Raw genomic sequence first — 45,725 nt, 5'->3', positions numbered from 1 at the left:
CGTACGGCGACGCCCCGCCCGTCGAGCTCCCCGATCGCGGCGTTGAGGTCGGTGCCCGGACGGGAGATCCGTCCGGGGCCCTGCCGTGTGCCGCGCGGAGGTTACGCCTCGCCCTTGGGCTTGGCGTCCACCCCGGCCTCCTTGCGCTGCGCACCCGTGATCGGGGTGGGCGCGCCGGTCAGCGGGTCGAACCCGGAGGCCGTCTTCGGGAAGGCGATGACGTCGCGGATGGAGTCGCCGCCGGACAGCAGCATGCAGATGCGGTCCCAGCCGTAGGCGATGCCGCCGTGCGGCGGCGGGCCGTACTTGAACGCCTCCAGCAGGAAGCCGAACTTGCCCTCGGCCTCCTCCTTGGAGATGCCCAGCACGTCGAAGACGCGCTGCTGCATCTCGGCGCGGTGGATTCGGATGGAGCCGCCGCCGATCTCCATGCCGTTGCAGACCATGTCGTAGGCGTAGGCCAGCGCCTCGGCGGGGTGGTCCTGGAAGTTGTCGGCCCACTCGGGCTTGGGACCGGTGAACGGGTGGTGCACCGCGGTCCAGCCGCCCTCGCCGTCCTCCTCGAACATCGGGGCGTCGACGACCCACAGGAAGCTCCACTGCGACTCGTCGATCAGCCCGCAGCGGCGGCCGATCTCCAGCCTGGCCGCGCCGAGCAGGTCGCGGGCCTCCGAGGGCTTTCCGGCCGCGAAGAAGACGGCGTCGCCGGGGGCGGCGCCGACCTTCCCGGCCAGGCCGGCGCTCTCGCTCTCCGAGAGGTTCTTGGCGACCGGGCCGCCGAGCGTGCCGTCCTCGCCGACGAGGACGTAGGCGAGGCCCTTGGCGCCGCGCGACCGGGCCCACTCCTGCCAGGCGTCGAGCTCCCGGCGGGTCTGGGAACCGCCGCCCGGCATGACCACGGCGCCGACGTACGGGGCCTGGAAGACCCGGAAGGAGGTGGCGGAGAAGTACTCCGTCATCTCGACGAGCTCCTGGCCGAAGCGCAGGTCCGGCTTGTCGGAGCCGTAGCGCGACATGGCCTCGGCGTAGGTCATCCGGGGCAGCGGCGTCGGCAGCTCGTAGCCGGCGATCTCCTTCCAGACGCGGCCGATCAGCGCCTCGCCCAGCGCGATGACGTCCTCCTGGTCCACGAAGGACATCTCGACGTCGATCTGGGTGAACTCCGGCTGGCGGTCGGCGCGCAGGTCCTCGTCACGGAAGCAGCGGGCGAGCTGGTAGTAGCGCTCCATGCCGGCGACCATGAGGAGCTGCTTGAACAGCTGCGGCGACTGCGGCAGGGCGTACCAGCTGCCCGGCTGCAGGCGGACCGGGACCAGGAAGTCGCGGGCGCCCTCGGGCGTGGAGCGGGTGAGCGTCGGGGTCTCGATGTAGTTGAACCCGTGCTCGTGCATCACCTCGTGGGCGAGGTAGGTGGCCCGGGAGCGGACCCGCAGGGCCTGCGCGACCTGCGGGCGGCGGATGTCGAGGTAGCGGTGCTTGAGCCGGGCCTCCTCCGAGACGCCCGCGGCGCCCTCGACCGGGAACGGCAGCGGCGCGGCCTCGCTGAGCACCTCGACCCGGGAGGCGACGACCTCGATCCCGCCGGTCGGCAGGTCGGGGTTCTCGTTGCCCTCGGGACGGACCCGCACCTCGCCGACGACCTTGACGCAGTACTCGGCGCGCAGGCCGTGCGCGTCGTCCTCCTCGCGGAAGACCACCTGGGAGGAGCCGGAGGCGTCGCGCAGGTCGATGAAGACCACGCCTCCGTGGTCGCGGCGGCGCGCCACCCACCCGGCCAGCGTCACCTGCTCGCCCGCGTGCTCCTTGCGCAGTGATCCCGCTTCGTGCGTGCGGATCATTTCCTCAGTCTCTCCTTCAGAGTCTCGACGATCTCAGCGAGCGGCACGGCGGTCTGGTCACCGCTGGCCATGTCCTTGACCTGGGCGGACCCGGCCGCGAGATCACGCTCGCCGAGGATCACGGCGTAGCCCGCGCCCGACCGGTCGGCGCCCTTCATCGCGCCCTTGAGGCCCTTGCCCCCGAACGACATGTCGGCGTCGAGGCCCGCGCGGCGCAGCTCGGTGATGAGCAGGAACATCCGGCGGCGCGCCTCCTCACCCAGCGGCACACCGTACACCTGCACACGGGAGGCGGCCTCCCCGGCTCCGAGCAGCCCCTCGGCCTCCATGGCCAGGACGGTGCGGTCGACGCCCAGCGCCCAGCCGACGCTCGGCAGGGCCGGGCCGCCGAGCATCTCGCTCAGGCCGTCGTAGCGGCCGCCGCCGCCCACCGCCGACTGCGAGCCCAGCCCGTCGTGGACGAACTCGAACGTGGTGCGCGTGTAGTAGTCGAGCCCGCGGACCAGCCTCGGGTCGTCGGCGTACGTCACGCCGGAGGCGGTCAGCAGCGCGCGGACCTCCTCGTGGTAGGTCTTGCACGCCTCGCACAGGTGGTCGACGACCAGGGGGGCGCCGGCGAGCTGCGCCTGCACCTCGGGCCGCTTGTCGTCGAGCACGCGCAGCGGGTTGATCTCGACGCGCTGCCTGGTGGCCTCGTCGAGGTCGAGCGCGCGCAGGAAGTCCTGCAGCGCCGCGCGGTAGGCGGGACGGCACTCCCGGCAGCCCAGCGTGTTCAGCAGCAGCCGCACGCCCGTCAGCCCCAGGCCGGCGTAGCCGTCGGCGGCCATCACGATCAGCTCCGCGTCGAGCGCAGGGTCCTCCGCGCCCAGCGCCTCGGCGCCGACCTGCCAGAAGTGGCGGTAGCGGCCCTTCTGGGCCCGCTCGTAGCGGAACTGGCTGCCGGAGTACCAGAGCTTCACCGGCAGCTGGCCGTTGTGCAGGCCGTGCTGGAGGACCGCCCGCACGACCGAGGCGGTGCCCTCGGGCCGCAGTGTGAGGGAGCGGCCGCCCTTGTCGGCGAAGGTGTACATCTCCTTGGAGACGATGTCGGTGGACTCGCCCACCCCGCGGACGAACAGCGCGGTGTCCTCGAAGACGGGGGTCTCGACGTAGCCGTAGCCTGCGCGGCGGACCGGGGCGGTCAGCGCCTCACGTACGGCGAGCGCCACCTCCGAACGGGGTGGAAGCCAGTCAAAGGTGCCCTTCGGCGCCTGCAGAGTCATCTCTTATAGTCCCCTGGTGGGTCCCGCGCCCGGCGCCGTCCCGGCCCGCCCGGCGAGCTCCGCCAGGTACGGGTTGGTGGCGCGTTCGCGGCCGATCGTGGTCTGTGGTCCGTGGCCGGGCAGGACCACCGTGTCGTCCGGCAGCGGCAGGCACTTGGCCGCCAGGCTGCGCAGGATCGTCGGGTGGTCGCCGCCCGGGAGGTCGGTGCGGCCGATGGAGCCGGCGAACAGCAGGTCGCCCGAGAACATCACGTCCGGGATCTCCCCGGAGGCGGGCAGCCTGAAGGTCACCGACCCCCTGGTATGGCCGGGGGCGTGGTCGACCGTGATCTCCATGCCCGCCAGCTCCAGCGCCTGACCGTCGGCCAGCTCGCGGACGTCGTCGGGCTCGGTGAAGGTCAGCCCGCCGAAGAACTGCTGCCTGGCCGCGAGCGGCAGCCCCTTGCCGGGGTCGGACAGCAGGTCGCGGTCCTCGGGGTGGATCCACGCGGGGACGTCGCGGGCGCCGCAGACGGGGGCGACCGACCACATGTGGTCGACGTGCCCGTGGGTGAGCAGCACCGCGACCGGCCGCAGCCGGTGCTCGCGCAGCACGTCGTCGAGGTCGGCGACCGCGTTCTGCCCGGGATCGACGACCACGCACTCCTCGCCGGCGGCGGGAGCCACGACGTAGCAGTTGGTCTGGAACGACCCGGCGGGAAAGCCGGCGATGAGCATCTGCCTCAGCCGATCTCGTCAAGAATACGGATGGGAATGTAACCGAAGGGTACCGGTGCGGGTCGCCGGGCTGCGAACCATCACCCTTTGGCCGATACGATTCGCCCACCTCAATAAGTAACACTCCGGCACTCGGGAGGGCGAAGCGGTGAGCGGCAAGGACCGCCAGAAGCAGCTGGCACGCGAGCACCACGAGCGGCAGATGAAGCGGCGCATCGAGCGTGAGACCAAGGCGAAGCGCACCGCGGTCATCGGCACCACCGCCGGGGTCGTGCTGGTGGTGGGCGGCGTGGTCGCCGCGATCGCCCTGATCGGAGGCGGTGACTCGGACGCCACCTCCGCCGCGTCGGCGTCGGGGAGCCCCAGCCCCGCCACGAGCGCGAGCGAGGGTCCCAAGCCCGCCGCCTTCGACCCGGCGACCGGCACCTGCGGCTACGTCCCCGACACCGAGGGGGCGGCGAAGAACGTCGGCATGCCGCCGGCCAAGGTGGACACCTCGCCCAAGGCGATGACGCTGAAGACGAACCGTGGCGACATCGTGATCCAGGTGTCGGCCGACAAGACCCCGTGCACGGTCAACTCCTTCGCCTTCCTGGCGAAGAAGGACTACTTCAACGGTTCCAAGTGCCACCGGCTGGGCTCCGAGCAGTTCCCGGTGCTGCAGTGCGGCGACCCGCTCGCCAAGGCCGACGGCAAGAGCCAGACCGACGGCCGGGGCGGGCCGGGGTACCGTTTCGTCAACGAGAACCTCGACGGCGCCAAGTACACCCGCGGCGTCGTGGCCATGGCCAACAGCGGCGCCGACACCAACGGCAGCCAGTTCTTCATCGTGTACGGCGACACCCAGCTCCCCCCGAACTACACGCCGTTCGGTACGGTCACGAAGGGAATGGAGATCATCGACGAGGTGAACAAGGGAGGCGTCATCACGCCGGGACCCGACGGCACCGGGGCTCCGAAGGAAACCGTCGAAATCAAAAACGTGACAATGTCCGGCAAGAGCTGACGTAATACAACCAAGATGCGGTTAGCCTCGAAAGGCTGATGAAAGTGCGGGAGGACACGGTGAGCACCGACCCGTGGGGCCGGGTAGACGACGACGGCACCGTCTACGTGCGTACGGCTGAGGGAGAACGGGCCGTCGGGTCCTGGCAGGCCGGCGAGCCGGAAGAGGCACTCGCCTACTTCCATCGCAAGTTCGACGAGCTGGCCGGGCAGGTCATGCTGCTGGAGCAGCGGGTCCGCGGCACCGACCTGCCACCGGCCCAGGCGGAGGCGACGATCGTCAAGCTGCGTGAGGCGATCACCGGCGCGCACGCCGTCGGCGACCTCGACGCGCTGCTGGGCCGCCTGAACGCCCTCACGGAGACGGTCGCCCAGCGCCGCGAGGAGGTCAAGGCCGCGCGCGACGTGGCCCGGGCCGAGGCCAGGGCGGTCAAGGAGCGCATCGTCGGCGAGGCCGAGCGGATCGCCGAGGACACCACGCACTGGAAGAGCGGCGGCGAACGGCTGCGCCAGCTCATCGAGGAGTGGAAGACCGCCGAGCGCATCGACCGGGTGACCGAGGCCGCGCTCTGGAAGCGGCTGTCGGCCGCCCGGACGGCCTTCGCCAAGCGGCGCAAGGCGTACTTCGCCGGGCTGGACGAGCAGCGGGAGGGCGTGCGCTCCACCAAGGAGCAGATCGTCACCGAGGCGGAGGCGCTGGCCTCCTCCGACGACTGGGGCGGGACGGCCGCCGCCTACCGCGAGCTGATGCGGCAGTGGAAGGCCGCGGGCCGGGCCTCCCGCGAGGTCGAGGACGAGCTGTGGGGCCGGTTCAAGGCCGCCCAGGACCAGTTCTTCCAGGCCCGCTCGGCGGTCTTCGCCGAGCGCGACGCCTCGCTCGCGGCCAACGCCGAGGTCAAGGAGCAGCTCCTGGCCGAGGCGGAGAAGATCCTGCCGGTCTCCGACGCCCGGTCGGCCAGGGCGACCCTGCGGGGCGTCCTGGAGCGCTGGGAGGCCGCCGGCCCGGTCCCCCGGGAGCAGCGCGACCGCCTGGAGGGCGGTCTGCGCCGCATCGACGAGGCGGTCCGCAAGGCCGAGGAGGCGGAGTGGAAGCGCTCCAACCCCGAGGCCCGCGCCCGCGCCCAGAACACGGTCGACCAGCTCCACCGGTCGATCGAGCAGCTTGAGGCCCGCCTGGCCAAGGCCAGGGCTGCGGGCCGGGACAAGGACGTCAAGGACGCCGAGGAGGCCCTGGAAGCCCGTCGTTCCTGGCTGGAGGAGGCCGAGCGCACGCTCGCCGAGTTCTCCTGACCTCCCGCACGGCACGTGGCCGGGCGTCCCCGCGCGGGGGCGCCCGGTTCGGCTTGTACGGGCCCCCGCCCGCGTGACAGAGCCCGAGCGGGCCCGTCAGGTCGGCTCGTGCCCGTGCGATGGCCCGGGGCCGGCTCCCTCTCCGCGCCCGGGACGGATACGCCCCGGGGCGGCGGTCAGGAGCCGGCGCCGCTCACCCGGTAGACGTCGTAGACGCCGGGGATGTTGCGCACCGCCTTCAGGACGTGCCCGAGGTGCTTGGGGTCGGCCATCTCGAAGGTGAACTTGCTGATCGCCACCCGGTCGCGGGACGTCGTGACCGACGCCGACAGGATGTTCACGTGCTGGTCCGACAGGGTGCGGGTGACGTCCGACAGCAGCCGCGGCCGGTCGAGCGCCTCGACCTGGAGCGCCACCAGGAACACCGAGTCGCTCCCCGACGCCCAGGACACCTCCACCAGCCGGTCCGGCTGGGTCTTCAGCTGATCCCCGTTGGGGCAGTTGGTGCGGTGCACCGACACTCCGTGCCCGCGGGTGACGAAACCGAGGATGTCGTCGCCGGGCACCGGGGTGCAGCAGCGCGACAGGCGCACCCACACGTCGGAGTCGCCCGCGACCACCACGCCCGCGCCGCCGCTGCCGCCGCGGGGACGGCCCCGCAGCTTCGTCGGCACCGAGACCTCGGCGATGTCCTCCTCGGCGCCGTCCACTCCCCCGACGGAGTGCACGAGCTTCTGCACGACCGCCTGGGCGGCGATGTGGCCCTCGCCGACGGCCGCGTACAGGGCGGAGACGTCGGGGTAACGCAGGTCCCTGGCGAGGGTCAGCAGCGACTCCCCCGACATCAGGCGCTGCAGCGGCAGCCCCTGCTTGCGCATGGCCCGGCCGATGGCCTCCTTGCCCGCCTCGATCGCGGTCTCGCGGCGCTCCTTGGAGAACCACTGCCGGATCTTGTTGCGGGCCCGGCCCGACTTGACGAACTTCAGCCAGTCACGCGAGGGACCCGCGTCCGGCGACTTGGAGGTGAAGATCTCCACCGTGTCGCCGTTGCCCAGCCGCGACTCCAGCGGCACCAGGCGGCCGTTGACCCGGGCGCCGATACAGCGGTGACCGACCTCGGTGTGCACGGCGTAGGCGAAGTCGACCGGCGTCGCCCCCTCGGGCAGGGCGATCACCTGGCCCCGCGGGGTGAAGACGTACACCTCCGAGACCGACAGGTCGAACCTGAGCGACTCCAGGAACTCGCCGGGGTCGGCGGTCTCCTTCTGCCAGTCGAGGAGCTGGCGCAGCCAGGCCATGTCGCTGGCGGGCTTCAGCTTCGTCCCCGGGGCGCCGGAGGCCGTCATGTCCTCCTTGTACTTCCAGTGCGCGGCCACGCCGTACTCGGCCCGGTGGTGCATGGAGTGGGTGCGGATCTGCAGCTCCACCGGCTTGCCCTCGGGGCCGATGACCGTGGTGTGCAGCGACTGGTACATGTTGAACTTGGGCATCGCGATGTAGTCCTTGAACCGGCCGGGCACCGGGTTCCATCGCGCGTGGATCGTTCCGAGGGCGGCGTAGCAGTCGCGGACCGTGTCGACCAGCACCCGGATGCCCACCAGGTCGTAGATGTCGTCGAAGGCGACGTCGCGCGCGATCATCTTCTGGTAGACCGAGTAGTAGTGCTTGGGCCGGCCCTTGACCACCGCGCGGATCTTGGCCTCGCGCAGGTCCTTGGAGACGCTCTCGATGACCTCCTGCAGGAACAGGTCGCGGCGCGGGGCCCGCTCCGACACCATGCGGGCGATCTCGTCGTAGCGCTTGGGGTAGAGCATGGCGAACGCGAGGTCCTCCAGCTCCCACTTGATCGTGTTCATGCCCAGCCGGTGCGCGAGCGGGGCGAAGATCTCCAGGGTCTCGCGGGACTTCTGCTGCCGCTTGTGCTCGGGCAGGTAGCGCATGGTCCGCATGTTGTGCAGCCGGTCGGCGAGCTTGATCACCAGGACCCGGATGTCCCGCGACATCGCCACGACCATCTTGCGGACGGTCTCGGCCTGGGCGGCGTCACCGAACTTGACCTTGTCGAGCTTGGTGACGCCGTCGACCAGCAGCGCGATGTTGTCGCCGAAGTCGGCCCGCAGCTCGTCCAGGCCGTAGGCGGTGTCCTCGACGGTGTCGTGCAGCAGCGCGGCGCACAGGGTCTCGTCGTCGGTGCCGAGCTCGGCCAGGATCGTCGCCACCGCCAGGGGGTGGGTGATGTACGGGTCCCCGCTCTTGCGCTTCTGATCACGGTGGTGGTAGGCCGCCACGTCGTAGGCACGCTCAAGGAGCCGCAGGTCCGCTTTCGGATGCGTCGCGCGGACCGTGCGGAACAACGGCTCCAGCACCGGATTCATGGCGCCACTCCATTGCCCCCCAAAGCGTGCGATCCTGCGTCGTACGGCAGGCTTCTCCTCGGTGGCTCCGGACATGGGGGAACCGGCACCGCCTGCCGGGGCGGCCTCCTCGGGCCCGCCTCCATCGGCGGTCACGTCGGGAACGACCACATCACGGGGCACTCAGACTCCTCACGTTCGAGTCCAGATCCTCCAGTGTATCCAGACATGTCAGGAACCCTGCCCCACCGGGGTCGGATCAGACGATCACCAGGGAACGGACTTCGACGTCGTCGAGTCGTTCCCGCCCGTTGAGGAAGGCCAGTTCCATGAGCACGGCGATGGCGACGACCTCGGCGCCCGCCCTGCGGACCAGCTCCACCGCCGCACGCGCCGTGCCGCCGGTGGCGAGCACGTCGTCGACGATCAGGACCCGCTCGCCGGGGGCGAAGGCGTCCCGGTGCACCTCGATGACAGCGGAGCCGTACTCCAGATCGTAGGACTCCTCAAGCGTTTCCGCAGGAAGTTTGCCTTTCTTGCGTACCGGGACGAACCCCGCGGCCGCCTTGTGCGCCACCGGGGCGGCCAGGATGAACCCGCGGGCCTCGATGCCGACGATCTTGTCCACCCGGTACGCGCCGGCCAGCTCGTCCACCACGGCGGCGAACACCTCGGGGTCGGCGAGCAGGGGGGTGATGTCCTTGAAGACCACGCCCGGCTGGGGATAGTCGGGTACGTCGCGGATCCGGCCGAGGATGAGGGTGCGCAGGTCGCTCATGTCACTTCCTTATGAAAACGCCTCCGCTCCCGGGGGACGGGAGCGGAGGCGCCATCTGGGTGGGTTTACTTCTTCTTGCGCTTGTCGCCGTCGGCCACGGAGCCGGCCGAGCCGGAGCCGTTGGCCGCCGCCGCCGCGACCGGCTGGCGGGCGCCCTTGACGGGGGCGGTCCCGGCGCCGCGGCTCGCGACCCGGCGGGCGATCGCCTGGTAGCGCGGCTCGCGCTCCTTCAGCGTCACCAGCAGCGGCGTCGCCACGCACAGCGAGGAGTAGGTACCGACGATCATGCCGACGAACAGGGCCAGCGACAGGTCCTTCAGCGTGCCCGCGCCGAACAGCGTGGTGCCGATGAACAGGATCGCCGCGACCGGCAGGATCGCCACCAGGGTGGTGTTCAGCGACCGGATCAGCGTGTGGTTCAGCGCGTTGTTGGCCGCCTCGGTGTAGGTCATCTTGGAGGTCGTGCCGAGCTTGGCGGTGACCTCCTTGATCATGTCGAAGACGACGACCGCGTCGTACAGCGAGTATCCGAGGATGGTCAGGAAGCCCAGCAGGGTCGCCGGGGTGACCTCGAAGCCGGACCAGGCGTACACGCCGGCGGTGATGACCAGGTCGTGGAAGAGCGCCACGATGGCCGACAGCGCCATCTTCCACTCGAAGGCCACCGTCAGGTACAGGATGATCGCCAGCATGAAGACGATCAGGCCGATGACGGCCTTGTTGGCCACCTGGCCGCCCCACGAGCCGCCGATGACCTGGACGGTGACGTCGTTCTGCCTCAGGCCGTAGTCGCCCGCGACGGCCTTCTGGGTCTTGGTGACCCCCTCGGCCGGCAGGCTCTCGGTGGTGACCCGCCAGCCGTTTTTGGTCTCCTGGACGATGACCTGGTGCGCCCCGGTCTCCTCGAAGGTGCCGCGCACCTGCTCGATGGTCGCCGTGGGGGCCTTGAAGGAGAAGACCGAGCCGCCCTTGAACTCCACGCCGAGGTTCAGTCCGTTGACGATCAGGCCGACGATGGAGATGGCCAGGAGGAGGGCCGACAGGCCGTACCAGAGCTTTCTGCGGCCGACGAAGTCGACGTTGACCTCGCCGCGGTACAGCCGGCGCGCGATGCCGGACATCAGGCCTCCTGCGGAACGGTCGGGGCGGCGGGGCTCTGGCTCATGCGCTCGGCGTCGAGGCCGGAGAGCTTGTGGCCCTTGGCGAAGAACTTCCTCTTGGCGAGGAGCGCGACGAACGGCTTGGTGAACATGAACACCACCACGATGTCGATGAGCGTGGTCAGGCCCATCGCGAACGCGAAGCCGGCCACGCCGCCGACGGCCAGGAAGTACAGCACCACGGCGGCGATGAACATGACCGCGTCGGCGATCAGGATCGTGCGCCGGGCTCGGGCCCACGCGACCTCGACGGCCGCCCGCAGCGAGCGGCGGCCCTCCTTCATCTCGTCGCGGATTCGTTCGAAGTAGACGATGAACGAGTCCGCGGTGATGCCGATCGAGACGATGAGGCCGATGATGTGCGGCAGCGACAGGCGGAAGCCCGCGGTGGCGCCGAGGACGACCACCGACTCGTAGGTCAGGATCGTGGCGACCACGAGGCTCAGCACCGAGACGATGCCCAGGCCGCGGTAGTAGAGCAGCGAGTAGATCAGCACGAGCCCGAGGCCGATCGCGCCGGCGATCAGGCCGCCGCGCAGCTGGTCGGCGCCCAGGGTCGAGGAGACCTCCTCGATGGAGTCCGTCTTGAACTTCAGCGGCAGCGCGCCGTACTTGAGCTGGTTGGCCAGCTCGTCGGCGGTCACCTGGGTGAAGTTGCCGGAGATCTGGGCCCGGCCGCCGGTGATGGGCTCCTGGATGACCGGCGCGGAGATCACCACGCCGTCCAGCACCATGGCGACCTGGTTGCGCGGCGGCTGGGAGTTGAAGGCGGTGGTGGTGACCTTCGACCACTGCTGCGGGCCCTGGCCCTTGAAGGAGAGCTGGACGAGCCACTCGCCGGTGGTCTGGTCGACGCCGGAGGTGGCCTTGTCGATCGAGGTGCCGGTGACGGCGGCCTTGTCGAGGATGTACTTGGCCGAGCCGTCCTGGCTGCAGCCGACGTACTGCTGGTCCGGCGCGTCCTGGGCGCCCTGGCCCTTGTCCTTGGCGCAGTCGAGCGCCTTGAACCGTTCGAGGGCCTTGGGGTCGACGCCGGTGGTGTCGACGCCGGCCAGCGGGTCGTTCGCCGCGGGCGGGGTCGCGCTGGGGCTCGGCGTGGCGGACGGGGCCGCGGCGTTCTTGGCCGCCCGGCGCGCGGCCCGGTCGGCGGCCTTGTCGCCGTCCTTGGCCTTGTCACCGGCGTCGCGCGCGGCCTTCTTCGCCCCCGCCTCGGCGGAGGGGGTCGCCGACGGGTCCGGGGCGGTCAGCGCCGACGACAGCGCCCGGCCGGTGGGCGAGGCGCTCGGGCTGGACTGGGCGGTGCTCGTCGGGGCCGGCGTCGAGCCCGTGCCACCGTCGGTGGCCTTGCCGTCCGACGGGGCGGTGGACGGCGTCGGCGCCTGGGTGGGCATCTGTCCCGGGGGCGCGGGCGAGCCCTCCCCCACCGCCAGCACCTGGCGGAAACGCAGCTCCGCGGTGGTGCCGACCAGCTTGACGACTTCCTCCTGGCCTGCTCCGGGGACGGAGATGACGATGTTGTCACCGGACTTGACGACCTCGGCGTCGGAGATGCCGTTGCCGTTCACCCGGTCACGGATGATGTTCACGGCCAGGTCGAGGCTCTCCTGGGAGGGAGCCCCGCCGTTGGGCGTGACGGGCGTCAGCGTCACCGTGGTGCCGCCTGCGAGGTCGAGGCCATACTCGGGGGTGAACGCCTTGTTGAGGGCCATCACCCCGCCCATGGCGAGAATGAGTGCCAGAAGCGCCAGGAGCATGCGCCCCGGCTTGCTCTGGCCGCTGGTCGGTCGGGCCACTGGTCGTCAGTTCTTTCGGCTATAGGGGATGGATGGCGAGCCTGCTCACTTCTGCTGCGAGTCCTGGTTGTCGCTCTTCGGCTGAACGGTCTCCACCTCATTGTCCTCCACGACGCCCGCGGACTCGACGTCATCGGAGGCGGTGTCGTCGACCGGGGTCAGGACGCGGCCGATCGCGGCCTTGACCCACCGGGTCTCGACGCCGGGGGCGACCTCCAGGATCACGTCGTCGGCGTCGATGGCCGTGACGGTCGCGAACAGGCCGGTCGTCGTCATGACGCGGGCTCCCGGGGCCAGGGAGTTCTGCATCTGGGCCTGCTCCTGCTGCCGCTTGCGCTGCGGCCGGATGAGCAGGAAGTAGAACACCACGACCATCAACGCGATCATGATGAGGCTTGAGTAACCGCTGCTGCCGCCCATGGGGCCGCTCCTTACGCTCAGAAATGACCGGCGTGGCGCCGGACGTCGTATAACGGGCACGCCGCTCAGCACGTCAGCCTACACAGCCAGCCAAGCCACGGAGTTTAGGCGAGCTGTTAGGAGCGCGGCAACGAACCCACGAACGGGCTCCGAAGGAAGTTCCCATTTCGATATCGTTGTCATCGATCTGTGATTGACCCCGCGGAGTTTCCCTCTGCAATCCCAACGTCACATCGAGCCCGGGTCATCCCCGAGATCGGCGGACGCCGGCGGGGCGCCGAAGGCGTCCGGCGGCGGGACGAGCCCCAGGTGGAGCCATGCCGCGGCGGTCGCCACCCGGCCGCGGGGAGTGCGGGCCAGCAGGCCCTGGCGCACCAGGAACGGCTCGGCCACCACCTCGACCGTCTCGGGCTCCTCGCCGACCGCGACCGCGAGGGTGGACAGGCCGACCGGGCCGCCGCCGAACTTGCCCAGCAGCGCGGTGAGGACCGCCCGGTCGAGCCGGTCGAGCCCCTCGGCGTCGACCTCGTAGAGGTTCAGCGCCGCCGCGGCGACGTCGCGGGTGACGACGCCGTCGGACCGCACCTCCGCGAAGTCGCGGACCCGGCGCAGCAGGCGGTTGGCGATGCGGGGCGTGCCGCGGGAGCGCCCGGCGATCTCGCGGGCGGCGTCGCCGGGCAGCTCCAGGCCGAGCAGCGCCGCCGAGCGGTGCAGCACCAGCTCCAGCTCACCGGCGTCGTAGAAGTCCATGTGGGCGACGAACCCGAACCGGTCGCGCAGCGGCGCGGGCAGCAGGCCGGCCCGGGTGGTGGCGCCGACCAGGGTGAACGGGGCGACCTCCAGCGGGATCGCGGTGGCCCCGGGCCCCTTGCCCACCACGATGTCCACCCGGAAGTCCTCCATCGCGAGGTAGAGCATCTCCTCGGCGGGGCGGGCCATCCGGTGGATCTCATCGATGAACAGCACCTCGCCCTCCGACAATGTGGAGAGGATGGCCGCGAGGTCACCGGCCCGCTCCAGCGCCGGCCCGGAGGTGATCCGGATGGGGGCCGACAGCTCGGTGGCGATGATCATGGCGAGGGTGGTCTTTCCGAGACCGGGGCCGCCGCTCATCAGCACGTGGTCGGGCGGCCGGTTGCGCCGCAGCGCGCTCTGCAGCACCAGCGACAGCTGCTCGCGCACCCGCGCCTGGCCGATGAACTCCTCCAGCCGCTTGGGCCGCAGCGCGGCCTCGACCAGCCGCTCGTCGCCCTCGGCGTCGGCCGAGACGAGTTCCCGCTCGAAGCTCACGGCGTCTCCCCCCTCACCGCACGCTCAGCACGCGCAGCGCGGCCTTGAGCAGCGCCGCCACCTGGGGCGCGCGGCCCTGGGCCGTCTCGGCGTCGGCCTGGGGCGCGACGAGCGCGACGGCCTCGTCGGCGTCCTTGGCCGAGTATCCCAGCCCGACCAGGCCGGAGTGGACCTGCTCGCGCCAGGCGGGGACGGCCGGGCCGCCGTTGAGGGCGGCGCTGACGGCCTCCTCGGGGGTGCCGAGCTTGTCCTTGAGGTCGACGATGATCCGCTGGGCGCCCTTGGGGCCCACCCCGGGGACCCGGGTCAGCGCCTTGACGTCGGCGGCGGCCACGGCCATCCGCAGCGCGTTGGGCGTGTGCACGGCGAGCATCGCCAGCGCGACCTTCGGGCCGACCCCGCTGGCCGCCTGGAGCAGCTCGAAGATCCTGCGCTCGTCGTCGTCGGCGAAGCCGTACAGCGTGAGGGACTCCTCGCGCACCACCAGCGAGGTGGCCAGCCGGGCCTCCTCCCCCACGCGCAGCGCCGCCAGCGTGCCGGGCGTGCAGTGCACCAGCACGCCGACGCCGCCGACCTCGACCACCGCTCCGTCGGGGGCGATCGCGGCCACCCGTCCTCGCACCGAGGCGATCACTTCGTCGTTCCTCTCGAGTATCCGGCGGGCCTGCCCCGCCCGCGGAAGTACGCGGCGGCGGTGACCCCGCCGCCCGCGCCGGTGGCCCGCGCGGCCGCCTCGGCCAGTCTGTTCTGGGCGCCGCCCCGCCAGACGTGGCAGATGGCCAGGGCGAGCGCGTCGGCGGCGTCGGCGGGCTTGGGCATGGCGTCGAGCCGCAGCAGCCTGGTCACCATGGTGCCGACCTGGCGCTTGTCGGCCGTGCCGCTGCCGGTGATCGCGGCCTTGACCTCCGACGGGGTGTGCAGCGCCACCGGCAGTCCCCGGCGGGAGGCGCACAGGATCGCCACCGCCGACGCCTGGGCGGTGCCCATGACGGTGCGCAGGTTGTGCTGGGCGAAGACGCGCTCCACGGCCACCGCGTCCGGCTCGATCTCGTCGAGCCAGCGCTCGATGCCGGCCTCGATCGCCACCAGCCGGGCCCCGATCTCGTCGTCGGCGGGGGTGCGCACCACCCCGACCTTGACCAGGCGGAGCGGCGCCCCGGGGCGCCCCTCGACCGCTCCGAGCCCGCACCGGGTCAGCCCCGGATCGACCCCCATCACCCGCAGTTCGGGCAACCGCACCGGCACGCCTTCCGCTCGCCGAACACCTGTTCGGTGCCCGACTCTACCGTCTGCGGGCAGGGCGCGCACGGCCATCGAACCGCCCGCGCCGCCCCCGGGACGGGTCTCCGGGCGTTCGAAACCATGATCGTTCCGTCCCGTGGCCGGCGCGTTCAGAACGAGTCGGTCATGTACGGCCGGGCGTGGAAGGCGGCGTCGAGGGCGTCGTCGGCGTCCGCCGGCCCGGTGAGGAGGCCCGCGCGGCGCAGGGTGGCGGCCGGCACGCCCGCGAACAGCGCGGAGAGGCCCCCGGCGGTGAGAGCGGGAGCCGTCCCCGGGATGGTCCCGGCGGGCTGGGCCGTACCGGAGCCGCCGGAGACCGCCAGGTGCCAGGGGCCGGAGGAGGCGGGCCGCTCGGGGTCGTCGACGTGGACCACGACGTCGAGGGTGACGCCCGCCGGGAACCCGCGCCCGGCGACGGCCGCCGCCGGGTCCACCACGCGGAACATCCAGCGGCTCTGCGCGACCTCGTCGTTCACCCGCTCGCCGAGCAGCCAGAACACCGGGTCGTCGGGGGCGACGGCCGCGCGGACCTTCTTGGCGACGGAGGACGAGGAGCCGACCAGCGCCCACAGCGCCCTGGCCGTGGCCTCCGAGCCGGCGAGCAGGTGGCTGACCGAGATGTCGGGGCCGTCCCAGCCGTAGGCCACGAAGCCGTCCTCGGCCAGGTAGACGAAGTCGCGGGTGCTCTCCAGCCACCGGCGCACGTCCGCCTCGCTCCGGCGGACCGGCCCGGAGGCGCGGGTGGCGGCGTGGACGCGCCCGATGACCTCGCCCAGCGCGCGGGCGTCCCCGGGGCCGGTACGGCGGAGCGGGACGTCGCCGGTCGTGCGGATCGAGCGCAGCCCCTCGGTGGGCAGCACGGCCCGGTGCAGGGCTCCGGCGTGCTCCCAGCCGAGCGAGCGGTAGATGCGGGTGGTGGCGGGGTACAGCGCCGAGACCGGCAGCCCCAGCGCGGCGCAGCGGTCCAGGGCGGCCCGCATGATCATCCGTCCGACGCCGCGGCCCCGGTCCTCGGGGGCGACGGTGACCGAGGCGATGCCGCCCATGGGCAGCGGCCTGCCGTGCCACCACTGGGTGAAGTCCTCGATGCGGGTCGTGGCGACGAGGCGGGCGCCGTCGAAGGCGCCGAGGTATCTGCCCTCCTCCACGGCGGGCAGGACGCCGCGCCGCCAGGGCTCCGCCTCGCCCTCCGGGACGGGCCCGAAGGCCCGGACGCGGTTGTCCAGCGCCGCGTCGAGATCGCCGGCGGTCAGCTCACGTATTTCCACGGTCCCCAAACCTAGGCCGTGCGCTCCGGGGAGCGCTCATCGGCCCCGGCCGGCTCCTGGCGGCCGCGCAGGCGGTCCAGGCGCGTCATCACCGGGGTCGCCGTGACGCCGTGCAGCACCAGGGAGGCCAGCACGGTGAAGGCCACCACCGCCCACAGCTCCTCCGCGGGCACGCCGAAGTCGGCCTGGCCGAGGGCGTAGGCGAGGTAGAACAGCGAGCCGATGCCCCGGATGCCGAAGAAGGCCATCACGCCGCGCTCGCGCGGCCCCGGCCGGCCGCCGAGCGTGGCGAGCCACCCGGTCAGCGGGCGGATCACCAGCAGCAGGAGCAGGCCGACCGCCGCGCCCCGCCAGGTGAGCGCGGCCAGGCCGCCGGTGGCCACGAACCCGCCGAGCAGCAGGATCAGCCAGGCGGTGAACAGCCGCTCGATCTGCTCGATGAAGCCGTGCAGGACGGCGTTGTAGCCGTGCGTGCGCTCGGCGGCCCTGATCGTGCAGGCCGTCACGAACACCGCGATGAAGCCGTAGCCGTGCACCAGCTCGGTGAGGCCGTAGGCGAGGAAGGTCGCGGCCAGCGCCACGAAGCCGTCGCGATGCTCGGCGAGCCGCAGGTCGGAGACCTGGGCGCGGAAGAACAGCCGGCCCAGCGCCTTGCCGGCCAGCAGGCCGCCCACGACGCCCGCCCCGCACCGGTAGAGCAGGTCCACCAGCACCCACTCCCCGGTCCATTCCAGGCCGCCGCCCGCCGCCGCCAGCGCGATCGCGGCGAACACCAGGGGGAAGGCCAGGCCGTCGTTGAGCCCGGCCTCGGAGGTGAGGGTGAAGCGGACCTCGTCGTCGTCGGTCTCGGAGTCGACGGGCTCACCGACCTGCACGTCGGAGGCGAGCACCGGGTCGGTCGGCGCGAGCACCGCGCCCAGCAGCAGCGCGGCGGCCCACGGCCAGCCCAGCAGGCCGTGGACGGCCAGCGTGACGGCGCCGACGGTCAGCGGGAGCGTCCAGCCCAGCAGCCGCCAGGTAGAGGTCCAGCGGCGCGGCTCGAAGGGCCGGTTGATCGCCAGCCCGGCGCCCATCAGCGAGATGAGGACGCAGATCTCGGTGGCGTGCTCCAGCAGCGCCCGGTGTGCCACCGGGTCGGGCTCGGGCAGGTCCAGGGGCAGGAGGTAGAGCAGCGCGCCGCCGATCAGGCAGGCCAGCGGCAGCGAGAAGGCACGCCGGTTGAGCAGGCGCGGCAGGATCGCCGCGAACAGGGCGGCGACGCCCGCCACGGCGAAGATGAGGTCAGGGTTCGGCATCGTAGGGCGGCATATGCCCTCATTTATTGAGGTAAACCGAAGGCCACGCTTTTCCGGGGAACCTCATGGGAAGCCCATGAATCCACCCGTGCACGGCCACGCGTCCGGGCGGGCGCCGCCCCGGACACGGGAGCGCGCGGGAGGGGCCCCGGGCGGCCGTACGCCCGCCTCCGCGGTACGGCGGGACGGGCGTACGGCGAAGGCGGCGGGCGGCCGGTCAGGCGTCCAGCTTCTCCATGACGTCGTCGGAGACGTCGAAGTTGGCCCAGACGTTCTGCACGTCGTCGCTGTCCTCCAGGGCGTCGATCAGCCGGAAGACCTTGCGCGCGCCGTCCTCGTCGAGCGGGACGTTCATCGTCGGCAGGAAGCTCGACTCGGCCGAGTCGTAGTCGATCCCGGCGTCCTGCAGGGCCTTGCGGACCGGGACGAGGTCGCCGGCCTCGGAGACGACCTCGAACTGGTCACCCAGGTCGTTGACCTCCTCGGCGCCCGCGTCGAGGACCGCGACCAGCACGTCGTCCTCGGTCAGCGAGCCCTTGGGGACGAGCACGACGCCCTTGCGGTTGAACATGTAGGACACCGAGCCGGGGTCGGCCAGGGAGCCGCCGTTGCGGGTCAGCGCCACGCGGACCTCGGAGGCGGCGCGGTTGCGGTTGTCGGTCAGGCACTCGATCAGCACGGCGACGCCGCCGGGGGCGTAGCCCTCGTACATGATGGTCTGCCAGTCGGCGCCGCCGGCCTCCAGACCGCCGCCGCGCTTGCGGGCGCGCTCGATGTTGTCCAGCGGGACCGAGCTCTTGCGCGCCTTGGTGATGGCGTCGTACAGCGTCGGGTTGCCGTCCGGGTCGGGACCACCGGTCCGGGCCGCGACCTCGATGTTCTTGATGAGCTTGGCGAACAGCTTGCCGCGCTTGGAGTCGAGCGCGGCCTTCTTGTGCTTGGTCGTCGCCCATTTGGAGTGGCCGGACATCGACTAGAGCTCCCTCACCATCTCAACGAAGTATGAATGCACATCGCAGCCCCCGGTGAGCTCCGGGTGGAAGGACGTGGCCAGCAGAGGCCCCTGACGGACCGCGACGATCCTATCCCCAGCTTCGGCCCGGGCCAGCACGTCGACATCGGAACCGACCGATTCCACCCAGGGGGCGCGGATGAAGACCGCCCGCAGCGGGCCCATGCCCGCGAAGTCGATGTCGGACTCGAAGGAGTCGACCTGGCGGCCGAAGGCGTTGCGCCGCACCACCATGTCGATGCCGCCGATGGTCTGCTGGCCCTCGATGCCGCCCTCGATCCGGTCGGCCAGCATGATCATGCCTGCGCAGGAGCCGTAGGCGGGCATGCCGTCCTTGATCCTCGCCCGGAGCGGCTCCAGCAGCTCGAAGGTGTCGGCGAGCTTCCACATCGTGGTGGACTCCCCTCCCGGGACGACCAGCGCGTCGACCGCCTCCAGTTCCTCGGGGCGCCGTACGGCCACGGCCCTGGCGCCCGCCTGCTCCAGGCAGCGCGCGTGCTCGCGGACGTCTCCCTGCAGGGCGAAGACACCGATCGTCGGGGCGATGGTCACCGGTGGTCCTTTCGAGGGGCTCGTGATGCGGTTCAAGCGTATGGCCACCCCGCGGACCGCCCCAAACCGGCCGATCCGCGGGCCGGGCGGGGCGGGGCGGGCGCGAGGCCCGCCGTGCCCCGCCGTGCCCCGCCGTGCCCGGGCCGTACGGCCCGGCCCCGGTTCCGTTTCCGGCCGCGCCGGGGTCAGGCGGCCGACAGGTCGCGGGCGGCGTGACCGGCGTGACCGGCGTCCATCCGCGTGAGGCTCGCCAGGTGGTGGCGCCTGCCGTACAGGAAGGCCACGCCGACCAGGCAGCAGACCGCGCCCAGGCAGTACGGCACGGGCGCGCCGATCTCCTCGCCCAGCTTGGTCACGATGTAGGGCGCGATGGCCCCGCCCATCCAGCGCACGAAGTTGTAGCCGGCCGAGGCGACGGGCCGGGGCGCGTCGGACACCTCCATGGCGGCCTCGGTGAACACGGTGTTGTTCAGCCCGGCCGGGATGCCGCACAGCACGACGCAGACGACGACGCCCGCGCGCAGGCCGGTCGCACTGAACAGGGCGATGCCCGCCTGCAGGACGGCGAGCGTCCCCAGGGACAGGTACAGCACCCGCACCGAGCCGATCCTGCGGCTCATGGCCGGGGCGGCGAAGACCGAGGCGAGCGCCACGAGGACGCCCCAGCCGAAGAACACCGCGCCGATGCCGTAGGCCGACATGCCGAGGATGAACGGGGTGAAGGCCAGGATGGTGAAGAAGGCGAAGTTGCAGAAGAACGCGGTGAAGGCGGTGGTGGACAGTCCGCCGTGGGCCAGGGCGCGCAGCGGGTCGCTGAGGCGGGTCTTCACCGCGGGCCGGGGCGTGTCCCTCAGCAGGGTCGCGATGAAGACGAACCCGACGGCCATCAGGGTCGCGGTGCCGAAGAAGGGACCGCGCCAGTTCCAGTCGCCGAGGAGGGCGCCAGCCAGCGGGCCCATCGAGATGCCCAGGCCAAGGGCGGCCTCGTACAGGATGATCGCGGCCTCGGCGCCGCCGCTGGCCGCGCCGACGATGACCGCGAGGGCGGTGGCGACGAACAGGGCGTTGCCCAGCCCCCAGCCGGCGCGGAAGCCGATGAGCGCGCCGACGCTGTCCGAGGTGCCGGACAGGCCGGCGAAGACGACGACCAGGAACAGGCCGAGCAGCAGGGTGCGCTTGCCGCCGATCCGGCTGGAGACCCAGCCGGTGACGAGCATCGCCACGGCGGTGACCAGGAAGTAGCTGGTGAACAGCAGGGAGACCTGGCTGGGGCCGGCGTTCAGGTTCTCGGCGATGGAGGGCAGGATCGGGTCGACCAGGCCGATGCCCATGAACGCGACCACCGCGGCGAAGGCGGTGGCCCACACCGACATCGGCTGGCGGAGGATTCCACCCGGACTCTGCGAGGACATGGGAGTGGCTCCTTGAGGGGAACTTGAGGGGAAGAGTCCGACCGGGTCACGCGCGGCCCAGCTTGGCCAGCGCGGGCAGGGCGGCGGCGACGGCGTCGCGCTCCTCGGGGGTGAGCAGGCCGAGCTGGGTGACGAGGTAGGAGACGCGGGCCCGGCGTACGGCCGCCAGGCGGGCGCGGCCCTCCCCGGTCAGCTCGACCGTGCGGACCCGGGCGTCGGAGGGGTCGGCGGAGCGGGCCACCAGGCCGGGTTCCTCCAGCCTGTTGATCTGCACCGTCATGGTGGGGAGCTGGACCCCGTGCTCCTCGGCCAGCTCGGTCATCCGGCGCGGACCGCCCTCCAGCGATCCCAGCACGGCGTACTGCTGGCTGGTGACCGGCTGTCCCGCCGCCACGCGGCGCAGGAGCAGCACCAGGTGGCGCAGCTCTTTGGAGAGGCTCTCGGCGAGTTCGTCCGTCGTCATGGTTAGCCAGTCTAACTTAGCCAGACTAAGCATTATTCCGAAGGGAGGGCGGCGCCCCGCCGGGACGCCGCCCTCCCCCGCCGTCCCCCCGCCGCGGCGGGGACCAGGCGGTCAGGGACGCCTGGTCTCGGCGTCCACCACCTCCTGGATCCGCTCGGCGTCCGACGGCTCGGCCCGCCTCGCCACGGACGGGTCCAGCGGGCGCAGGTAGGTCTGCTGGACGCCCGGGACCCGGTCCTCCACGACGAAGGTCGCCCTGGTGTACGCGTCGGCCCCGGCCTCGGTCACCCTGGGCACCACCTTGAAGTCGGCGGTGAGGGCGCCCGGCTCGATCCGGGTCAGCACGTAACCGCGCTGGTTGTTGTAGAACTTCAGGTGCGGGTTGATCTTCAGGTACGGGTGGGTCGCGGGGTCGGAGTCCTTGCCGTCGCCGGTGGTGGAGATCGAGGTGGCGACCAGCTCGGAGCCGACCGTGCGGCCGGTCGGGTCGTCGTAGTCGAGCTTGAGGTCGCTGGCCCAGTGGGCGTGCACGTCGCCGGTGAGCACCACCGGGTTGCGCACCCCGGCGTCCACCCAGCCCTGGGTGATCCGCTGCCGGGAGGCGACGTAGCCGTCCCACGCGTCCTGGCTGGTGACCTTGAGCGGGCCGGCGTTGTTGTCGCGCTGGGCGAAGAAGACCTGCTGGCCGATGACGTCCCAGCGCGCCCGCGACCGGCGGAAGCCGTCGATCAGCCAGCGCTCCTGCTGCTCGCCGGTGATGGAGCGCGCCGGGTCGCCCGCCTCGGGGCAGTCGCGGTAGCCGTCGCCGCAGCCCTGGTCGTCGCGGTACTGGCGGGTGTCGAGCATGTGGAAGGTGGCCAGCGCGCCCCAGCGGATCCGCCGGTAGAGCTGCATGTCGATGCCGCGCGGGATGGAGGCGCGGCGCAGCGGCATGTTCTCGTAGTAGGCGCGGAAGGCCGCTTCGCGCCGGGCGAGGAAGTTCGGCTGGGGGACCTCGGGCTTCTCCGGGATCTCGTCGGCCCAGTTGTTGTCCAGCTCGTGGTCGTCCCAGACGACCAGCCAGGGGGCGGCGGCGTGCGCGGCCTGCAGGTCGGGGTCGGTCTTGTACTGGGCGTGCCGCTGGCGGTAGTTCGCGAGCGTCTCGGTCTCGGGGCCCTCGTGGTCGCGGATGTTGCCGCCGGGGATGGTGTAGGTGTCGCGCGTGTACTCGTACTGGTAGTCGCCGAGGTGCAGGACCAGGTCGGGGTGGTCCTCGGCCAGGCGGCGGTAGGCGGTGAAGTAGCCGTGCTCGTACTGGGCGCAGGAGACGAAGGCCATGGCCAGCGGCGAGCCGAACGACAGCGGGTGCGGGGCGGTGCGGGCCCGGCCGACGGGCGACAGGTACGGGCCGACCCTGAAGCGGTACCAGTAGTCGCGGTCCGGAGCCAGCCCGGAGAGCTCCACGTGGACGCTGTGGGCCTGGTCGGGCCTGGCCAGGGCCGTGCCGCGCCGTACCACCCGGCGGCCGGCCTCGTCGGCGTAGATCTGCCACTGGACCGGGAACGGCAGGGCCGGCATGCCGCCCATGCCGTCCTCGGCGAGCGGCCGCTGCGCCAGCCGGGTCCAGATCACGAAGCCCTCGGCGTCCGGGTCGCCCGAGGCCACGCCGAGCGTGAAGGGGTCGGTCCGCAGGCCACGGGACGCGAGGGAGGCGGCGCTCTCCGCGGTGTTCTCCGCGGCGGCGCCCTCCGCGCCGGGGCCGGCGTGCGCCGCGGCGGGGACGGCGGCCACGGCGCCGGCCGCGATCCCGGTGACGAGGAAGGAGCGGCGGGTGAATCGGGACAAGGCGGTCCTCCGGGGGGTGACGGGCACGAACGCCCGTCAGCCTCCCCGAGGATCATGACGGCGGGGTGAACGGTTCGGGAAAGCGGAAAGGCGGCACCCTTCACAGATGCCGCCTTTCCTGAAATCTCCTACCAGCCGCGCTCGGCGAGGCGGTGCGGGACCGGGATGTCGTCGACGTTGATGCCGACCATGGCCTCGCCCAGGCCCCGGGAGACCTTGGCGACGACGTCCGGGTCGTCGTAGAAGGTGGTGGCCTTGACGATCGCGGCGGCGCGCTGCGCCGGGTTGCCGGACTTGAAGATGCCCGAACCGACGAACACGCCCTCCGCGCCGAGCTGCATCATCATCGCGGCGTCGGCCGGGGTGGCGATGCCGCCGGCGGTGAAGAGCACCACGGGCAGCTTGCCGGCCCTGGCGACCTCGGCGACCAGCTCGTACGGCGCCTGCAGCTCCTTGGCCGCGACGTACAGCTCGTCCTCCGGCAGCGAGGTGAGGCGCTTGATCTCGCCCCGGATCGTGCGCATGTGGGTGACGGCGTTGGAGACGTCGCCGGTGCCGGCCTCGCCCTTGGAGCGGATCATCGCCGCGCCCTCGGTGATGCGGCGCAGCGCCTCGCCGAGGTTGGTGGCGCCGCAGACGAAGGGCACGGTGAAGCGCCACTTGTCGATGTGGTTGGCGTAGTCGGCGGGGGTCAGCACCTCGGACTCGTCGACGTAGTCGACGCCGAGCGACTGCAGGAGCTGGGCCTCGACGAAGTGGCCGATGCGGGCCTTGGCCATGACGGGGATCGAGACGGCGGAGATGATGCCGTCGATCATGTCGGGGTCGCTCATCCGGGACACGCCGCCCTGGGCGCGGATGTCGGCGGGGACCCGCTCGAGGGCCATGACGGCGACCGCGCCGGCGTCCTCGGCGATCTTGGCCTGCTCCGGGGTGACGACGTCCATGATGACGCCGCCCTTGAGCATCTCTGCCATGCCGCGCTTGACCCGGGCGGTTCCGGTGACGGCGGACTCGGTGACTTCGGGCGTGCTGCTGGACACGGGGCTCTACCTCACGACGGCTGGTTGCGGATCACGGGCGTCCCTTTCGCGGGGACGGCCGCCACTTCTTCATGGTAGGCGTTGATCGGTGTGTACCCTCACACGCCGATCCGTCGCCTTCGGGGGATCTTCTTGGCCATCCTGTACGGCCGGCCGCCCCCGTCAAGGGGGTCGCAGGCTCCTGTACGGCCGGCCCCGTTAAGGGATCACGGGCTTGGGCGCGGCCAGGACGACCCACACCTGCCCGGGGGCGAAGTTCATCGGGTCCCCGGTCTCGGTGGTGAAGACGGTGCCGTCCCGCTCCGACTCGCGCGACCACTTGGCCTTGAACGCCTGCCCGTCCCGGAGCACGACCGCCCTGCCCGTGCCGGTGGAGTGCACCAGGGGGGTGTAGCTCTGGTTGAGGTCGTGGTATTCCGAACGCTCGGTCTTGGCGTACTGCACGACGATGGTCGGGGCGCCGAGCTGACCGCCCTCGGCGGCCATGTCCTTCTTGCCGTCCTGCCAGACCAGCCACTTCTTGGCGGCGTCCGACCAGGTGAAGGTGAAGCGGGCCGCCGGGTACCGCACGCTGAACGACTTCTTCGGCGTCCCGTCCTCGGGGGCGTCGCCGAAGGTGAAGCCGATGTCCTTGGCCTTGCTCGTCCCGGACGCCTTGGCCAGGAGCTTCTTGGGCTCGGCGAACAGGTTGTAGGGCGCGTAGCGGCCGGGCTGGCGGAAGTAGGCGCCCGGGGCCCTGCTGTCGGAGACGTCGACGAGGGACGCCTCCTGGACCTTGGGGATCATCTTGGTCTGCACGCCGGAGTAGGCCAGGGCGGGCTTGCCGAACTGCGGCAGGATGTGCAGGTCGGAGATGCGGGCGCTGCGCACTGGTCCGATCTTGGGCGGGAGCTTCGAGGAGAAGATCGCCATGAGGCGGGTCAGGCCGGCCTCGACCTGCTCGACGTAGACGATGTCGGCGCTCTTCAGGCCGAGCTGGGGCTTGCCGGCCGAGGTGTTCTCGATCTTCGCCGCGAGAACCGGCCTGCGCGCGGCGCCGGGCAGGCCGGTGAAGGGGTGGGCCGGCTCCGGGGACGGGGTCTCGGCGGGTGTCGTGTCCTCCGCCGCCGCCTGCGGTTCCTTGCCCGCCGCGGGCTCGTCGGAGGAACAGGCCGCGGCCTGGGCGAGGACGGCCGCCCCCGCCAGTGTGACGGCGATCTTCCGGGACACCCGCACGGCTCATCTCCTCCAAGTCGGGCCTGAAAACGAGCACGAGCTTACCGGTGTCCCAGTTGCCGGTTATCCCGCTTTCGCGAGTCTTGTTCAGCAATGGGCCGGCGGCGGCTCGGCAGCGGCTCGATGGTCGGGCGGCGGTTCACCGGCGGTTCGGCATCGGGACGTCCGGGAACCGCCGCCGGCGCCGGGTGGACGGCCCCGGGACACCGCCGGTGAGCGCGTGCGGAGACGGCCGGGATCACCCGGCGGTCATTCGGCGGCGAGGGCCTTCGGGGCGTCGTCGTCGATCTCGAAGAAGCCGGGGTACTCGGTGTGCCCGGCCAGGCGCAGCGTGCGGGCCAGCCAGCGGCGCTGGGCGGCGCGGGTCACGCCGACCGCGTTGTTGTAGAAGCGCCGGGAGTAGACCACCTTCGCCACCGCGGTGTCGAGCTCGGACAGCAGCTCGCGGCCGGCCGGGTCGGCGGACAGCCGGTCGCGGAAGCGGTCCTGGTCGGCCACCGCGCGCAGCGTGCGCGACAGGTCGCTCTCGGCGTGCTCGCGCTCCTCCGCGCCTGCCGTACGGGCCTCGTGGGCGGCGGCGGCCAGCACCAGGCTCGTCGCCGGGTCCAGCACGCGCGAGGCCGCGAGCTCCAGGCAGACGGCGGCCCGCCGTACCAGCGCGGCGTCCAGGGACTCGCGGGCCAGCTCCAGGCGGATGTGCAGCCGGTCCAGCCGGCCGGCCCGCCAGGAGACGTAGACGGCGACCAGCACGACGACCGCGCCGGCCACGGCGACCAGTGTGGCGCTCACGACGCCTCGTCCTCCTTCACCCCGGCGGGGATCGCCACGGTCTCGTAGACGCGCAGCACGTCGCGGGCGACCGTGGACCAGTCGTACTTGCGGACGGCGCGGCGCGCCTCCTCCGACAGGGCGGCCCGGCGCCCGGGGTCGTCGAGCAGGGCGGCGGCCTCGCGGGCGAGGGAGGCCGCGTCGCCGACGGCGAACAGCGCGCCGGCCTCGCCGTCGTCGAGCACCTTGCGGAAGGCCGGGATGTCGCTGGCGAGGATCGCCGCCCCGGCCGACATCGCCTCGGTGAGCACGATGCCGAAGCTCTCCCCGCCGAGGTTGGGGGCGCAGAAGACGTCCACCGAGTGGTAGGCGCGGACCTTGTCCTCCTCGCTGACCATGCCGAGCAGGCCGATCCGGTCGTGAAAGCGGGCCGGGACCCTGCCGAGCACCTCGCCGGCGTCGCCGGGCCCGGCGACGAGCAGACGCAGCCGCGGCCGCTCGGCGGCGAGCAGGCAGAACGCCTCCAGCAGCACCGGCAGGCCCTTGCGGGGCTCGTCCATCCGGCCGAGGAAGCCGATCACCTCGCCGTCGTCCCAGCCGGGCAGCGGCTCGGCGTGGGCGTAGCGGCCGACGGTCACCCCGTTGGGGATGAGCACCGCGTCACCGCCGATGAACTCGACCAGGGTCTTGCGGGCCGCGTCGGACACCGCGATCCGCGCGGTGATCTTCTCCAGCACGCTCATGATCACCGGCGAGGCCACCGAGAAGGCCCGCGAGCGGCCGTAGGAGGCGTGGAAGGTGCCCACGATCGGCCCCCTGGCCACCCAGCAGGCCAGCAGGCCGACCGAGGGGATGAACGGCTCGTGCACGTGCAGCACGTCGAAGCGGCCCTCGCGCAGCCAGCGGCGCACCCGCCCCGCCGACAGGAACCCGAACGACAGCCGGGCGACCGAGCCGTTGAACGGGACCGGGACCGCCCGGCCCACCGAGGTCACGTAAGGGGGCAGCGCCGCGTCGTCACCCGCCGGTGCGATCACCTGGACCTCGTGGCCGTCGTCCATGAGCGCCTCGGCGAGGTCGCGGATGTGCACCTGGACCCCGCCCGGCACGTCCCACATGTAGGGGCAGACGATGCCGATCCTCATCGCTCCACCGCTTCCCGCTTCTCCCCGGCGCGGGCCGTGCCCGCCGTGTCCCGCGCGCCCGGCGCGCAGCCCGCGGTCATCCGCGGGGCTCCAGGTCCTCGAGCCACAGCCGCTGCAGCATGTGCCAGTCCTCGGGGTGCTCGGCGATGCCCTTCTCGAAGACGGTGGCGAGGTCCTGGGTGAGGGCCGCGACCTTCTCCTGGCGGGTGCCCTCGGCGGGCGGGGGGAGCTCGTCGCAGAACCGCACCACCCAGTCGCGGCCCTGGAAGGACAGGATCGCCGGGATCAGCGCGGCCCCGGTGTGCAGGGCGAGCATGGCGGGCCCGGCGGGCATGCGGGTGGCCGCCCCGAAGAACTTCACCTCGATGCCCCGCGCGGTCAGGTCCCTGTCGGCGGGCAGCGCGACCGGCCGGCCCGCCCGGAGCCGCTGCGCCAGGAGAGCGAAGACCTGGTTGTCCCCTCCGGTGAGCGGCAGCACCTCCATGCCCAGCCCCTCGCGGAAGGCGGTGTAGCGGTGGAACAGCGACTCGGGCCGCAGCCGCTCGGCGACGGTGGTGAACGGTTGGCCGGTCTGCACGAACCAGGCGCCCGCCTGGTCCCAGTTGCCCATGTGCGGCAGGGCGAACACCACGCCCCGGCCCGTGCCGAGGATCTCCTGGACCAGCTCGGCGTTGTGGGCGCGGGTGCGCGACAGGATCTCCTCGGGACGCATCGAGGGCAGCCGGAACACCTCGTGGAAGTAGCGGAAGTAGGAGCGCATGCCCGCGCGGCTCAGCTCACGGATCGCCGGGTCGTCCGGGGAGGTGCCCCTGACCCTGGCGAGGTTGGCCTCCAGCCGGAGCACCTGCCCGCCACGGCGCTTCCACAGCCGGTCGGCGGCCGTCCGGAAGGCCCAGGCGGTCAGGGACTCGGGCAGGCGGGGCACGACCGCCCAGCCGGCGCCGAAGCCGGCCGCCACGAGACGTTCCTGCAGTGACGGCTTGTCGTTCATCGTTGTCCTCAGCGGAGGGAGCGTGGAGGGGTGGAGAGGGCCTGGCGGCGCACGTGGAGCAACCGCTGGCCGACGGTGAACGCGCTGGCGGCTGCGAGCAGCCACAGCCCCGCCGCCAGGATGTACGGCACGCCGAGGCCGCCGAGCCCGGCCGAGACCAGGACCACGACCAGGCGCTCGGGCCGTTCGGCGAGCCCGACGTCGCACGACAGGCCCAGGCCCTCGGCCCGGGCCTTGACGTAGGAGACGACGGCCCCGGCGACGAGGCAGAACAGGGCGACCCCGGCCAGCGTCCGCTGACCGCTCACCACGAACCACATCACCAGCCCGGAGAAGATCCCGGCATCGCCCACGCGGTCGAGGGTGGAGTCGAGGAAGGCGCCCCAGACGCTCCCCGTGCCCGTCATCCGGGCCATGACCCCGTCGAGGAGATCCGCCAGGACGAAAAACGTGATCACGACCGAGCCGGGGAACAACTCCCCTCGGGGATAGAAGAAGAGTGCTGCGGCGACCGTGCCGAGCGTGCCGGCGGCGGTGACCATGTCGGGGCTGATCCCGTGGCGGATGAGGGCTCTGCCCAGGGGGGTCAGCACGCGGGTCACGGCAGGGCGCAGAAGTTTCAGCATCGCGGTCCGATCGTAGGCCACGCCGTCTGGGAGCGCGCAGCCAACGCTCCGCAAGCGGATCGGCGTGGACCTCTTGTGATATTCGCCACATGGGTATTTGGTGAACACACCGCGTCCTTGCGGTGTACGGACGCGGCGGCGGACGGGGTGTGGCCGCGCCTGGCCGCGCTCCTTCGGCAACGACGCGGGAGGCGACGTGGCAGACAAGGCTGGAGGCGGAGCAACGGGAGCCGCGGGCAGGGCACCCGAGGCCGACCGCCCCGACATGGTGCGCAATGTCGCGCTGGTCGGCCATTCCGGATCGGGCAAGACGACCCTGGTGGAGGCGCTGCTCGCGGCGACCGGCACCGTGCAGCGGGCCGGGCGGGTCGAGGACGGCACCACGGTCAGCGACTTCGACGAGGTCGAGGTCCGCCAGCAGCGCTCGGTGAACCTCTCCGTGGCGCCGCTGGTGCACAACGGCATCAAGATCAACCTGCTGGACACCCCCGGCTACGCCGACTTCGTCGGCGACCTGCGCGCCGGGCTGCGTGCCGCCGACGCGGCGCTGTTCGTGGTCTCGGCGACGGAGAGCGTGGACGGCCTGACCCGCATGATCTGGGACGAGTGCGCCGCCGTCGGCATGCCCCGGGCCGTGGTGATCACGAAGAACGACCACCAGCGGGCCGACTTCGAGGAGGTCCTCGCCACCTGCCAGGAGGCGTTCGGCGAGGGGGTGGCGCCGCTGTACCTCCCGGTGGTCACCAACGGCCGCCTGAACGGCCTGATCGGCCTGCTGACCCAGAAGTTCTACAACTACGCGACCGGGTCGCGGACGGAGAACGAACCCGGCCCCGAGTACCAGAACCGGATCGAGCGGTACCGCGGCGCGCTGATCGAGGGGATCATCCAGGAGAGCGAGGACGAGTCCCTGATGGACCGCTACCTCTCCGGCGAGGAGATCGACACCAAGGTCCTCATCGAGGACCTGGAGAAGGCGGTCGCCCGCGGCGGCTTCTACCCCGTGCTGGCCACCGGCGGCGGCGTGGGCGCCAGGGAGGTCCTCGACGGCATCGTCCAGGGGTTCCCCTCCCCGCTGGAGCACCCGCTGCCGGAGATCACCTCGGTCGACGGCGGGCCCGTCGCCGGCCTCGCCTGCGACCCCGACGGGCCGCTCGTGGCCGAGGTCGTCAAGACGACCAGCGACCCCTACGTGGGCCGGATCAGCCTGGTGCGGGTGTTCTCCGGGACCCTGCGGCCCGACATGACCGTGCACGTCTCCGGGCACGGCCTGAGCGACCGGGGGCACGAGGACCACGACGTGGACGAGCGGATCGGCGCGCTGTCGTCGTCGCTGGGCAAGCAGCAGCGCACGGTGGGCAGGTGCGTGGCCGGCGACATCGTCGCGGTGGCCAAGCTGTCGCGCGCCGAGACCGGCGACACCCTCTCCGACAAGGAACGGCCGCTGCTGATGCGGTCCTGGGCGATGCCCGAGCCGCTGCTGCCGGTGGCGATCCAGCCGAGGTCCAAGGCCGACGACGACAAGCTCGGCCAGGCGCTGCAGCGGCTGGTCGCCGAGGACCCGACGCTCCGGCTGGAGAACAACGCCGAGACCCGCCAGCTCGTGCTGTGGTGCATGGGCGAGGCCCACGCCGACGTGCTGCTGGACCGGCTGAGCCGGCGGCACGGCGTCGAGGTGGAGAAGGTGGATCTGCGGGTGCCGCTGCGGGAGACCTTCGGCGGCCGGTGCCAGGCGATGGGCCGCAACGTCAAGCAGACCGGCGGCCACGGGCAGTTCGCCATCTGCCACCTGGAGGTCGAGCCGCTGCCCTCCGGCGGCGGGTTCGAGTTCGTCGACAAGATCGTCGGCGGTGTGGTGCCACGCCAGTTCATCCCCTCGGTGGAGAAGGGGGTGCGCACGCAGATGCAGCGCGGCGTGGTGGCCGGCTACCCCATGGTGGACGTGCGGGTGACGCTCTACGACGGCAAGGCGCACCCGGTCGACTCCTCCGACATGGCGTTCCAGATCGCCGGGGCGCTCGCGCTGAAGGAGGCGGCGGCCAAGGTGCCGACCCTGCTGCTGGAGCCGGTCGACGAGGTGGCGGTGCTGGTCGCCGACGACCACGTCGGCGCGGTGATGTCCGACCTGTCGTCGCGCCGGGGCCGGGTGCTGGGCACCGAGCCGGTCGGCGTCGGCCGCACGCTGGTCCGCGCGGAGATCCCCGAACTGGAGATCACCCGCTACGCCATCGACCTGCGGTCGATGTCCCACGGCACCGGGACGTTCAAGCGGTCGTTCCTGCGCTACGAGCCGCTTCCCTCGCACCTGGTGGAGAAGGTCGCCGGCTGACCACGGGCCGGGGCCGAAAACCGGCCGGAAGCGGTCCCGGAAGCGCGGGCCGGACCCGGACCCGCCGGCCGGACGCGGTCCCGGACCCGCGGGCCGCCGATCGGGGGAGGCGCGGGCGCGCATGCCCATGCCTCCCCCAAGAATCGGGCAAGCGTCACACCAGCATCACAAAACGATTTCTTTTTTCGGGCCAAAGCAGATCGTTCGCGGTGCCAGACTGAGGAACCATGCGAACCGGACGTCCTTTGCTCGCCGCAGCCGCCCTCGCCGTCGCCGCCAACGGCGCCGCCTACGCATTCGGCCCCGACGCTCCGGCCGCCGGGCCTCCCGCCCTGAAGCGGGGCGCCGACAGCGGGAAGGCCACCTCCGGGAACGACGCCGAGACCGCGGGGAACAGCGGCGCCGGAGGCTCCACGGCGGCCTGCACCCCCGACCCGGAGCACCCCAAGCGGGAGCTGCGCGGCGTGTGGATCGCCACGGTGGACAACCTCGACTGGCCGTCGCGGGCCGGCCTGCCCGTGGCCCGGCAGCAGGCGGAGTACACCAGGATCCTCGACGAGGCCGTCAAGCGCCGGTTCAACGCGGTGTTCGTCCAGATCCGGCCCGCCTCCGACGCCCTCTACAAGTCCGCTCTGGAGCCCTGGTCGCGATACCTCACCGGCAAGGCCGGCAAGGACCCCGGCTGGGACCCGCTCACCTTCCTGACCGCCGAGGCCCACCGCCGGGGGCTGGAGTTCCACGCCTGGCTCAACCCCTACCGCGCCTCCTTCGAGGGCGGGGCGGACCGGCTGCCGCCGAACCACCCGGCCCGGCTCCACCCCGGCTGGACCATCCCCTACGAGGGCCGTCTGTACTACGACCCGGGGCTGCCCCAGGTGCGCGACCACGTCACCGCCGTCGTCAAGGACGTGGTGTCGCGCTACGACGTGGACGGGGTCCACTTCGACGACTACTTCTACCCCTACCCCGGCGCGGGCGGGCGCTTCGGCGACCAGGCGTCCTACCGGAAGTACGGCAAGGGCCAGAAGCTGGCCGACTGGCGCCGCGCCAACGTCGACAAGCTGATCGCGCAGGTCGACAGGACCGTCCACGAGACGAAGAGCTACGTGAAGTTCGGCGTCAGCCCGTTCGGGATCTGGCGCAACAAGGCCCAGGACCGCACCGGGTCGGCCACCTCCGGCATGTCCGCCTACGACTCGATCTACGCCGACGCCCGCCACTGGATCCGCAAGGGCACGGTCGACTACGTCATCCCGCAGCTGTACTGGCCGCGCGGCTTCCAGGCCGCCGACTACGACGCGCTGGCGCCGTGGTGGGCGAACGAGGTCAAGGGCACCGGGGTGCACCTGTACATCGGCATGGCGCTCTACCAGGTCGGCACCGGCGGCGCCTGGCGGAGCCCCGGCGAGCTGGCGTCGCAGCTGGGCGTCAACCGTAAGCAGGACCAGATCCGCGGCGAGGTGTACTTCAGCGCCAAGCAGCTTCTCAGCAACCCGCTGGGCGCGCTGAACCGGATCTCGAAGAGCTACTACGACCGCCCGGCTCTGCTCCCCCTGATGAAGGACCTCGGCGGCCGGGCCCCCGTCCGGCCCGCCGGCCTGGGGATCCAGGGAAGGTCGCTGAGCTGGAACTCCTCGGCCGGGGCCCGCGCCTACGCCGTCTACCGGATCCCGTCCGGCAAGGTCGGCGAGTGCGCCACCGCCGACGCCCGCCACCTGGTCGCGGTCGTGCCGTCCGGCGGCGGCCCGCGCCAGGCGTTCACCGCGCCCGGCGGCGGCGCCTACCTCGTCACCGCCGTGGACCGCCTCGGCCACGAGAGCGACCCCGCCCAGGTCACCGCGCCCTGACCCCGCGGGGATCCGCCCGCCGCCCCGGCCCGGACCCCGGGAGGCGGGCTTCCCCCGCCCGGGTCGCCGCGCCCCGATCCGCCGGGTCGCGACCCGCCGTCACGCCGGTGGGTGGACCGGCACCATGATCTTCCCCTACGGTTCCAGCGTTGCCCGCCGTAGGGGAGGTCGTCGGTGAAGCGGACGCTCGTCGCGTTTGCAATGTTGGTGAGCGCGCTGTGGCCGGGAACGGCGCACGCGGCGCCGCCCGCCGGGCGGGTCGTCCTGATCGGCGTCCCCGGCCTGCAGTGGAGCGACCTCGGTCCCGGCGCCACCCCGAACCTGTGGCGGCTGGCCGGCCAGAGCGCCACCGGTTCGCTGTCGGTCCGCACCGTCGGCAAGGTGACCTGCCCCTACGACGGCTGGCTGACCGTGTCGGCCGGCGTCCGCTCGGCGGTCGGCTACGGCTGCGGGCTGCCGCCCACCCCCGAGCCGTCCGGCGCCGGCGCGGTCGTCCCCGACTACGACTACCTGTTCCGGGTCGCCCGGCAGCGGAACGCCGGATCGCTCGGCGAGGCCGTCCACGCCGCGGGCGGGTGCACGCTCGCCGTCGGGCCGGGCGCGGCGCTGGCCCTGGCCGACCGGCGGGGTGCGGTCGACGTCTACGCCTCCTCCCCCGCGCACCTGCCGGACCTGCCGCCGGACGCCTTCACCCGGTGCCCGGTGGCCGCCGTGGACGTGGACGGCCTGATCCGCCCCTACCTGGCCGGAGACCGGCTGCCCGGTGCCGAGGACGCGCTCGGCCCGGACCGGCGGGCGCGGGCGCTGCGGGACGCCGACACCGCCGTCGGCGCGGTGCTGGCCGCGGTGCCGCCGGACACCAGGGTGCTGCTGGCCGGTCTGTCCGACCACGGGGACACCCCGCACCTGCGGGTGGCCATGATGCGCGGAGCGGACGTCGCGGGACGCTTCCTGGGGGCGGCCTCCACGCACCGCGAGGACGTCACGATCCTCCCCGACCTCACCGCCACGATCCTCACCGCGGCGGGCGTACCCGTCCCGGACACGGTCATCGGTGTGCCCTGGCGGGCCGGAGGCCGTACCGGCGGGGCCGGGGCGGCGCGGGACGAGCTGGTCGGCGCCGACCGGGCCGGTCAGGCGATCAGGAACATGAGCGGGGTGTTCTTCACCTCCGTCGCCGTGCTCCAGGTGGGCTTCTACCTGGTGGCGTTCCTGCTGATGCGGCGCAGACGCGGGACGGGGGCGATCCGGGTGGCCGCCCTGGCGCTGGCCGCGCTGCCGGTGTCGACGTACCTGGTCAACCTGCTGCCCTGGCGGCACGCCGGAGCGCCGGTGCTCGCGCTGACCGGCGGGATCGTCGCGATCGCGGCGGCGCTGGCCGCGGTGGCGCTGGCCGGACCGTGGCGGCGCGACCCGCTCGGGCCGCTGGCCGTCGTCGCCGGGGTCACCGCCGTGGTACTCGCCGGCGATCTGCTCACCGGCACCCCGCTGCAGCTGAACAGCGTGATGGGCTACACCGCGGTGGTCGGCGCCCGCTACTACGGCCTGGGCAACATCCCGTTCGCGCTCTTCGCCACCTCGGTGCTGCTGCTGGCCGCCGTGCTCGCCCACCGGCTCGCCGCGCGCGGGCGGCGGACGGCAGCGGTCACCGCCGTGGCGGTCCCGGGCTGTGCGGCGATGATCCTGGGTGGCTGGCCGGGGGTGGGCAGCGACTTCGGCGGGGTGATCGCCTTCGTGCCGGGCATCGCGGTGGCCTCCCTGCTGCTGGCCGGCCGGAAGGTGTCGGTCGTCAGGCTGGGCTCGTTCTGCGTGGCCGGCGGCGTCACGGTGATGGTCATCGCCTTCCTCGACCACCTGCGCCCGCCCGGGTCGCAGACGCACCTGGGGCGGTTCGTCGGTCAGGTGATCACCGGCGAGGCGCTGGAGGTGATCGGCCGCAAGCTCGGCGCGATGCTGAACACCCTGCTCAGCCCCAACCTGATGCCGATCGTGCTGGCCGCGGCGGCGTTCCTGGTCTACGGGCTGCTGCGGCCGGGGACGGCGAGCGCCGGGGTGCTGCCGGCGGCCTTCACCCACTCCCCCGCGCTGAAGGCCGGCCTGATCGGCACCCTCGTCAGCGGGGTGGTGGGCATGCTGGTCAACGACTCCGGTGCGGCCGTGCTGTCCATGGCGCTCGCCCTGGGGCTGCCGCTGGTGCTGTCGGCGGGCGTCCAGGCGCTGCGGGACGGGACCCCCGCCTACGCGGAGGCGGGCCAGCAGCCCGCGAGGAGGTCGCGGGTGTCGCGCAGGAGCTGAGGCAGCACCTTGGTGTGGCCGACCACCGGCATGAAGTTGGTGTCGCCGCCCCAGCGGGGCACCACGTGCTGGTGCAGGTGCGCGGCGATGCCCGCGCCGGCCACCGCGCCGAGGTTCATGCCGACGTTGAAGCCCTGCGCGCCGCTGGCCTTGCGCAGGGCGGCCAGCGCCCGCTTGGTGAAGTCGGCGAGCTCGGCGGTCTCCCCGGCGTCGAGGTCGGCGTAGTCGGACACGTGGCGGTAGGGGCAGACCATCATGTGCCCGGAGTTGTACGGGTAGAGGTTGAGCACCGCGAAGACCGACGTGCCGCGGGCGACGACCAGCCCGTCCTCGTCGCTCATCCGGGGGATGTCGCAGAACGGGCAGCCGTCGTCGGGGCCGGTGCCGGTCGGCTTGTTCGTGCCCTTGATGTAGGCCATCCGGTGCGGAGTCCACAGCCTCTCGAAGGCGTCCGGTGTGCCCGCCCCGTGCTGCGCCTGCGGCTCTTCGCTCATGGCGTTCAGCATATTGCCCCGCGACCTCCCGCGGCCCGGCGCCTCCCGGCCGCGGCGGCCCAGGAAGCGGGGCCGGCACGCGTCCGCCGGACGTCCGGCGGGCGGGCCGTACACCGTGGGGACGGGCGCCGGAACGCGCGCCGGCCGCGGCGGGAGTCCGCCGCGGCCGGGAACGGGCCGATCGGGGCGCCGGCCCCGGGGCGTCAGACCTGGACGCGGCGCTCGATCGCGTCGACGATCTCGTCGATCGCCTGGTCGACCGGGACGCCGTTCTTCTGCTCGCCGTTGCGGAACCGGAAGGAGACCGCGCCGGCCGCGATGTCGTCGTCGCCGGCCAGCAGCATGAACGGCACCTTCGACTTCTGGGCGTTGCGGATCTTCTTCTGCATCCGGTCGTCGGAGGCGTCCACCTCGATGCGGACACCCCGCTCGCGGGCCTTCTTGGCGACGTCCTGCAGGTAGGGCGCGTGGGCCTCGGCGATCGGGATGCCGACGACCTGTACCGGGGCGAGCCAGGCGGGGAAGGCGCCGGCGTAGTGCTCGACCAGGACGCCGAAGAACCGCTCGATCGAGCCGAACAGCGCCCGGTGGATCATGACGGGCCGCTTGCGGGTGCCGTCGGCCGCCTGGTATTCGAGCCCGAACCGCTCGGGCAGGTTGAAGTCGAGCTGGATCGTCGACATCTGCCAGGAGCGGCCGATCGCGTCGCGCGCCTGCACGGAGATCTTGGGACCGTAGAAGGCGGCGCCGCCCGGGTCGAGGACCAGCTCCAGCTTCTCGGCCTCGGCGACCTCGCGCAGCGTCGCGGTCGCCTCCTCCCACACCTCGTCGGAGCCGACGAACTTCTCCGGGTCCTTGGTGGACAGCTCCAGGTAGAAGTCCTCCAGGCCGTAGTCGCGCAGCAGGTCGAGCACGAACCGCAGCAACGAGGTCAGCTCGTCGCGCATCTGCTCGCGGGTGCAGTAGATGTGCGCGTCGTCCTGCGTCATGCCGCGCACCCGGGTCAGGCCGTGGATGACGCCGGACTTCTCGTAGCGGTAGACCGAGCCGAACTCGAACAGCCGCAGCGGCAGCTCACGGTAGGACCGTCCGCGCGCCCCGAAGATCAGGTTGTGCATCGGGCAGTTCATCGGCTTGAGGTAGTACTCCGCGCCCTCCAGCTCCATGGGCGGGAACATGCCGTCGCGGTACCAGTCGAGGTGGCCGGAGACCTCGTACAGGTGGCCCTTGGTGATGTGCGGGGTGTTGACGAAGGAGTAACCCGCCTCCTCGTGCCTGCGCCGGGAGTAGTCCTCCATGACGCGGCGGATCACACCGCCCTTGGGGTGGAAGACCGGCAGGCCCGAGCCCAGCTCGTCGGGGAAGGAGAACAGGTCGAGCTCGGCGCCCAGCTTGCGGTGGTCGCGCTTCTCGGCCTCCTCCAGCAGGTGGAGGTATTCGTCCTGCTTCTCGCGCGACTCCCAGGCGGTGCCGTAGATCCGCTGGAGCTGCGGGTTCTTCTCGCTGCCCCGCCAGTAGGCGCCGCCGGAGCGCATCAGCTTGAACGCCGGGATGGACCGGGTGGTCGGCACGTGCGGGCCGCGGCACAGGTCCTTCCAGCACAGCTTCCCGGTCTTGGGGTCGTGGTTGTCGTAGATCGTCAGCTCGCCGGCGCCGACCTCGACGTTCGCGCCGTCCTCGGCGGAAGCGCCGCCCTTCAGGCCGATCAGCTCCAGCTTGTACGGCTCGGCGGCCAGCTCCTCGCGTGCGTCGTCGTCGGAGACGGCCCGGCGGGAGAAGGTCTGGCCCTGCTTGACGATCTCGCGCATGCGCTTCTCGACGCGCTTGAGGTCGTCGGGGGTGAACGCGTCGGCGACGTCGAAGTCGTAGTAGAAGCCGTTCTCGACGGGCGGGCCGATGCCGAGCTTCGCCTCGGGGAAGATCTCCTGGACGGCCTGGGCCATGACGTGGGCGGTGGAGTGGCGCACGATCGCCCGGCCGTCGGGGCTGCCGACCTCCACCGGCTCGATCACGTCGCCGTCGGCGACGCCGGCGGCGAGGTCCTTCAGCTCGCCGTTCGCGCGGGCGGCGACCACCGAGCGGCCGTCGGCCCCGAGCACGTCGCCGTACGTCGTGCCCTCCGCCACCACGCGCTCGGCTCCGGCGAGGGTGACACGAAGTTCTGGCACGGCGGACACGGTTGCTCCCTGGGAGACGACGACATTCTGGTCTGTCCAACCGATGCTACCGGTGCCGGACGGGCGATATCCCGGGCATCACGCCCTCGGGGCGCCGCCACCGCGCCTCACCGCGCCGGCGCCCCGGGGTCCGGCGGCGGCCCGGCGGCGGCCCGGCGCGCCAAGATCGACCCGGGCACGCCGCGGCGGCGACCCTGACTACCCTTGGGAGGGTGAACGCAGCAGCCCAGACCTCCGGCGCGTACGGCGCCGGCATCGCGACCATAACCGCCGGCGGAACCGTCCTCGACACCTGGTTCCCCTCACCCGAGCTGGGCGATCCGCCCCTCTCCGGCACCGAGCGGCTGACGGCGGAGGAGGCCGCCGAGGCGCTCGGCCCGGACGTCGCCGCGCTGCTCGGGCCCGATGAGGCCCGCGGCGTGGAGGTGGTCGCGGTCCGGACCGGCATCGCCAAGCTGTCGGAGGCCCCGGCCGACACCCACGACGTCTACCTGCGCCTGCACCTGCTGTCGTCCCGCCTCGTCGCGCCGCACGGCCTGAACCTCGACGGCGTGTTCGGCCTGCTGGGCAACGTGGTGTGGACGAATCAGGGCCCGTGCGCGGTGGAGGGCTTCGAGCGGACGCGGCTGCGGCTGCGCGCCCGCGGCCCGGTGACCGTGTACGGCGTCGACAAGTTCCCGCGGATGGTCGACTACGTCGTCCCCGCCGGGGTCCGGATCGCCGACGCCGACCGCGTCCGCCTCGGCGCGCACCTGGCGTCCGGCACGACCGTGATGCACGAGGGCTTCGTCAACTACAACGCCGGCACGCTCGGCGCCTCCATGGTCGAGGGCCGCATCTCGGCGGGCGTGGTCGTGGGCGACGGCTCCGACGTCGGCGGCGGCGCCTCGATCATGGGGACCCTCTCCGGCGGCGGCAAGGAGGTCATCTCCGTCGGGCGGCGCTGCCTGCTCGGCGCCAACGCCGGCATCGGCGTCTCCCTCGGCGACGACTGCGTCGTGGAGGCCGGCCTGTACGTCACCGCCGGGACCAAGGTCACCCTCCCGGACGGCCGGGTGGTCAAGGCCGCCGAGCTGTCGGGCGGGTCCGGGCTGCTGTTCCGCCGCAACTCCACCTCCGGCGCCGTCGAGGTCGTCCCCCGGCGGGGCACCGGCATCGAGCTCAACAGCGCGCTGCACGCCAACGACTGACGGCGGTGACGCCGGACAGGGCCGCCAGAGCCGCCAGAGCCGCCAGAGCCGCCAGGGCCACTGTGGCGGCGCGGTGGATCACCGGGCTGTTCGCGCCCCAGGTGCTGGTCATCACGCTCCCGCCGGTCGTCGGGCTGCTCGCCGGCGGCCCGCCCGCCGCCGCCTGGGGGCTGGTCGCCTCGGCGCTGTGCGGGGGCGTCCCGGCGGGGGTGATCTACGCGGGGGTCCGGTCCGGGCGGCTGGACTCCCACCACCTGGTCGACCGGACGCGCCGTACGGGGCCGCTGCTGGTGGCGGTCGCCGCGGTGCTGGCGGCACTGGTGCTGCTGGCGGTCCTGGGCGCGCCCCGGCTGCTGGTGGCCACGGTGACCGCGATGCTGGCCGCGCTGGCGGTGACGGTCCCGGTCACGCTGCGGTGGAAGATCTCCTTCCACGCGGCCGTGTCGGCGGGCACCGTGGTGGTGCTGGCCCACGTGCTGCCCGCCGCGCCGACGCTCGCGGCCGGCGCGCTGGTCACCGCGACGGTCTGCTGGGCGCGGGTACGGCTGGCCCACCACACGCCGGCGCAGGTCGCCGCCGGGGTTCTGGCGGGGGTGGGCTCGGCCTGGCCGACGCTGAGCGCCTTCGGCGTCTGACGGGCGCGTCCGTCCGGGCGAAGTGAAGCCGGGCCGGGATCAGGCCCGGGCCGGAACCAGGCCGGACCGGAGCCGGAAGCGCCCGCCCGCCGTCCCCGGCGCCGGGGCCGCCGCCCTCAGCCCCTCAGGTAGGCGAGGACGGCGAGGACCCGCCGGTGGTCGTCCCCCGCCGGGGGCAGGTCGAGCTTGGCGAAGATGTTCGCGATGTGCTTGGCCACCGCCGCCTCGGTGACCACCAGGGCCCGTGCGACGGCGGCGTTGGAGCGGCCCTCCGCGACCAGGGCCAGCACCTCGCGCTCGCGCGGGGTGAGCCGGCGCAGCGGGTCGCGGCGGTGCGCCAGCAGTTGCCTGACCACTTCGGGGTCGACGACGGTGCCGCCGGCGGCGACCCGCTCCACGGCGTCGGCGAACTCCCGCACATGCCCGATCCGGTCCTTGAGCAGGTAGCCGATCCCGGGGCCCATGATCTCGGCGACGTACGCCTGCTGGACGTACTGGCTGAGGATCAGCACCGGCAGGCCGGGCCGTACGGCGCGCAGGGCGAAGGCGGCGCGCAGGCCCTCGTCGGTGAAGCCCGGCGGCATCCGCACGTCGGTCACCACGATGTCGGGCTCGTGCTCGGCGACGGCGGCGGTGAGCGCCGGGGCGTCCCCGACGGCCGCGGCCACGGTGTGGCCGAACCGTTCCAGCAGCCCGGCCACCCCCTCGCGGAGCAGGACCGAGTCCTCGGCCAGGACTACGCGCACGACATCCCCTTCCGGGATCTGCGGAACCGCGGGCGGGCGGTCAGGGGCACGGGGTCTCCGCTCACGGCCGGTCGGCGGGCCGGCGGGCGCCCGGGGAGGGTTCCCTGGCGGACGGTCAGGGGCATGGGATCTCCACTCGCAGCAGGGTCGGTCCTCCCGCCGGGCTGGACAGCGACATCACGCCGCCGACCACGGCGAGCCGGTCGGCCAGCCCCGCCAGCCCGGTGCCGCCGGCCGGGTCGGCCCCTCCGCCGCCGTCGTCGTGCACCTCCAGCACGAGTATCCCGCCGGATCGCGGGCTCTCGCCGACGAGACGTCCCCTGACCAGGCAGCGGCTCGCCCCGCTGTGCCGGGCGACGTTGGTCAGCGCCTCGCCGACCGTGAAGTACGCGGTGATCTCGACCGCCGGCGGCGGCCGCCGGGGCAGCACGACGTCCGTCTCGACCGGCACGGGCGAGCGCCCGGCGAGGTCGAGCACCGCGTCGGGCAGACCGAGGTCGGTGAGGACGCGCGGGTGGATGCCCCGGATCAGCTCGCGCAGCTCGGCCAGGGCCAGCAGGGCGTGCTCGTGCGCCTCGGTGACCCGGTCCGCGGCGGGGGATCCGGCCGGGAGGTCGAGCCGGGCCATGCCGAGCGCGAGCGTCAGCGCGACCAGCCGCTGCTGGGCGCCGTCGTGCAGGTCCCGCTCGATCCGGCGCCGCTCGGCCTCGAAGGCGTCGGCCAGGCGGGCCCGGGAGCGGGTGAGCTCGGCCAGTTCGGCGTCGGGATCGGCCAGCAGCGTCCTGACCAGGGTGGCGCGGGCGCCCGCCCAGATGGTCACCGGGTAGGCGGCCAGCGGCAGGAGCGCGATCCCGCACAGGGACACGAGCAGATCGACGACGGGGCCGAAGTCGGAGCTCGGCTGGAACGGCGCCGACAGCAGCAGGCCCGGGATCCAGACGCCGACGCTGACGAACCCCAGGTCGATCCACCACAGCGCGACGACCGCCAGCAGCGTGTGGCCGGCCTCGCGCCAGGTGGCCTGCTCCCGCAGCCGGGTGCGGAGCCAGGCGCGCGGGCCGGGGGCGGGGGGCGCGGCGTGCGGGTCGGCGATGGGCGCGGTCTCCACCAGCCGCAGCAGCCACCGCTCGTACCGGCCGGCCAGCAGCGCGCCCGGCACCGCCGCGACCATCACCGCCGCCACGGCCGTCACGGGACCGACGGCGGCGGCGAGCCAGACCGCCAGGGCGGGGACCACGCCGAACACCACGCCCGACAGCAGGTACACCAGGGACCGCCACGGCCAGGCCGTCCGCAGGAAGCCCAGGGGACGGCTCGTGAGGGCCCGCAGCGCGGTCCGGGGTGCCTGCGGCCCGTCCCCCGCCAGGAGGAGCGGGACGTCGAGAGGGCCCGGGGCACGACCGGGGGCACCGGACACGTCAGGGGAACCGCCGGACGCGCCGGATGTACCGGATGTACCGGAGGGACGGCCGGGGACGCCGGGCGGGCCGGAGGGGTGACGCACGGTTCGACGCTACAGATTCCGGCGCGCGGCGTCGGTAGTGCCAGGTGGAGTATCGCCTGTCCCCCCTCCACCAGTGCGCCGGCGGCCCCGCCGCCCTTGGCTTGGACCATGACGAGCGAGACGACGACAGACGCGGTGAAGGCGTCGGAGCCCGCGGCCGAGGCGGTCCTGCTGCGGTCGGTGAGCAGGGTGTACGGCGCCGCCCCCCACGCGGTGACCGCGCTGGACGACATGACGATCGGCTTCCGCACCGGGACGTTCACCGCGGTGATGGGCCCCTCCGGCTCGGGGAAGTCCACCCTGCTGCACTGCGCCGCCGGACTGGACCGGCCCACCGGAGGGCAGGTGATCCTCGACGGGACCGACCTCGGACCGCTGGACGAGACCGCGCTGACGCTGCTGCGCCGCGGACGGGTGGGCTTCGTGTTCCAGTCGTTCAACCTGGTCCCGGCGCTCACCGCCGAGCAGAACGTGGCGCTGCCGCTGCGGCTGGCCGGGGTGCGGCCCCCGGCCGCGGAGATCCGGGCGGCACTGGCCGAGGTGGGCCTGGCCGGACGCGCCGGTCACCGGCCCGAGGAGCTGTCGGGCGGTGAGCGGCAACGCGTCGCCGTCGCCAGGGCGCTGGTCACCCGGCCCGCGGTGCTCTTCGCCGACGAGCCCACCGGGGCGCTCGACACCCGGGCCTCGCGGGAGGTGCTGGCGCTGATCCGCGACGTGGTGGACCGGCGGGGACAGACCGTGGTCATGGTGACCCACGACCCGGTCGCCGCGGCCCACGCCGACCGGGTGGTCCTGATGGCCGACGGCCGGATCGCCGAAGAGCTGACCGGCCCGGCCGGGTCGCGTCCGCGGGCCGAGGCGATCGCCGCCCGCATGGCCGCCCTGGAGGGATCATGCTGAGCCTGGACATGGTGCGGGGCGGCCGGGCCGGTTTCGCCGGCGCGTTCGCCGCCCTCTTCCTGGGCGTGACGCTGGTGTCGACGACGGCGCTGGTGTTCGCCTCCGCCGGGCCGCGCGTCCCCGCCCGGTACGCCGGAGCGGCCGTGCTCGTGCGCGCTCCCGCGGCCGTCCAGGGCGACGGCTCCTTCCTGGCCGACCGGCCCTGGCCGCCGGAGACGGTCCGCCTGCTGACGGACCGCCTGAAGGCCGTCCCCGGGGTGGCCGCGGCGGTCCCGGACCGCTTCTTCTACGCCCAGCCCGTCATCGACGGCCGTCCCGACCCCTCCCGGACGGAGGGGCGTCCCTGGTCGAGCGCCGCCCTCGCGTCCCACCGGCTGGTGTCCGGGTCGCCGCCCGCCGGGGACCGCGAGGTCGTGGTGGGCCGCGCCCTCGGTCTGGCGTCGGGGTCGCCGGTCACCCTGCTGACCGCCGCCGGGCCCGTGCCGTACGTCGTCTCCGGCGTCGTCCACAGCACCGTCTCCGGCACCGTCTCAAGCACCGTCTCCGGCGCTGTGGACGGGCCGGACCTCTACCTCGGCGACGCCGCGGCGGCGCGGCTGTCCGGCGGGGTGCGGGTGATCGGGCTGATCACCGCGCCGGGCGCGGACCTCGCCGCCGTCGGGGCGGCGGCCCGGACGGCTGTCGGGGGCCTCGGCGAGGTGCTCCCGGGCGACTCGCGGGCGGCGCTGGAGACGAAGGCCGACGCGCGTACCCGGTGGATCGGCACGCAGGTCCTGACGGCCATGGCGAGCCTGTCCGGGTTCGCGGTGGTCTTCGTGGTGGCGTCGACGTTCGCGTTCGGCGTCATGCGGCGGCGGCGCGACCTCGGCCTGCTGCGCGCCGTCGGGGCCACGCCCCGGCAGATCAGGAGAATGGTCCGCGGCGAGGCCCTGGTGGTCGGCGTGGCGGCGGCCCTGGCCGGCGTGGCGGCGGGGGCCGCCCTGGCGCCGGTGTCCGGGGACCTTCTGGTGGCGGCCGGGTTCGAGCCGCCGGGCTTCTCGGTGCGGATCACGGCGTGGCCCCTGGCCGCGGCGTTCGGCGGCGGGCTGGTCGTGGCCCTGCTCGGGACCTGGTCGGCGGCGCGGCGCGCGGCCCGGACGTCCCCGCTGGAGGCGCTGCGCGAGGCCGCGGCCGACCGGCGGCCGATGACCCGTACGCGCCTGCTCCTGGGTTCGGCATTCACCGCCGCCGGGATCGCCGTCGCGGTCGCCGTGGCCGGCACCCGGCCGGATGGGATCGTGACCCTCGCCCTCCTCGCCGCGATGGCGCTGATCGCGGGCATCGCCCTGCTCGCGCCCATGGTGCTGCCGCCGGTCGTGCGGGCTCTGCTGTGGCCGCTGTCGCGGACCCGGGGGGCGGCCTGGACGCTGGTGCGGGAGGGCTCGCTGGCCGGGATCCGCCGCACCGCGTCGACGACCGCGCCGGTCCTGATCACCGTGGGCTTCGCCGTACTGGTCACCGGCATGGTGCAGACGACGGCGGGCGCGTTCGCGCTGGGCCGCACCTCGGCCGTGCGGGCGCAGGCGGTGGTGGTGCCCGCCGACGGCGTCCCGGGCCTCTCGGACGCCGTGGTCACCGCGGTCACCACCGACGCCACGGACGCCACGGACGGGGGTACGGCGGACGGCGCGACCGGAGGTGCGGCGGACGGTGACGGGGCGGGTGGCGCGCCGCTGCCCGCCACCGTCCACCCCGACGGGATGCCTCCCCAGGCGGCCCTGGGTGTCACCGCTCTGGAGACGGGCCGCTCCCCCGCCGGGCCCGGCGACCCTCGTGCCGGAACGGACTCCCCGGACGAGGCGGTCCGGGGACGGGAGACCGGGGGTCTCCGGGAGGACCGCGAGGTCTCCGGCGGCCCCGGGACCGTGGTCGTCGCCCGGCGGGTGGCGGCGGAGCGCGACTGGCGGGCGGGGGACACGATCCGGCTGACCTTCGAGGACGGCCGCGCCGAGTCGCTGCGGGTGGCGGCCGTGGCCGATGGGGCGCCGGCGGCGTTCCTGCTGCCGCGCGGCGTGGTGCGGGCGCACGACCCCTCGGCGCTGACCCCGGAGATCCTCCTCCCCGGGCCCGCCCCCGGCGCGGACCGCCTCGGGCCGCTCGGGGCCAGGGCGCTCGGCCCGGCCGCCTACGCGGCGGGCTCCCGGGACGAGGACGACCGTCTCGTGTGGCTCTTCACGCTGGTCCTGGTCGGCACGTCGGTCGGGTACACCGGCATCGCGGTCGCCAACACGCTGTTCATGGCCGCGTCCGGCCGCGTCCGCGAGTTCCGGGTGCTGCGTGCTTCGGGCGCCACGCCCCGGCAGGTGCTGGGCGTGGTGGCCGCCGAGTCGGCGCTCGTGACGGCGATGGGGAGCCTGCTGGGCGCGGCGGTCGCGCTGCCCGCGCTGCTGGGCATCCGTTCCGGGCTGAGCGGGCAGGTCGGCGCGCCCGTCCCGCTGATCGTTCCCTGGCCGGCCGTGCTGGGTGTGGTGGGCGCCTGCCTGGTGCTGGCCGTGGCCGCCGGGGTGCTTCCCGCCCTGGGAGCCGTACGGCGGGCCCGCTGACCGGCCGCCGCCCGGCCGCCCGGCGGAGGGGCCGGGCGGCGGGCGGCCGTTCAGAGGCCGGCCCGCCGTTCATGGACCGGGCCGTCGTCCGGGGAGGCGTTGTTCGCGTTCGGGGAGGCGTTGTTCAGGGGCGTTGTTCAGGGGCGTTGTTCAGGGGCGTTGTTCAGGGGCGTTGTTCAGGGGCGTTGTTCAGGGGCGTTGTTCAGGGGCGTTGTTCAGGGGCG

Annotated in this window: 37 protein-coding genes; 9 read left to right on the top strand and 28 right to left on the bottom strand. The window is 73.1% G+C overall.

The features are described 5' to 3' along the window. Positions 1–101: 101 nt before the first annotated feature. Genes aspS through AB0D67_RS14775 form a run of 3 tightly spaced genes read right to left on the bottom strand, consistent with a single transcriptional unit; the run spans position 102 to position 3,817 of the window. A complete protein-coding gene (aspS, locus tag AB0D67_RS14785) occupies positions 102–1,838 on the bottom strand; it encodes an aspartate--tRNA ligase (protein WP_362934318.1) in 1,737 nt (578 codons plus the stop codon). After that, positions 1,835–3,100: a histidine--tRNA ligase gene (gene hisS / locus AB0D67_RS14780; RefSeq protein ID WP_362934315.1), complete on the bottom strand. Its 1,266-nt coding sequence runs from the start codon at positions 3,098–3,100 to the stop codon at positions 1,835–1,837. The genes aspS and hisS overlap by 4 nt, the downstream gene beginning before the upstream one ends. 3 nt (positions 3,101–3,103) lie before the next feature. After that, on the bottom strand, positions 3,104–3,817 hold the full coding sequence (locus tag AB0D67_RS14775) for an MBL fold metallo-hydrolase (protein ID WP_362934312.1): 714 nt from the start codon (positions 3,815–3,817) through the stop codon (positions 3,104–3,106). 148 nt (positions 3,818–3,965) lie between these two features. Between AB0D67_RS14775 and AB0D67_RS14770 the strand changes: the two genes are divergently transcribed. Further along, the gene (locus AB0D67_RS14770) at positions 3,966–4,823 is read left to right on the top strand and encodes a peptidylprolyl isomerase (RefSeq protein ID WP_362934309.1); all 858 of its coding nucleotides are present in this window, start codon (positions 3,966–3,968) and stop codon (positions 4,821–4,823) included. Between the two features lie 38 nt (positions 4,824–4,861). Continuing rightward, on the top strand, positions 4,862–6,112 hold the full coding sequence (locus AB0D67_RS14765; protein ID WP_362934306.1) for a DUF349 domain-containing protein: 1,251 nt from the start codon (positions 4,862–4,864) through the stop codon (positions 6,110–6,112). Between the two features lie 176 nt (positions 6,113–6,288). Here AB0D67_RS14765 and AB0D67_RS14760 read toward each other — a convergent pair whose 3' ends face one another. The 21 genes from AB0D67_RS14760 to pgsA form a co-directional block, all read right to left on the bottom strand. After that, on the bottom strand, positions 6,289–8,487 hold the full coding sequence (locus tag AB0D67_RS14760) for a bifunctional (p)ppGpp synthetase/guanosine-3',5'-bis(diphosphate) 3'-pyrophosphohydrolase (RefSeq protein ID WP_362934303.1): 2,199 nt from the start codon (positions 8,485–8,487) through the stop codon (positions 6,289–6,291). A 238-nt stretch (positions 8,488–8,725) separates the two neighbouring features. Next, the gene (locus AB0D67_RS14755) at positions 8,726–9,244 is read right to left on the bottom strand and encodes an adenine phosphoribosyltransferase (protein WP_362934300.1); all 519 of its coding nucleotides are present in this window, start codon (positions 9,242–9,244) and stop codon (positions 8,726–8,728) included. A gap of 65 nt (positions 9,245–9,309) precedes the next feature. After that, positions 9,310–10,365, bottom strand: a complete 1,056-nt coding sequence (secF, locus tag AB0D67_RS14750; RefSeq protein WP_362934297.1) for a protein translocase subunit SecF — start codon at positions 10,363–10,365, stop codon at positions 9,310–9,312. Further along, positions 10,365–12,197 (bottom strand): protein translocase subunit SecD, encoded by a 1,833-nt coding sequence (secD, locus tag AB0D67_RS14745; protein ID WP_362934294.1) that lies wholly within the window; start codon positions 12,195–12,197, stop codon positions 10,365–10,367. Before secD ends, secF begins: the two co-directional genes overlap by 1 nt. A gap of 45 nt (positions 12,198–12,242) precedes the next feature. Next, a complete protein-coding gene (yajC, locus tag AB0D67_RS14740; RefSeq protein ID WP_362934291.1) occupies positions 12,243–12,617 on the bottom strand; it encodes a preprotein translocase subunit YajC in 375 nt (124 codons plus the stop codon). A gap of 228 nt (positions 12,618–12,845) precedes the next feature. Next, on the bottom strand, positions 12,846–13,907 hold the full coding sequence (gene ruvB, locus AB0D67_RS14735) for a Holliday junction branch migration DNA helicase RuvB (RefSeq protein WP_362934288.1): 1,062 nt from the start codon (positions 13,905–13,907) through the stop codon (positions 12,846–12,848). A 13-nt stretch (positions 13,908–13,920) separates the two neighbouring features. Further along, positions 13,921–14,541: a Holliday junction branch migration protein RuvA gene (ruvA, locus tag AB0D67_RS14730; protein ID WP_362934285.1), complete on the bottom strand. Its 621-nt coding sequence runs from the start codon at positions 14,539–14,541 to the stop codon at positions 13,921–13,923. After that, a complete protein-coding gene (gene ruvC / locus AB0D67_RS14725) occupies positions 14,538–15,131 on the bottom strand; it encodes a crossover junction endodeoxyribonuclease RuvC (RefSeq protein ID WP_362934327.1) in 594 nt (197 codons plus the stop codon). The genes ruvA and ruvC overlap by 4 nt, the downstream gene beginning before the upstream one ends. Positions 15,132–15,298: 167 nt before the next feature. Next, entirely contained in the window at positions 15,299–16,456 is a 1,158-nt protein-coding gene (locus AB0D67_RS14720; RefSeq protein ID WP_362934282.1) for a GNAT family N-acetyltransferase, read from the bottom strand. 11 nt (positions 16,457–16,467) lie between these two features. Further along, a complete protein-coding gene (locus AB0D67_RS14715) occupies positions 16,468–17,751 on the bottom strand; it encodes a cation:proton antiporter (RefSeq protein ID WP_362934279.1) in 1,284 nt (427 codons plus the stop codon). A 217-nt stretch (positions 17,752–17,968) separates the two neighbouring features. Then, positions 17,969–18,721, bottom strand: a complete 753-nt coding sequence (locus tag AB0D67_RS14710; protein WP_362934276.1) for a YebC/PmpR family DNA-binding transcriptional regulator — start codon at positions 18,719–18,721, stop codon at positions 17,969–17,971. A 3-nt stretch (positions 18,722–18,724) separates the two neighbouring features. Further along, positions 18,725–19,315: a pyridoxal 5'-phosphate synthase glutaminase subunit PdxT gene (pdxT, locus tag AB0D67_RS14705; RefSeq protein ID WP_362934273.1), complete on the bottom strand. Its 591-nt coding sequence runs from the start codon at positions 19,313–19,315 to the stop codon at positions 18,725–18,727. A 185-nt stretch (positions 19,316–19,500) separates the two neighbouring features. Next, positions 19,501–20,727, bottom strand: coding sequence for an MFS transporter (locus AB0D67_RS14700; protein ID WP_362934270.1), 1,227 nt, complete (start codon positions 20,725–20,727; stop codon positions 19,501–19,503). A 46-nt stretch (positions 20,728–20,773) separates the two neighbouring features. Further along, positions 20,774–21,190 (bottom strand): MarR family transcriptional regulator, encoded by a 417-nt coding sequence (locus tag AB0D67_RS14695; RefSeq protein ID WP_362934267.1) that lies wholly within the window; start codon positions 21,188–21,190, stop codon positions 20,774–20,776. A gap of 111 nt (positions 21,191–21,301) precedes the next feature. Continuing rightward, positions 21,302–23,014 (bottom strand): alkaline phosphatase D family protein, encoded by a 1,713-nt coding sequence (locus tag AB0D67_RS14690; RefSeq protein WP_362934264.1) that lies wholly within the window; start codon positions 23,012–23,014, stop codon positions 21,302–21,304. A gap of 128 nt (positions 23,015–23,142) precedes the next feature. Beyond that, positions 23,143–24,057: a pyridoxal 5'-phosphate synthase lyase subunit PdxS gene (gene pdxS, locus AB0D67_RS14685; protein WP_362934261.1), complete on the bottom strand. Its 915-nt coding sequence runs from the start codon at positions 24,055–24,057 to the stop codon at positions 23,143–23,145. Positions 24,058–24,255: 198 nt separating this feature from the next. After that, the gene (locus tag AB0D67_RS14680; RefSeq protein WP_362934258.1) at positions 24,256–25,272 is read right to left on the bottom strand and encodes a DUF3048 domain-containing protein; all 1,017 of its coding nucleotides are present in this window, start codon (positions 25,270–25,272) and stop codon (positions 24,256–24,258) included. Between the two features lie 249 nt (positions 25,273–25,521). Continuing rightward, positions 25,522–26,061, bottom strand: a complete 540-nt coding sequence (locus AB0D67_RS14675; protein WP_362934255.1) for a hypothetical protein — start codon at positions 26,059–26,061, stop codon at positions 25,522–25,524. Beyond that, entirely contained in the window at positions 26,058–27,185 is a 1,128-nt protein-coding gene (locus tag AB0D67_RS14670; RefSeq protein ID WP_362934252.1) for a glycosyltransferase family 4 protein, read from the bottom strand. Before AB0D67_RS14670 ends, AB0D67_RS14675 begins: the two co-directional genes overlap by 4 nt. Positions 27,186–27,261: 76 nt before the next feature. Continuing rightward, the gene (locus tag AB0D67_RS14665; RefSeq protein WP_362934249.1) at positions 27,262–28,176 is read right to left on the bottom strand and encodes a phosphatidylinositol mannoside acyltransferase; all 915 of its coding nucleotides are present in this window, start codon (positions 28,174–28,176) and stop codon (positions 27,262–27,264) included. An 8-nt stretch (positions 28,177–28,184) separates the two neighbouring features. Next, complete coding sequence (gene pgsA, locus AB0D67_RS14660; RefSeq protein ID WP_362934246.1) at positions 28,185–28,802, bottom strand: phosphatidylinositol phosphate synthase; 618 nt, start codon at positions 28,800–28,802, stop codon at positions 28,185–28,187. Positions 28,803–28,998: 196 nt separating this feature from the next. Here pgsA and AB0D67_RS14655 point away from each other — a divergent pair, with 196 nt between their 5' ends. From AB0D67_RS14655 to AB0D67_RS14645, 3 genes are all read left to right on the top strand, one after another. Further along, a complete protein-coding gene (locus AB0D67_RS14655) occupies positions 28,999–31,131 on the top strand; it encodes an elongation factor G-like protein EF-G2 (protein WP_362934243.1) in 2,133 nt (710 codons plus the stop codon). Positions 31,132–31,358: 227 nt separating this feature from the next. Then, positions 31,359–32,978, top strand: coding sequence for a family 10 glycosylhydrolase (locus AB0D67_RS14650; RefSeq protein WP_362934240.1), 1,620 nt, complete (start codon positions 31,359–31,361; stop codon positions 32,976–32,978). 201 nt (positions 32,979–33,179) lie between these two features. Continuing rightward, entirely contained in the window at positions 33,180–35,273 is a 2,094-nt protein-coding gene (locus AB0D67_RS14645) for a hypothetical protein (RefSeq protein WP_362934324.1), read from the top strand. Here the strand turns inward: AB0D67_RS14645 and AB0D67_RS14640 are convergent. Both AB0D67_RS14640 and thrS read right to left on the bottom strand, forming a co-directional pair. Beyond that, the gene (locus AB0D67_RS14640) at positions 35,216–35,767 is read right to left on the bottom strand and encodes an HIT domain-containing protein (protein WP_362934237.1); all 552 of its coding nucleotides are present in this window, start codon (positions 35,765–35,767) and stop codon (positions 35,216–35,218) included. The two genes, AB0D67_RS14645 and AB0D67_RS14640, sit on opposite strands and share 58 nt — an antisense overlap. 203 nt (positions 35,768–35,970) lie before the next feature. Further along, on the bottom strand, positions 35,971–37,944 hold the full coding sequence (gene thrS, locus AB0D67_RS14635) for a threonine--tRNA ligase (RefSeq protein WP_362934234.1): 1,974 nt from the start codon (positions 37,942–37,944) through the stop codon (positions 35,971–35,973). A gap of 212 nt (positions 37,945–38,156) precedes the next feature. Between thrS and dapD the strand changes: the two genes are divergently transcribed. Both dapD and AB0D67_RS14625 read left to right on the top strand, forming a co-directional pair. After that, positions 38,157–39,134 (top strand): 2,3,4,5-tetrahydropyridine-2,6-dicarboxylate N-succinyltransferase, encoded by a 978-nt coding sequence (dapD, locus tag AB0D67_RS14630; RefSeq protein WP_362934231.1) that lies wholly within the window; start codon positions 38,157–38,159, stop codon positions 39,132–39,134. Between the two features lie 5 nt (positions 39,135–39,139). After that, complete coding sequence (locus AB0D67_RS14625; protein ID WP_362934228.1) at positions 39,140–39,769, top strand: hypothetical protein; 630 nt, start codon at positions 39,140–39,142, stop codon at positions 39,767–39,769. Between the two features lie 116 nt (positions 39,770–39,885). Here the strand turns inward: AB0D67_RS14625 and AB0D67_RS14620 are convergent, their stop codons facing one another. Beyond that, positions 39,886–40,515 carry a response regulator transcription factor gene (locus AB0D67_RS14620; protein ID WP_362934225.1) on the bottom strand — a complete coding sequence of 210 codons (630 nt, stop codon included), beginning with the start codon at positions 40,513–40,515 and terminating at the stop codon, positions 39,886–39,888. A gap of 115 nt (positions 40,516–40,630) precedes the next feature. Then, positions 40,631–41,932 (bottom strand): sensor domain-containing protein, encoded by a 1,302-nt coding sequence (locus AB0D67_RS14615; protein ID WP_362934222.1) that lies wholly within the window; start codon positions 41,930–41,932, stop codon positions 40,631–40,633. Between the two features lie 195 nt (positions 41,933–42,127). Between AB0D67_RS14615 and AB0D67_RS14610 the strand changes: the two genes are divergently transcribed. Next, the gene (locus AB0D67_RS14610; RefSeq protein ID WP_362934219.1) at positions 42,128–42,919 is read left to right on the top strand and encodes an ABC transporter ATP-binding protein; all 792 of its coding nucleotides are present in this window, start codon (positions 42,128–42,130) and stop codon (positions 42,917–42,919) included. Next, complete coding sequence (locus AB0D67_RS14605; RefSeq protein WP_362934216.1) at positions 42,913–45,501, top strand: ABC transporter permease; 2,589 nt, start codon at positions 42,913–42,915, stop codon at positions 45,499–45,501. The genes AB0D67_RS14610 and AB0D67_RS14605 overlap by 7 nt, the downstream gene beginning before the upstream one ends. Positions 45,502–45,725: the final 224 nt, after the last annotated feature.

The sequence above is a fragment of the Streptosporangium sp. NPDC048047 genome (assembly GCF_040653115.1).
Lineage (GTDB): Bacteria > Actinomycetota > Actinomycetes > Streptosporangiales > Streptosporangiaceae > Streptosporangium.
The sequence above is the reverse complement of the archived record's forward strand: the minus strand, read 5'-3'. Positions and strand labels throughout refer to the sequence as shown.

What these genes read in the sequence shown, in the direction of transcription:
- aspS (WP_362934318.1), bottom strand. Translation starts at nt 1,838, where the DNA reads ATGATCCGCACGCACGAAGCGGGATCACTGCGCAAGGAGCACGCGGGC.
- hisS (WP_362934315.1), bottom strand. Translation starts at nt 3,100, where the DNA reads ATGACTCTGCAGGCGCCGAAGGGCACCTTTGACTGGCTTCCACCCCGT.
- AB0D67_RS14775 (WP_362934312.1), bottom strand. Translation starts at nt 3,817, where the DNA reads ATGCTCATCGCCGGCTTTCCCGCCGGGTCGTTCCAGACCAACTGCTAC.
- AB0D67_RS14765 (WP_362934306.1), top strand. Translation starts at nt 4,862, where the DNA reads ATGAAAGTGCGGGAGGACACGGTGAGCACCGACCCGTGGGGCCGGGTA.
- AB0D67_RS14760 (WP_362934303.1), bottom strand. Translation starts at nt 8,487, where the DNA reads ATGAATCCGGTGCTGGAGCCGTTGTTCCGCACGGTCCGCGCGACGCAT.
- AB0D67_RS14755 (WP_362934300.1), bottom strand. Translation starts at nt 9,244, where the DNA reads ATGAGCGACCTGCGCACCCTCATCCTCGGCCGGATCCGCGACGTACCC.
- secF (WP_362934297.1), bottom strand. Translation starts at nt 10,365, where the DNA reads ATGTCCGGCATCGCGCGCCGGCTGTACCGCGGCGAGGTCAACGTCGAC.
- yajC (WP_362934291.1), bottom strand. Translation starts at nt 12,617, where the DNA reads ATGGGCGGCAGCAGCGGTTACTCAAGCCTCATCATGATCGCGTTGATG.
- AB0D67_RS14715 (WP_362934279.1), bottom strand. Translation starts at nt 17,751, where the DNA reads ATGCCGAACCCTGACCTCATCTTCGCCGTGGCGGGCGTCGCCGCCCTG.
- AB0D67_RS14710 (WP_362934276.1), bottom strand. Translation starts at nt 18,721, where the DNA reads ATGTCCGGCCACTCCAAATGGGCGACGACCAAGCACAAGAAGGCCGCG.
- AB0D67_RS14700 (WP_362934270.1), bottom strand. Translation starts at nt 20,727, where the DNA reads ATGTCCTCGCAGAGTCCGGGTGGAATCCTCCGCCAGCCGATGTCGGTG.
- AB0D67_RS14695 (WP_362934267.1), bottom strand. Translation starts at nt 21,190, where the DNA reads ATGACGACGGACGAACTCGCCGAGAGCCTCTCCAAAGAGCTGCGCCAC.
- AB0D67_RS14670 (WP_362934252.1), bottom strand. Translation starts at nt 27,185, where the DNA reads ATGAGGATCGGCATCGTCTGCCCCTACATGTGGGACGTGCCGGGCGGG.
- AB0D67_RS14665 (WP_362934249.1), bottom strand. Translation starts at nt 28,176, where the DNA reads ATGAACGACAAGCCGTCACTGCAGGAACGTCTCGTGGCGGCCGGCTTC.
- pgsA (WP_362934246.1), bottom strand. Translation starts at nt 28,802, where the DNA reads ATGCTGAAACTTCTGCGCCCTGCCGTGACCCGCGTGCTGACCCCCCTG.
- AB0D67_RS14650 (WP_362934240.1), top strand. Translation starts at nt 31,359, where the DNA reads ATGCGAACCGGACGTCCTTTGCTCGCCGCAGCCGCCCTCGCCGTCGCC.
- AB0D67_RS14645 (WP_362934324.1), top strand. Translation starts at nt 33,180, where the DNA reads ATGTTGGTGAGCGCGCTGTGGCCGGGAACGGCGCACGCGGCGCCGCCC.
- AB0D67_RS14640 (WP_362934237.1), bottom strand. Translation starts at nt 35,767, where the DNA reads ATGAGCGAAGAGCCGCAGGCGCAGCACGGGGCGGGCACACCGGACGCC.
- AB0D67_RS14610 (WP_362934219.1), top strand. Translation starts at nt 42,128, where the DNA reads ATGACGAGCGAGACGACGACAGACGCGGTGAAGGCGTCGGAGCCCGCG.
- AB0D67_RS14605 (WP_362934216.1), top strand. Translation starts at nt 42,913, where the DNA reads ATGCTGAGCCTGGACATGGTGCGGGGCGGCCGGGCCGGTTTCGCCGGC.